At 58.4% G+C, this 49,435-nt stretch carries 52 protein-coding genes, 1 pseudogene and 1 riboswitch; of the genes and pseudogenes, 36 read left to right on the forward strand and 17 right to left on the reverse strand.

The features are described 5' to 3' along the window. Window positions 1-422: IS630 family transposase (locus BFR47_RS08455; RefSeq protein WP_139215096.1), on the forward strand; the 422-nt coding region annotated here is incomplete at its 5' end. 88 nt (window positions 423-510) lie between these two features. Here the strand turns inward: BFR47_RS08455 and BFR47_RS08460 are convergent. From BFR47_RS08460 to rfaD, 3 genes are all read right to left on the reverse strand, one after another. Further along, complete coding sequence (locus BFR47_RS08460) at window positions 511-1,560, reverse strand: polysaccharide pyruvyl transferase family protein (protein WP_071472653.1); 1,050 nt, start codon at window positions 1,558-1,560, stop codon at window positions 511-513. Window positions 1,561-1,629: 69 nt separating this feature from the next. After that, window positions 1,630-3,399 carry a bifunctional glycosyltransferase family 4 protein/polysaccharide deacetylase gene (locus BFR47_RS08465; RefSeq protein WP_071472654.1) on the reverse strand — a complete coding sequence of 590 codons (1,770 nt, stop codon included), beginning with the start codon at window positions 3,397-3,399 and terminating at the stop codon, window positions 1,630-1,632. A 25-nt stretch (window positions 3,400-3,424) separates the two neighbouring features. Continuing rightward, the gene (gene rfaD / locus BFR47_RS08470) at window positions 3,425-4,378 is read right to left on the reverse strand and encodes an ADP-glyceromanno-heptose 6-epimerase (protein ID WP_071472655.1); all 954 of its coding nucleotides are present in this window, start codon (window positions 4,376-4,378) and stop codon (window positions 3,425-3,427) included. 143 nt (window positions 4,379-4,521) lie between these two features. Here rfaD and BFR47_RS08475 point away from each other — a divergent pair, with 143 nt between their 5' ends. The 10 genes and pseudogenes from BFR47_RS08475 (at window position 4,522) to glpG (ending at window position 14,193) form a co-directional block, all read left to right on the forward strand. Continuing rightward, window positions 4,522-5,184, forward strand: a complete 663-nt coding sequence (locus tag BFR47_RS08475) for a TetR/AcrR family transcriptional regulator (protein WP_071472656.1) — start codon at window positions 4,522-4,524, stop codon at window positions 5,182-5,184. Between the two features lie 95 nt (window positions 5,185-5,279). Then, window positions 5,280-6,470, forward strand: coding sequence for a glycine C-acetyltransferase (locus BFR47_RS08480; protein WP_071472657.1), 1,191 nt, complete (start codon window positions 5,280-5,282; stop codon window positions 6,468-6,470). A 13-nt stretch (window positions 6,471-6,483) separates the two neighbouring features. After that, window positions 6,484-7,509, forward strand: coding sequence for an L-threonine 3-dehydrogenase (gene tdh, locus BFR47_RS08485; protein ID WP_071472658.1), 1,026 nt, complete (start codon window positions 6,484-6,486; stop codon window positions 7,507-7,509). Window positions 7,510-8,009: 500 nt separating this feature from the next. Beyond that, the gene (locus BFR47_RS08490; RefSeq protein ID WP_071472659.1) at window positions 8,010-9,125 is read left to right on the forward strand and encodes a branched-chain amino acid ABC transporter substrate-binding protein; all 1,116 of its coding nucleotides are present in this window, start codon (window positions 8,010-8,012) and stop codon (window positions 9,123-9,125) included. Between the two features lie 222 nt (window positions 9,126-9,347). Further along, a pseudogene (gene livH / locus BFR47_RS08495) lies at window positions 9,348-10,270 on the forward strand (high-affinity branched-chain amino acid ABC transporter permease LivH). Continuing rightward, window positions 10,267-11,508 carry a high-affinity branched-chain amino acid ABC transporter permease LivM gene (locus BFR47_RS08500; RefSeq protein ID WP_071472660.1) on the forward strand — a complete coding sequence of 414 codons (1,242 nt, stop codon included), beginning with the start codon at window positions 10,267-10,269 and terminating at the stop codon, window positions 11,506-11,508. The pseudogene livH and the gene BFR47_RS08500 overlap by 4 nt, the downstream one beginning before the upstream one ends. Next, a complete protein-coding gene (gene livG / locus BFR47_RS08505) occupies window positions 11,505-12,269 on the forward strand; it encodes a high-affinity branched-chain amino acid ABC transporter ATP-binding protein LivG (RefSeq protein WP_071472661.1) in 765 nt (254 codons plus the stop codon). Before BFR47_RS08500 ends, livG begins: the two co-directional genes overlap by 4 nt. 2 nt (window positions 12,270-12,271) lie before the next feature. Continuing rightward, window positions 12,272-12,976 carry an ABC transporter ATP-binding protein gene (locus tag BFR47_RS08510; RefSeq protein ID WP_071472662.1) on the forward strand — a complete coding sequence of 235 codons (705 nt, stop codon included), beginning with the start codon at window positions 12,272-12,274 and terminating at the stop codon, window positions 12,974-12,976. Window positions 12,977-13,042: 66 nt separating this feature from the next. Beyond that, a complete protein-coding gene (glpE, locus tag BFR47_RS08515) occupies window positions 13,043-13,360 on the forward strand; it encodes a thiosulfate sulfurtransferase GlpE (protein WP_071472663.1) in 318 nt (105 codons plus the stop codon). Next, complete coding sequence (gene glpG / locus BFR47_RS08520; RefSeq protein ID WP_071472664.1) at window positions 13,360-14,193, forward strand: rhomboid family intramembrane serine protease GlpG; 834 nt, start codon at window positions 13,360-13,362, stop codon at window positions 14,191-14,193. The genes glpE and glpG overlap by 1 nt, the downstream gene beginning before the upstream one ends. 6 nt (window positions 14,194-14,199) lie before the next feature. Here the strand turns inward: glpG and BFR47_RS08525 are convergent, their stop codons facing one another. Next, entirely contained in the window at window positions 14,200-14,592 is a 393-nt protein-coding gene (locus tag BFR47_RS08525; RefSeq protein ID WP_071472665.1) for a flagellar basal body-associated FliL family protein, read from the reverse strand. 126 nt (window positions 14,593-14,718) lie between these two features. Between BFR47_RS08525 and BFR47_RS08530 the strand changes: the two genes are divergently transcribed. The 7 genes from BFR47_RS08530 to BFR47_RS08560 all read left to right on the forward strand — a co-directional run bounded on the left by BFR47_RS08530 (window position 14,719) and on the right by BFR47_RS08560 (window position 21,459). Then, window positions 14,719-15,276 (forward strand): chorismate--pyruvate lyase family protein, encoded by a 558-nt coding sequence (locus BFR47_RS08530; RefSeq protein ID WP_245748860.1) that lies wholly within the window; start codon window positions 14,719-14,721, stop codon window positions 15,274-15,276. 8 nt (window positions 15,277-15,284) lie between these two features. Then, entirely contained in the window at window positions 15,285-16,151 is an 867-nt protein-coding gene (ubiA, locus tag BFR47_RS08535) for a 4-hydroxybenzoate octaprenyltransferase (protein ID WP_071472666.1), read from the forward strand. A 100-nt stretch (window positions 16,152-16,251) separates the two neighbouring features. After that, complete coding sequence (gene lexA / locus BFR47_RS08540; RefSeq protein WP_071472667.1) at window positions 16,252-16,863, forward strand: transcriptional repressor LexA; 612 nt, start codon at window positions 16,252-16,254, stop codon at window positions 16,861-16,863. 439 nt (window positions 16,864-17,302) lie between these two features. Then, window positions 17,303-18,424 (forward strand): cytochrome c oxidase subunit II, encoded by a 1,122-nt coding sequence (gene coxB, locus BFR47_RS08545; protein WP_342713627.1) that lies wholly within the window; start codon window positions 17,303-17,305, stop codon window positions 18,422-18,424. A gap of 9 nt (window positions 18,425-18,433) precedes the next feature. Next, window positions 18,434-20,056: a cytochrome c oxidase subunit I gene (gene ctaD, locus BFR47_RS08550; protein ID WP_071472668.1), complete on the forward strand. Its 1,623-nt coding sequence runs from the start codon at window positions 18,434-18,436 to the stop codon at window positions 20,054-20,056. Continuing rightward, a complete protein-coding gene (locus BFR47_RS08555) occupies window positions 20,043-20,573 on the forward strand; it encodes a cytochrome c oxidase assembly protein (protein ID WP_071472669.1) in 531 nt (176 codons plus the stop codon). Before ctaD ends, BFR47_RS08555 begins: the two co-directional genes overlap by 14 nt. Before the next feature lie 16 nt (window positions 20,574-20,589). Then, a complete protein-coding gene (locus BFR47_RS08560) occupies window positions 20,590-21,459 on the forward strand; it encodes a cytochrome c oxidase subunit 3 (protein ID WP_071472670.1) in 870 nt (289 codons plus the stop codon). Window positions 21,460-21,476: 17 nt separating this feature from the next. On the opposite strand, the gene BFR47_RS08565 is transcribed toward BFR47_RS08560, so the two are convergent. Further along, window positions 21,477-21,683 carry a DUF2909 family protein gene (locus BFR47_RS08565; RefSeq protein ID WP_071472671.1) on the reverse strand — a complete coding sequence of 69 codons (207 nt, stop codon included), beginning with the start codon at window positions 21,681-21,683 and terminating at the stop codon, window positions 21,477-21,479. Between the two features lie 23 nt (window positions 21,684-21,706). Between BFR47_RS08565 and BFR47_RS08570 the strand changes: the two genes are divergently transcribed. The 10 genes from BFR47_RS08570 to BFR47_RS08615 all read left to right on the forward strand — a co-directional run bounded on the left by BFR47_RS08570 (window position 21,707) and on the right by BFR47_RS08615 (window position 29,426). Continuing rightward, window positions 21,707-22,381 (forward strand): SURF1 family protein, encoded by a 675-nt coding sequence (locus BFR47_RS08570; protein ID WP_245748861.1) that lies wholly within the window; start codon window positions 21,707-21,709, stop codon window positions 22,379-22,381. Next, window positions 22,371-22,811 (forward strand): hypothetical protein, encoded by a 441-nt coding sequence (locus tag BFR47_RS08575; protein WP_071472672.1) that lies wholly within the window; start codon window positions 22,371-22,373, stop codon window positions 22,809-22,811. Before BFR47_RS08570 ends, BFR47_RS08575 begins: the two co-directional genes overlap by 11 nt. 9 nt (window positions 22,812-22,820) lie before the next feature. Further along, the gene (locus BFR47_RS08580; protein ID WP_071472673.1) at window positions 22,821-23,828 is read left to right on the forward strand and encodes a COX15/CtaA family protein; all 1,008 of its coding nucleotides are present in this window, start codon (window positions 22,821-22,823) and stop codon (window positions 23,826-23,828) included. A 24-nt stretch (window positions 23,829-23,852) separates the two neighbouring features. Next, window positions 23,853-24,749, forward strand: a complete 897-nt coding sequence (gene cyoE, locus BFR47_RS08585; protein ID WP_071472674.1) for a heme o synthase — start codon at window positions 23,853-23,855, stop codon at window positions 24,747-24,749. A gap of 9 nt (window positions 24,750-24,758) precedes the next feature. Next, a complete protein-coding gene (locus tag BFR47_RS08590; RefSeq protein WP_071472675.1) occupies window positions 24,759-25,388 on the forward strand; it encodes an SCO family protein in 630 nt (209 codons plus the stop codon). Window positions 25,389-25,433: 45 nt separating this feature from the next. Further along, entirely contained in the window at window positions 25,434-26,807 is a 1,374-nt protein-coding gene (dinF, locus tag BFR47_RS08595) for an MATE family efflux transporter DinF (RefSeq protein ID WP_071472676.1), read from the forward strand. Beyond that, window positions 26,800-27,264, forward strand: coding sequence for a tRNA (cytidine(34)-2'-O)-methyltransferase (locus BFR47_RS08600; RefSeq protein WP_071472677.1), 465 nt, complete (start codon window positions 26,800-26,802; stop codon window positions 27,262-27,264). The genes dinF and BFR47_RS08600 overlap by 8 nt, the downstream gene beginning before the upstream one ends. An 88-nt stretch (window positions 27,265-27,352) precedes the next feature. Next, entirely contained in the window at window positions 27,353-28,288 is a 936-nt protein-coding gene (gene fieF / locus BFR47_RS08605) for a cation efflux pump FieF (protein WP_071472678.1), read from the forward strand. 3 nt (window positions 28,289-28,291) lie between these two features. Continuing rightward, entirely contained in the window at window positions 28,292-29,074 is a 783-nt protein-coding gene (gene cysE, locus BFR47_RS08610) for a serine O-acetyltransferase (RefSeq protein ID WP_071472679.1), read from the forward strand. Window positions 29,075-29,216: 142 nt separating this feature from the next. Then, window positions 29,217-29,426: a cell division protein ZapB gene (locus BFR47_RS08615; protein WP_071472680.1), complete on the forward strand. Its 210-nt coding sequence runs from the start codon at window positions 29,217-29,219 to the stop codon at window positions 29,424-29,426. A gap of 106 nt (window positions 29,427-29,532) precedes the next feature. Here the strand turns inward: BFR47_RS08615 and rraA are convergent, their stop codons facing one another. The 5 genes from rraA to argS all read right to left on the reverse strand — a co-directional run bounded on the left by rraA (window position 29,533) and on the right by argS (window position 34,439). After that, complete coding sequence (gene rraA, locus BFR47_RS08620; RefSeq protein ID WP_071472681.1) at window positions 29,533-30,018, reverse strand: ribonuclease E activity regulator RraA; 486 nt, start codon at window positions 30,016-30,018, stop codon at window positions 29,533-29,535. A 97-nt stretch (window positions 30,019-30,115) separates the two neighbouring features. Continuing rightward, on the reverse strand, window positions 30,116-31,444 hold the full coding sequence (hslU, locus tag BFR47_RS08625) for an ATP-dependent protease ATPase subunit HslU (protein WP_071472682.1): 1,329 nt from the start codon (window positions 31,442-31,444) through the stop codon (window positions 30,116-30,118). Between the two features lie 49 nt (window positions 31,445-31,493). Continuing rightward, the gene (hslV, locus tag BFR47_RS08630; RefSeq protein ID WP_071472683.1) at window positions 31,494-32,024 is read right to left on the reverse strand and encodes an ATP-dependent protease subunit HslV; all 531 of its coding nucleotides are present in this window, start codon (window positions 32,022-32,024) and stop codon (window positions 31,494-31,496) included. A gap of 81 nt (window positions 32,025-32,105) precedes the next feature. Beyond that, entirely contained in the window at window positions 32,106-32,681 is a 576-nt protein-coding gene (locus tag BFR47_RS08635) for an SPOR domain-containing protein (protein WP_071472684.1), read from the reverse strand. Between the two features lie 3 nt (window positions 32,682-32,684). Continuing rightward, the gene (argS, locus tag BFR47_RS08640; protein ID WP_071472685.1) at window positions 32,685-34,439 is read right to left on the reverse strand and encodes an arginine--tRNA ligase; all 1,755 of its coding nucleotides are present in this window, start codon (window positions 34,437-34,439) and stop codon (window positions 32,685-32,687) included. Between the two features lie 167 nt (window positions 34,440-34,606). Between argS and BFR47_RS08645 the strand changes: the two genes are divergently transcribed. Beyond that, window positions 34,607-35,197 carry an LON peptidase substrate-binding domain-containing protein gene (locus BFR47_RS08645; RefSeq protein ID WP_071472686.1) on the forward strand — a complete coding sequence of 197 codons (591 nt, stop codon included), beginning with the start codon at window positions 34,607-34,609 and terminating at the stop codon, window positions 35,195-35,197. A gap of 2 nt (window positions 35,198-35,199) precedes the next feature. Here BFR47_RS08645 and priA read toward each other — a convergent pair whose 3' ends face one another. Beyond that, the gene (gene priA, locus BFR47_RS08650) at window positions 35,200-37,395 is read right to left on the reverse strand and encodes a primosomal protein N' (protein WP_071472687.1); all 2,196 of its coding nucleotides are present in this window, start codon (window positions 37,393-37,395) and stop codon (window positions 35,200-35,202) included. Between the two features lie 138 nt (window positions 37,396-37,533). On the opposite strand from priA, the gene rpmE reads away from it, so the two are divergent. The 4 genes from rpmE to BFR47_RS08670 all read left to right on the forward strand — a co-directional run bounded on the left by rpmE (window position 37,534) and on the right by BFR47_RS08670 (window position 39,965). Continuing rightward, window positions 37,534-37,749, forward strand: coding sequence for a 50S ribosomal protein L31 (gene rpmE, locus BFR47_RS08655; RefSeq protein WP_071472688.1), 216 nt, complete (start codon window positions 37,534-37,536; stop codon window positions 37,747-37,749). A gap of 115 nt (window positions 37,750-37,864) precedes the next feature. Continuing rightward, entirely contained in the window at window positions 37,865-38,341 is a 477-nt protein-coding gene (locus BFR47_RS17775) for a thermonuclease family protein (RefSeq protein ID WP_139215137.1), read from the forward strand. Further along, window positions 38,278-38,604 carry a hypothetical protein gene (locus BFR47_RS08665; RefSeq protein WP_071472690.1) on the forward strand — a complete coding sequence of 109 codons (327 nt, stop codon included), beginning with the start codon at window positions 38,278-38,280 and terminating at the stop codon, window positions 38,602-38,604. The genes BFR47_RS17775 and BFR47_RS08665 overlap by 64 nt, the downstream gene beginning before the upstream one ends. A 116-nt stretch (window positions 38,605-38,720) precedes the next feature. Then, on the forward strand, window positions 38,721-39,965 hold the full coding sequence (locus tag BFR47_RS08670; RefSeq protein ID WP_071472691.1) for a malic enzyme-like NAD(P)-binding protein: 1,245 nt from the start codon (window positions 38,721-38,723) through the stop codon (window positions 39,963-39,965). A 190-nt stretch (window positions 39,966-40,155) separates the two neighbouring features. Here the strand turns inward: BFR47_RS08670 and trmA are convergent, their stop codons facing one another. Next, window positions 40,156-41,253 carry a tRNA (uridine(54)-C5)-methyltransferase TrmA gene (gene trmA / locus BFR47_RS08675; RefSeq protein WP_071472692.1) on the reverse strand — a complete coding sequence of 366 codons (1,098 nt, stop codon included), beginning with the start codon at window positions 41,251-41,253 and terminating at the stop codon, window positions 40,156-40,158. A gap of 142 nt (window positions 41,254-41,395) precedes the next feature. Between trmA and BFR47_RS08680 the strand changes: the two genes are divergently transcribed. Then, entirely contained in the window at window positions 41,396-41,923 is a 528-nt protein-coding gene (locus BFR47_RS08680) for an ATP--cob(I)alamin adenosyltransferase (protein WP_071472693.1), read from the forward strand. 92 nt (window positions 41,924-42,015) lie between these two features. Here the strand turns inward: BFR47_RS08680 and BFR47_RS08685 are convergent, their stop codons facing one another. The 4 genes from BFR47_RS08685 to BFR47_RS08700 form a co-directional block, all read right to left on the reverse strand. After that, complete coding sequence (locus BFR47_RS08685) at window positions 42,016-42,585, reverse strand: hypothetical protein (RefSeq protein ID WP_175514083.1); 570 nt, start codon at window positions 42,583-42,585, stop codon at window positions 42,016-42,018. Beyond that, window positions 42,570-42,950, reverse strand: a complete 381-nt coding sequence (locus tag BFR47_RS08690) for a hypothetical protein (RefSeq protein ID WP_071472695.1) — start codon at window positions 42,948-42,950, stop codon at window positions 42,570-42,572. The genes BFR47_RS08685 and BFR47_RS08690 overlap by 16 nt, the downstream gene beginning before the upstream one ends. A gap of 454 nt (window positions 42,951-43,404) precedes the next feature. Then, window positions 43,405-43,770 carry a hypothetical protein gene (locus BFR47_RS08695; RefSeq protein ID WP_071472696.1) on the reverse strand — a complete coding sequence of 122 codons (366 nt, stop codon included), beginning with the start codon at window positions 43,768-43,770 and terminating at the stop codon, window positions 43,405-43,407. 9 nt (window positions 43,771-43,779) lie between these two features. Next, window positions 43,780-45,120, reverse strand: a complete 1,341-nt coding sequence (locus tag BFR47_RS08700) for a sulfite oxidase (RefSeq protein WP_071472697.1) — start codon at window positions 45,118-45,120, stop codon at window positions 43,780-43,782. 180 nt (window positions 45,121-45,300) lie between these two features. Continuing rightward, window positions 45,301-45,499: riboswitch (cobalamin riboswitch) on the forward strand. A 39-nt stretch (window positions 45,500-45,538) separates the two neighbouring features. On the opposite strand from BFR47_RS08700, the gene BFR47_RS08705 reads away from it, so the two are divergent. Then, entirely contained in the window at window positions 45,539-47,347 is a 1,809-nt protein-coding gene (locus BFR47_RS08705) for a TonB-dependent receptor domain-containing protein (protein WP_071472698.1), read from the forward strand. A 281-nt stretch (window positions 47,348-47,628) separates the two neighbouring features. Further along, the gene (murI, locus tag BFR47_RS08710) at window positions 47,629-48,435 is read left to right on the forward strand and encodes a glutamate racemase (protein WP_071472699.1); all 807 of its coding nucleotides are present in this window, start codon (window positions 47,629-47,631) and stop codon (window positions 48,433-48,435) included. A gap of 9 nt (window positions 48,436-48,444) precedes the next feature. On the opposite strand, the gene BFR47_RS08715 is transcribed toward murI, so the two are convergent. Continuing rightward, window positions 48,445-48,918 carry an RNA recognition motif domain-containing protein gene (locus BFR47_RS08715; protein ID WP_071472703.1) on the reverse strand — a complete coding sequence of 158 codons (474 nt, stop codon included), beginning with the start codon at window positions 48,916-48,918 and terminating at the stop codon, window positions 48,445-48,447. Between the last annotated feature and the right edge of the window lie 517 nt (window positions 48,919-49,435).

Below are 49,435 nucleotides of genomic sequence, written 5' to 3' on the forward strand. Positions count from 1 at the left end.
TCGTCACACCGGGTATCAACGAAAAGCACTATCTGGCCGGAGCCCTGCATGCGACGACGGGCAAGGTAACCTATGTTGCTGGTCACAAAAAGAACTCAGCCCTGTTTATCTCGTTGCTGGAAGCCTTGCGTCGACGCTACCGACGAGCTCGGAACATCACGCTAATCTTGGATAATTACGTGATCCACAAGAGCCGTCTGGTGCAAAGTTGGCTGGCAGATAATCCCAAGTTCATCCTGATCTTCCAGCCGGTCTACTCACCCTGGATTAACAAGATAGAGCTGCTTTGGCACAAGCTGCATGAGACGGTAACCCGCAATCACCAGTGCTACAGCATGGTATCGCTGCTGAAGCGAGTCAGACATTTTATGGATACCGTTTCGCCATTTCCTGGGAGTCGTTACGGAACAGCCAAAATGTAGCACTATTAGGATCAGTTATTTAATGTGCAATAGATAGGTATACAATTAGTTTGGCAGGTGTGCCGAATGAAGACACACCTGTTATTAGTTATTTTATTTTTTCATTAAATAGTGATAAATATTTTTTCATCGTTGATTTTTTATGATCTTGGAGTTTTGTACTTTTACCTTCAATTTCTTTGATGGTATTTTTTATCAGAGTTTTCAGTTCCTGATAATCAGTGCCGACACTGACCAGTTCGGCACCAAACCCTTTCACCGTGACAGCTCTTTCATCATGGGCAAACATGATGCCAGGAATACCCATCGACGCTGAAATACCTATTCCGTGAACGCGATAGCCAATTACAAGGTCATACTGTTTATAAATTTCCAAGTAGTCTTTCGCATCATAAGAATAGCGCAATTTATGATTTTCGAAGTCTTTTTTGAAAGATGATAATTCATCTATATAATGAGAGACAAATTCAAATTCATATTCCTCACCAAAATCTTTAAGAATATTCCTATACATCTCCATCATGTAAATGTAAGTTTCATTGGATACGTTGTTACAGGCGACGGCACTGTTTGTACCATACATGAGCCCGATTTTCTTGACTGACTTTACTGTTCTTGATTCTTTACTTGAAAATAAGGCAGGGCAAGGGAGCTGATATGCTGTAACAGGTTTTAGGCCTTCTAATGTATTAGCATCTCTGGTGGTTATTAGTAATGCGCTTTTGAACACTTCCTGTTCAGTCTTGGTGAAATGTTCGTCGGTAAATGAAAATTTACCACTGGTACCCAATCCCAGAAATATGGTCGGAATATTGAACTCGATTACTGAGTCATAAAGTTTTTTCATCCTTCGGCCGCGCCATTCAGGAGAGCCGGCAAAGACAACCATGTCGGCATAATCCATCGGGAATCTGTCTTTGACGGAATTATCTAGGAATTTTTCGATGAAATCCTTTCCCAGAAAATTATCGATAGCTTTTACTATATCTACCTTTCTTGCCCTTCGTGTCTGCGGATTTCTGTTATATATGATGGGATTAAAATCATTTATATGATGGGATAGTAGGTTCATACAACCCATGAAAATAAACTCATCACCGGGGTTCCATTGTCTGGTGGTAGAAAAAACAATATTCATAAATATTCCTAATATGTCATATCAGAGGTGACAGCTGTCTGCATTTGAATGGAGCTTAGGTGCATATAATCAGGCCTTAGTCTTCCTGAATACATAACTCCCCCTGATCTTCCGCCACAGGCCGAACACATCGGTACGGGGGAAGATGGCGATGCGGCGGATCTGGTAGGGATCTTCGTGCATGGCCAGGGGGCCGCTGTTGGTGGCGACGGCAAAAGGGTAGCCCAGTTCTTGGGCTAACTCTTTGCTGTCCTGATTATGGCTGCCAAACGGGTAGGCGAAGGAGGACAGTTTCTGGTCCAGCAGTTGTTCCAGCTGTGCCTTGTTTTCGGCCATTTCGTGGTGCTGGGCGTCTTTATCCAGGGTGTTCAGGTGGGGGTGGGTCAGGGTGTGACCACCAAATTCCACCAGACCGGAGTCGGCCATTTCCCTGATCTGGGCCGGGCTCATCAGCTCTACCCGTTTTTCCGGGTTGTCCGGGCTTTCCACGTCCCAGCGGTTGAACTGCTCGCCGGTCACCATGTAAATCACCGACTTGAAGCCGTATTTTTTCAGCAGCGGAAACAGCAGCTCGTAGTTGTCTTTATAACCATCGTCGACGGTGATGATGATGTACTTCTTGCCGGACTCCAGCCGGCTGGCCATGCCTCGCTCGGCCAGATCGGCGAAGGTGAGGGTCTCAAAGCCCAGCCGCTTGAGCAGTTTGAAGTGCTTTTCCAGCATGTTTACGTGCATATAGGTGCCATGTACGCCTTTTTCGCTGTCGTCCCTGATGAAGCGGTGATACATGATGATGGGCACTTCCCGGCGCAGTCGGTGCACGTAAACGCTCTGGTAATGTTGCTCCAGCTGGTCGGCTACGGCTGTCAGGTCGTAGCTCGCCCTTACCCGTGCGGCCAGAGCGGTGGCATCGTAGTCAATATTCAGGGCGGCAGCAATCCGGGCGGGCAGGGCGGCGAAGTCGATATCCAGATCCTTTGGCCCGATATCGCCGAAGTTGCTCGCCATGGTCGCATCCAGGTTGTCGGCGGTAACCAGGCCGGGTGCCTGCGCTTCGCCCACGGCAAACACCGGGCGTTCCATCAGGATGGATTCCATGGCTACCCGGCCGGCGCCGATCACCAGATCCGAGGTCGCCATCAGGGCCGGCACATCCTGCACATAGCCCAGAAAGTTAGCCTGATCTTTGAAACGCTCGAACCGTTCCGGGATTTGCGAACCCGAGGCGATCTGCACCCGGTATTTTTCCAGATCCAGGCACTCGTCCAGCAGCCGGTAGCACAAGTCGCCCTTGGGGCCGGTGAGCCGACCTATGATGCTGATCACCGGCTGGTCGTTGTTCGGTACCGGTACGGGCCGATACTGCTCGGTATCGATGCCGTTACGGCCGATGGCAATCAGCTCGGGCGCGACCCCCAAGCTGCTGATCAGCTGATCCCGTACCGCCTCGCATACCGCCAGCGCCCGGTCGCCCAGGGCATGGAATTTCTTGCGCGAGGCATGCACCGGCTGGCGGCCGTGAACCGAGGTGATCATCGGGGTGCCGGTGAGCTTGCAGGCCACATGGCAGCTCCAGCTGGAGGCTCGGCTGTGGGCATGCACCAGCTGAATGCGGTGCTTCTTTATCAGATAGATCAGGTAGCCCACATGCCAGAACCGGCGGGGGATACTGCGCTTGTTGAAGCGCAGCTTGAAATACTCGCCCTGATGCGGTTTGGTCAGGGTGTCGGAAACGTAAAACACCTGGTGTCCGCGCCGATTGAGTTCGTCACCCACCGTGGTGGCATAGACTTCGGCCCCAGTCACTTCCAGCTGGGACAGCGCCATCAATATGTTCATGCGGTCTTCCGTTTCGGGCCGGTGGTTACTTGTTCAGCCACGCCATGTATTCGCTTACGCCTTCGGCCACGGTTTTGAAGTCGTGGGGATAGCCGGCGGCGCGCAGTTTGGTGAGATCCGCCTGGGTAAAGCTCTGGTAGCGACCCTTCAGTTGCTCGGGGAAGGGGATATATTCTATCTGTCCCTTGCCGTGATGCTTGATCACCGCCTCGGCGACGTTCTGGAAGGGCTCGGCCCGGCCGGTGCCACAGTTGTAGATGCCGGAGACCTCCGGATTCTGCCAGAACCACAGGTTGACCTTGCACACGTCTTCCACATAGATGAAATCGCGCATCTGGCCACCGTCGGGAAAACCGTCACACCCTTCGAACAGCTTGGGATTTTCGCCCTTGTGCAACTGGGTATTGAGGTGGAAGGCCACGCTGGACATGCCGCCCTTGTGCTGCTCACGCGGGCCGTAGACGTTGAAATACTTGAGGCCCACTACCTGGGAGTTGATCTCGGGCATCAGCCGGCGTACATACTGGTCGAACAGCTGCTTGGAGTAGCCGTAGACGTTGAGCGGTTGTTCGTATTGCGGCTCTTCGATGAAGTTGTCGTTGCGCCCGCCGTAGGTGGCGGCAGAAGAGGCATAGATAAAGGGAATGTCCCGTTCCAGGCAGTAGTGCAACAGATCTTTGGAGTATTCGTAGTTGTTCTCCATCATGAACTTGCCGTCCCACTCGGTGGTGGCCGAGCAGGCACCTTCATGGAAGATCACCTCGATGCCGCCCCACTCCTCGAACTCGTCGCCGGAAACGACACGGTGCAGAAATTCGTCCTTGTCCAGATAGTCGGCGATGGTCAGGTCGACCAGGTTGACGAACTTGGTGCCATCGGTCAGGTCGTCGATGACCACTACATCGGTGCGCCCCTGATCGTTCAGGGTTTTTACCAGATTACTGCCGATAAAGCCGGCGCCGCCAGTTACAATGATCATCGCTGTCTGCCTCTTGCTGGCCGGAAGCTGTCCGGCTGAAGGAAGTGAATTAAGCCGAAAGTTTATCATGCTTGTGCGGCAGAAAACTAACCCGCCGGCCTGTGTTACTATTCAGTGATGGCATTGAGTATTTGGTTCACAGGATGAAAACCAAGGATCGTATTGTCGCCGCCGCCCTGCAGTTGTTTAACGAGCGGGGGGAGGCGAACGTGACTACCAATCATATCGCCGCTCATCTGGGCATCAGTCCGGGTAATCTTTATTACCACTTTCGCAACAAAAACGACATTATTCACTGTATATTCCTGCAATATACCGACCATCTTCGCAAAAGCTTCACACCGGTCAGCGGGCAAGAAAGTGCCAGCCCGGCGGTATGGTTTCACTATCTGGACGCCATCTACTACGTGATGTGGGAGTTCCGTTTCTTCTACGCCAATCTCAACGATATCCTGCAGCGGGATCCCGCACTGCATCAGCAGTATCTGGCGGTGCAACAGGAGCTGGCGGTGAACCTGCAGGCGCTGCTGCGGGAGCTGAACAACCAGCAGGTGCTGGCCATTCCCGATGAAGAGATCGAACCTCTGACCGAGGTACTGCGCATGCTGGTGTCGTTCTGGGTCAGCTACCAGTTGGCCCAGTCGCTGACCCCGCGCATCAGCCAGTCGGTACTGTACCAGGGCGTGGCCCGGGTGCTGCTGTTGCTCAAGCCCTATTTTCATCTGGAGAAGGGACGCGAGCTGGCGACACTCATGGCACATTATCAGGCGATGGGTTCAACGAGCAGTGATCCCTTCCATAAATAGGATGAAGTTTAGAATATGTTATGAGGTTTGGGTTTTTAAGTAGTAAAATGGTCTGAATTAAACCCAGATAGTCAGATTGATAGCGGGAGTTCACTATGTCATCGACATTTTATGCTTATTTATCCGAGCAGTTAGCGCAAACCAAAGCCGAGGGGCTCTACAAGCAGGAGCGGGTGATCACCTCGGCCCAGAATGCCGCCATCGAGGTGGGACAGCGGGAAGTCATCAATTTCTGCGCCAACAACTATCTGGGACTGGCCAATCATCCCGAGCTGGTCACCGCGGCCAAGCAGGGTCTGGACAGTCACGGCTTCGGCATGGCCTCGGTGCGTTTCATCTGTGGTACCCAGGATCTGCACAAGCAGCTGGAAGCCGACCTGTCCGCCTTCCTGGGCATGGAAGACACCATTCTCTATACCTCCTGTTTCGATGCCAACGCCGGTCTGTTCGAAACCCTGCTGGGCCCGGACGATGCCATCATCTCCGATGCGCTCAACCATGCCTCCATCATCGACGGCGTGCGCCTGTGCAAGGCCAAGCGCTACCGCTACGCCAATAACGACATGGCCGAGCTGGAAGCCCGGTTGCAGCAGGCGGATGCCGACGGTGCCCGCTTCAAGCTGATTGCCACCGACGGCGTCTTCTCGATGGATGGCGTTATCGCCAATCTCGGAGCCATCTGCGATCTGGCGGACAAATACGATGCCATGGTGATGGTGGACGACTCCCATGCGGTCGGCTTCGTCGGCGAACAGGGCCGCGGCACCCATGAATACTGCGACGTCATGGGCCGGGTCGACATCATCACCGGCACCCTGGGCAAGGCGCTGGGTGGTGCCTCCGGCGGTTACACCTCGGGCAAGAAGGAAGTGATCGACTGGCTGCGTCAGCGTTCACGGCCTTATCTGTTCTCCAACTCGGTGGCGCCGGCCATAGTGGCGGCTTCCATCAAGGTACTCGAGATGCTGAAAAACGGCGACAGCCTGCGCAACAAGGTGCGGGAAAACAGCGCCTATTTCCGTGAGCAGATGAGCGCCGCCGGCTTTACCCTGGCCGGGCAGGATCACGCCATTATTCCGGTGATGCTGGGCGACGCCGCCCTGGCGGCCCAGATGTCCGACAAGCTGCTGGAGCGGGGCATTTACGTCATCGGCTTCTCCTTCCCGGTGGTGCCCAAGGGCCAGGCCCGCATTCGCACCCAGATGTCGGCGGCCCACAGCCGCGAACAGTTGGATCAGGCCATCGCCGCCTTTATCGAGGTCGGCCGCGAGTTGGGTATCATTTAAGGAGATCAGTTTCATGAAAGCACTGGCAAAACTGAAGGCGGAACCCGGTATCTGGATGACCGAGGTGCCCGAGCCCGAACTGGGCCATAACGACCTGCTGATCAAGATCCGCAAGACTGCCATCTGCGGCACCGATATTCATATCTACAACTGGGACGAGTGGTCCCAGAACACCATACCGGTGTCCATGGTGGTCGGCCACGAATACGTGGGCGAAGTGGTGGCCGTGGGTCAGGAAGTACGCGGCTTTGCGGTAGGCGACCGGGTTTCCGGCGAAGGTCATATCACCTGTGGCCACTGCCGCAACTGCCGGGCCGGACGCACCCATCTGTGCCGCAACACCGTGGGCGTGGGCGTGAATCGTGAAGGTGCCTTCGCCGAGTATCTGGTGATCCCGGCCTTCAACGCCTTCAAGCTGCCCGACGAAGTATCCGACGATCTGGCCTCCATCTTCGACCCCTTCGGCAACGCGGTACACACTGCGCTGTCGTTCGATCTGGTAGGTGAAGACGTGCTGATCACCGGTGCCGGCCCCATCGGTATCATGGCCGCGGCCGTGGCCCGTCATGTGGGTGCCCGCCATGTGGTGATCACCGACGTCAACGAGTACCGGCTGGAGCTGGCGCGCAAGATGGGCGTGACCCGGGCGGTGAACGTGGCTACCGAAAAGCTGGACACCGTCATGGCCGAGCTGGGCATGACCGAAGGTTTCGATGTGGGTCTGGAAATGTCCGGGGTGCCGGTGGCGTTCCGCGACATGCTGGACAAGATGAACCACGGCGGCAAAATCGCCATGCTGGGGATTCCGCCGTCCGACATGGCCATCGACTGGACCAAGGTAATCTTCAAGGGGCTGGTGCTCAAGGGCATCTACGGCCGGGAGATGTTCGAAACTTGGTACAAGATGGCCAGCCTGATCCAGTCCGGCCTGGATCTGAGCCCCATCATCACCCATCACTTCAAGGTCGACGATTTCCAGCAGGGCTTCGATATCATGCGTTCCGGCCAGTCCGGTAAAGTCATCCTCGACTGGACCTAAGCATCACACTACGAGGATGGGCGCCATGCAGGCGCCCATCCTCGATACTCCTCTCCCGATATTCTCCCCCTCAATCCATCATGCCAGCCTGTACCCAGGTCTTCGATAATTCGGCCTGGGGTTGGTTGCACGTTCATACCTATCGGCTTAAAAAATTGATCTTTTTGACTGTGATCTCAACCCCGGACAAAGGGCTCGCTCCGCCGACTCGCTCGAGCACATCCATGTGACGCTCAGCACATGACATCCCTGTCATGTGCTGGTCGGTGGAGCAGATCTCTTTGTCCTCCTCTACGCACTGGCGTTGCTGGTTTGATCGCCAACCGTTCACTCGGGCGTAATGCGAGACGATCCGAGCCAGGCTTCACAATCCTGGGATTTAGGTTATAACTGGTGTCATGCGAAGCACATTTCGCTTGTGGAAATCGCAGGCTCAGGTTAGAAAAAGAGCAGGCCGGAGCATCTCCGGCGCAAAGCCTAACTGGACAGAGGGATTCTAGATGATCACATGGAACAAGAAAGCGGTTGCGGCGGCGGTGTCTGTCGCTCTGGGTTGTGGTGCCGTCTTCGCCGCCTCGGCGGAAACGGTCAAGGTGGCCATTGCCGGTCCGGTAACCGGGGCCGTGGCCCAGTACGGTGACATGCAGTTCGTCGGGGGCCGCATGGCGATCGAGATGCTCAACCAATCCGGCACTCTGGGTGATTACACCCTGGAAGCGGTGGAGTACGACGATGCCTGTGATCCCAAGCAGGCGGTGGCGGTAGCCAACAAGGTCGTGAACGATGGCGTGCAGTTTGTGGTCGGCCACCTGTGTTCCGACAGCACCCTGCCGGCTTCGGACGTCTATGACGACGAAGGCATCTTGATGGTAACGCCGGCCTCGACCAACCCGGTCATTACCGAGCGGGAGCTGGAGTTCGTGATGCGTACCATCGGCCTCGACAGCGATCAGGGACCCACTGCCGCCCGCTATATCCTCGAGCAGGTCAAGCCCGAGCGTATCGCGGTGATCCACGACAAGAAACAGTACGGCGAAGGCTTGGCCTCCAGCGTGCGCGATGCGCTGAAAGAAGCGGGTGTTGAGGTGGTGGCCTACGAAGGGGTGACCTCGGGCGACAAGGATTTCTCTACCCTGATTGCCAAGCTGCAGCGCGACAAGGTCGATTTCGTCTATTACGGCGGCTATCACCCCGAACTGGGGCTGATCCTGCGCCAGTCGGCCGAGAAAGGCTTCAAGGCCCGCTTCATGGGACCCGAGGGTGTCGGCCACAAGGACATCACCTCCATCGCCGGTGACGCCTCGGAAGGCCTGCTGGTGACTCTGCCCAAGAAGTACGATCTGGATCCGGCCAACGCCAATGTGGTGCAAGCCATTCAGGCCAAGGGTGAAGACCCGACCGGGCCTTTCGTCTGGACCACCTATGCGGCGGTGGAAGCCATTGCCGAGGGCATCAAACGCGCCGGTACCGACCCGGAAGCGGTGGCCAGTGCTCTGCGTGCCGAGCCGGTGAACACCGTGATGGGACCCTTGTCCTGGGATGAAAAAGGCGATCTGCTGGGCTTCGAGTTCGGCGTATTCGAGTGGCACAAGGACGGCTCTTCCACTCAGATGTAAGTTGCTGACGTCTATAGAAGTAACCGAAGCCGGGGGCTGATACGGTTCCGTCACGAGGAAGAAGGTCGTTCCAGAGCCAATGTTCACGGCAGGGATCCCCTTGCCGTATGTTGGCGCTGGGGGACCTTGTTCCGATGACATCCCGGCTGACAGCTCCCCGGCTTGGATCTGCTTTAATATTATTGCTGTCACCCCTCCCGCTCTACGACAAGGAAAGGTTGTATGTCTGAGCCCATTCTTTATTTTATCCAGCAGTTGCTCAATGGCCTGACCATCGGCAGCACCTACGCGTTGATCGCCATCGGTTACACCATGGTCTATGGCATCATCGGCATGATCAACTTCGCTCACGGCGAGGTCTACATGATCGGCGCCTATGCCGCCTTCATGGTGATGACCGGCCTGATGATGGCAGGCATCGACAGCACCGTGGTGCTGCTGACCGCCGCCTTTCTGGTGAGCATCACCCTGACCAGCGTCTACGGCTACTCCATCGAGCGGGTGCCTACCGGCCGCTGCGGGGCAGCAAGCGGCTGATCGCGCTGATCTCCGCCATCGGCATGTCCATATTTCTGCAGAACATGATGCGGCTGTCTCAGGGCTCGCGCGATATCGCCATGCCCAGCCTGATCCCCGGCGGCTGGACCTTTGGTGACAGCGGCTTTCAGGCCTCGCTGTCCTATATGCAGCTGATTATCTTCGTGGTGACCTTCGTGGCCATGACATTGCTGTCGTTGTTCATTTCCCGTTCTCGCATGGGGCGCGCCTGCCGGGCCTGTGCCGAAGACCTGAAAATGGCCAACCTGCTCGGTATCAACAGCAACACGGTGATTGCGCTGACCTTCGTCATCGGCGCCGCCCTGGCGGCGGTGGCCGGCGTGCTGCTGGGCTCCTATTACGGGGTCATCAATCCCTATATCGGTTTCATGGCCGGGCTGAAGGCCTTTACCGCGGCAGTTCTGGGCGGTATCGGCAGTATTCCCGGCGCCGTGCTCGGGGGCCTCTTGCTGGGGGTGACCGAAGCCATGACCGGTGCTTACTTCAGTACCGAATACAAGGATGTGGTCTCCTTCGGGCTGCTGATCGCGGTGTTGTTGTTCATGCCGACCGGCATTCTGGGTAAACCGGAGGTAGAGAAGGTATGAGCAAGTTAAAACCTGCACTGATTGCCGCCGTCCTGTTTCTGCTGCTGGCCGGCTGGTTACTTGGTTTTCGGCTGGAAACCGCCGGCACCAAACTGGTGGTGAGCAACCGCATGGATGCGGCATGGGAATGGCTGTTGCTGGGCGCAGGCCTGGTGTTTGCCGCCCAGTTGTTTCAGCACCAGTTGCGCAAGCCCTTTCAATATCTGTCGGATCGCAAAAGCGGCTTCGCCCTGCCGGTACCGGAAGAGCGGCCCTGGCTGTATCGCATCGTCACCGTGCTGGTGTTGGCCACCTTGCTGATCTGGCCCTTTATGGGGTCACGCGGCGCCGTGGATCTGGCCACCCTGACCCTGATTTACGTGATGCTGGGGCTGGGGCTGAACGTGGTGGTGGGCCTGGCCGGGTTGCTGGATCTGGGCTACGTCGCTTTCTATGCGGTAGGTGCCTACAGCTATGCCCTGCTCAACGCCTATCTGGGGCTCGATTTCTGGACCTGCCTGCTGATCTCCGGCGGCATGGCGGCGCTGTTCGGCTTTTTGCTCGGTTTTCCGGTGCTGCGTCTGCGTGGCGATTATCTGGCCATCGTGACCCTGGGCTTCGGTGAGATCATCCGGATTCTGCTCAACAACATGACCGAGCTTACCGGTGGCCCCAACGGCATCGCCGGCATTCCCAAACCCACCCTGTTCGGGCTGGAGTTCGAGCGGCGGGGCGGCAACACCTTCCACCAGTTTTTCGATATCGCGTACAACTCGGGCCACAAGGTGATTTTCCTCTACCTGTTGGCGCTGTTGCTGGTGATATTCACCATCTTCATCATCAATCGACTGCTACGCATGCCGCTGGGCCGGGCCTGGGAGGCGCTGCGCGAAGATGAAATCGCCTGCCGCTCGCTGGGCCTGAATCCGACCCTGGTCAAGCTCAGCGCCTTCACCATCGGCGCCGCCTTCGCCGGCTTTGCCGGCAGCTTCTTCGCCGCTCGTCAGGGATTCATCAGCCCCGAGTCCTTCGTGTTTATCGAATCGGCCATCATCCTGGCCATAGTAGTGCTGGGCGGCATGGGCTCGCAGATTGGCGTGGTGCTGGCGGCCATCGTCATGACCATATTGCCGGAGCTGACCCGGGAATTTAACGAATACCGCATGCTGCTGTTCGGCCTGCTGATGGTATTGATGATGATCTGGCGGCCTCAGGGGCTGCTGCCGATGCACAGACCCCACATGGAGCTGAAATCATGACGGCCCTGTTAAATGTATCCGATCTGACCATGCGCTTCGGCGGCCTGGTCGCCGTCGACAAGGTCGCACTCAGTATGGATGAGCGGCAAATCGTCTCGGTGATCGGCCCCAACGGCGCCGGCAAAACCACGGTGTTCAACTGCCTGTCCGGTTTCTATCGGCCCAGCGGCGGCACCGTCAACTTCAAGGGCCAGGCCATACAGGGGTTGCCCGGCCACAAGATTGCCCGCCTGGGTATGGTGCGCACCTTTCAGCATGTGCGGCTGTTCAAGGAAATGACGGTGCTGGAAAACCTGCTGGTGGCGCAGCACTTTCATCTGAACACCGGCTTTCTGTCCGGCCTGCTCAAGACCCCGGCCTTTCGTCGCTCCGAACGGGAGGGGCTGGCGCGGGCCCATTACTGGCTGGAAAAGGTGAACCTGACCGAGTTTGCCAACCGCACCGCCGACAACCTGGCCTATGGCCAGCAGCGGCGGCTGGAAATTGCCCGCTGCATGGCGGCGCGGCCGCAGCTGCTGATGCTGGACGAGCCGGCGGCGGGTCTCAATCCGAACGAGACGCGCGAGCTGGATCGGTTGATCTGTGATTTGCGTGATAACGAAGGGGTCAGCATCCTGCTGATTGAACACGACATGAAGCTGGTGATGGGCATTTCCGACTATATCTATGTGGTCAATCAGGGACGGCCGCTGGCCGAAGGCACCCCGGAGCAGGTGCGCAACAACCCCGATGTGATCAAAGCCTACCTGGGAGAAGCCTGAGCATGCTGCATGTGGATAATGTTTGTGCCAGCTATGGCAAGATCCAGGCGCTGGAAGATGTCACCGTCGAAATAAAGCAGGGGGAGATTGTCACCCTGATCGGTGCCAATGGCGCCGGCAAGACCACCCTGATGATGACCATCTGCGGCGAACCCCGGCCCACTCAGGGGCGAGTGCTGTTTGAAGGTCAGGATCTGGGCAGCCTGGATACCGCCGCCATCATGCGCAAGGACATCGCCATCGTCCCCGAGGGGAGGCGCATCTTTGCCCGGCTGACGGTGGAAGAAAACCTGCACATGGGCGCCTTTTTCGTCGACAAGCGCGAACATCCGGCGCTGCTGGCGGAGGTCTACCAGATGTTCCCCCGGCTGAAGGAGCGGATGAACCAGCGGGCCGGCACCATGTCTGGCGGCGAGCAACAGATGCTGGCCATCGGCCGGGCGCTGATGAGCAAGCCGCGGCTGTTGCTGCTGGATGAACCTTCGCTCGGGCTGGCGCCCATCATCATTGCCCAGATCTTCGAAACCATCGCCCGGCTGCGGGACGAGAAGGGGATGACGGTCTTTCTGGTGGAGCAGAACGCCAATCAGGCGCTGAAGCTGGCAGATCGGGGCTATGTGCTGGAAAACGGCCGGGTGGTGCTGGCCGATACCGGTGCCGCCCTGCTGGTCAACGAACAGGTACGGCAGGCTTATCTCGGCGGTTAGGGTAACCCCTGATGCCAAGGCCGCCGAGATTGGGTAAACTGCCTCAATTTACGCAAGGAGTAACCCATGGAGCAGTTTGCCCATATTTCGGTGGCCGAGGCCGACACCCTGCTGAGTGAGGGCCGCGCCCGACTGGTGGATATTCGCGATCCCCAGTCTTTCGCCCAGGCTCATGCCGAAGGGGCCTTTCACCTGACCAACGATACCTTGGTGTCCTTTACCAATGAGGTCGACTACGACACCCCGGTGGTAGTGATGTGCTATCACGGCATCAGCAGTCAGGGGGCGGCCCAGTACCTGATCAATCAGGGCTTCGAAGAAGTCTACAGTCTGGACGGCGGCTTCGAAGCCTGGCGCCGGACCCAGTCCGTGGTCACCCCCTGATGAAATTGCTGCTGGTGCTTGATGATCCGCGCCGGGCCCAGTCCTTCGTGGATTACCTGGCCGATATCGGCCTCAAATGCGAACTCACGCTGGATGATGACAATAACGTCAGCATCTGGCTGGTGAACGAATCCCGCTATCAGCAGGCCCAGCAGGAGGTGAAGCGCTTCATTGCCGAGCCGCTGCATCCCCGTTATCAGGACGCGTCCTGGCGCCAGGGCGACACCCATGTGCATTTTGCCGAAGACAGTCGGCAGCCGGGATGGCTGAGTGATGTGCTGAGCCGGACCGGACCGGTCAATATGCTGGTGCTGCTCGCCTGCGTGGCCATCTATGGCCTGAGCTGGCTCGGTTTGCCGATGTTCGGGTTGCTGGCGTTTCCTTCCAGTTGGGAGTCACTGCTGGGTTCCGAGTTCTGGCGTGCCTTTACCCCCGCACTGCTGCACTTTTCCCTGATGCACCTGGTATTCAACCTGTTCTGGTGGTGGTATCTGGGTGGCATGGTGGAGCGGCGGCTGGGCCATGGCAAGTTGCTGGTGCTGTTGCTGGTGGCGGCGGTGTTGCCCAACCTGATGCAGTTCTGGGCCAGCGGGCCGCGCTTCGGTGGGCTGTCGGGAGTGGTCTATGCCCTGCTGGCCTACGTCTGGCTGTCCGGCCGGCTCAACCCGGCCCGCGGGATAGGTCTGCCGGACGGCATGGCGGTGTTCATGGTGGTCTGGCTGGTGCTGGGCTTTGCCGGGGTGCTGGGGCCGGTGGCCAATCTGGCGCACCTGGGCGGCGGACTCATCGGCCTGTTACAGGCCTGGTTCGACCGCGGACGCCGAACCCGGTAATGATGTTTACTGATACAGGAAGTTGGTAAACAGCAGGCGATGGATGGGGGCCTGACCGGTTTCTTTCAGCAATAAATCGTTGAGCCGCTGCTGTCCTTCGCTGGCCAGTTCGTTGCGTACCGGCAGCGAACGGATTTCCTGCTGGTTTTGCTCGGCCAGCAGGTTGTTGATGGCATCCCGCAGCAACGGCATATGCTGCTCCACCAGCGCCATTTGGTCGGCACTTTTCAGCATCAAATCGATGGATACCCGGATATAACCCAGAGCCTGGCCCGAATTCTGGTAGTTGGTAATAATGTCCGGTGTCATGGTGTAGTATAAGGGCCCCTCGGGAGCCGTCTCCTGAGCCCGAAGCTGACCGGCGGTCAACAGGATACAGAGTGCGATAAAGCGGAGCATCGTAAGCCTTTCTGTCTGAATGAACAGAGTATTGTTTAAACAAAGCGGTGGCCGGTCAAGTGAATACGTGTTTTTCAGCAACAAGCAGCGATTCGAGTATGTGTTTTGCCATTTCAGGAAGTAGCAGTGACTAACACCGTCGATCATGCCTGGCACTGGGGGCCGGAATTACCGCCGTCCCGGATGCCGTTGTGCAGCTGGCTGCAGGATACCGGCTCTCTGACCGAACGACTGCGCCGTCATTGCCGACAGTTCCGGGTCCAGTTACAGAGCACCACCGCCACCATGGCGCTGACCCCGGCCCAGGCCGCCTGGATTGGTGCCGAACGGGCTTTTTGCCGCGAGGTGTTGCTGCTCTGCGACGAGCAGCCCTGGGTTTATGCCAGCTCATTATATTCTCCCTCGACCCTGGATGCGGTCCCGGCCCTGGCCGGACTGGGCCAGCGCGCGCTGGGTGAACTGCTGTTTGAAGATCCCCGGCTGGTGCGCAGCGAGTTCGAATTTGCCCGGCTGACGGAACCGCAGTGGCGGCAACTGGCCCAACAGCAGGACCTTTCTCAGCAGATAGCGCAGGAGGCTGGCGCCTCCTTGCCCTGGGCCCGGCGTTCACTGCTGGCCACCGGCCAGGCCGGGGTGCTGGTGACCGAATTGTTTTTGCCTGCGGCTCAGGCTTACCGAAAGTAGAGAGAATCATGACGACAACTGCATCCCGTCCCCGCTGGCGCGCTTATATGGCGTTGGCCCGACTCGACAAGCCCATCGGTACCTTGTTGCTGCTGTGGCCCACCCTGTGGGCACTCTGGATCGCCGGCGATGGTCACCCTTCATTCTGGCTGTTACTGGTGTTTGTGGCCGGGGTCTTCTCGATGCGCTCCGCCGGTTGTGTTATCAACGATTATGCGGACCGCCATATCGACGGCCACGTCAAGCGTACTCAAGGCCGGCCGTTGCCAAGTGGCGAGCTGACCGAGCGGCAGGCGCTGGGCTTTTTTGCGCTGCTGGTGGGGGTTTCCTTCCTGCTGGTGCTGACCACCAACGCCCTGACCATCAAGCTGGCGGTGGCAGGTCTGGGCTGGGCCGCGCTCTATCCCTTCATGAAGCGTTACACCAACCTGCCGCAGCTGTTTCTCGGCATCGCCTTTTCCTGGGCCATTCCCATGGCCTTTGCCGCCCAGAGTAACAGCCTGCCACCGGGGCTTTGGCTGCTGTTTGCCGCCAACCTGACCTGGACCATCGCCTACGACACCATGTATGCCATGGTGGACAGAGATGACGATCTGCGTATCGGGGTCAAGTCGACCGCCATCCTGTTTGGTCGCCGCGACAAGCTGATAGTCGGTCTGCTGCAGTTGCTGACCTTGATCTTGCTGGTGGCCGCCGGTCAGCAGTTTGCCCTGGGGCCGCTGTTCTACTGGGGATTGCTGGGCGCCGCCGGCCTGTTTGTCTATCAGCAGCGCCTGATCCGCGACCGGGAGCGGATGGCCTGCTTCGGCGCCTTCCTCAACAACAACTATGTGGGCATGCTGGTGTTTGCCGGTTTGGTGCTGAGCTTGCTTTAACGGTGGCAAGGGCGAGGACAGGGCGTTACCGACTTTATGCTTGCCCTGCCGGATTTACTGGATATACTGACAGTTAACTGTATAAAAAAACAGGTCCATTATGAAAGCCCTTACGCCTCGCCAGTCTCAGGTACTGGATATCATCAAAGAGCATATTCAGCAGACCGGCATGCCGCCGACCCGTGCCGAAATTGCCCAGACGCTGGGTTTTAAATCGGCCAACGCAGCCGAAGAACATCTCAAGGCGCTGGCCAAGAAAGGCGTGATCACCATGATGCCCGGCACCTCTCGCGGTATTCGTCTGGCCGAGGAAGAAGAAGAGGAACTGGGGTTACCGCTGATCGGACGTGTCGCCGCCGGTGAGCCCATTCTGGCCCAGCAGCATATCGAGAGCCATTACAAGCTGGATCCGTCCCTGTTCCATCCTTCGGCCGATTTTCTGCTGCGCGTAAAGGGCATGAGTATGAAGAATATCGGCATCATGGACGGCGACCTGCTGGCAGTGCACAAGACCCAGGAAGTCCGCAACGGTCAGGTGGTGGTGGCCCGGCTGGACGATGAAGTGACGGTCAAACGCTTTCAGCGCCAGGGCAGCAAGGTCAGTCTGTTACCCGAAAACGAGGAACTTTCTCCCATTGAGGTAGACCTGCGCAGTCAGGAGCTGACCATCGAAGGACTTGCCGTCGGTGTAATCCGCAACGCCGACTTCTGATTTTCCCTTGTTCTGAACAACGCACTCCGGGGTGGTTCATCTGCCCCGCCTCTCTTATGCCAATTACATTAATCATCTGATTAAAATTCTGATTTGCCCCCCAGAGGCAACACAGTCCCCCTGTACTCCGAGTAGCCCGAAAAAGTGCCAACAGGCGACTCAGCAGCATCAAGGAGAACAAGGAAGCTGCTGTGCCGACCTCCCGTTTCAGGGATGAAACGGAGAGTGTACATGGATATATCCACAGCGTGTCGGCAGAGCAGGCCCTTTGTTCTATCCCTCCGGTGAGTTCTAACTTCCTTTTTTACTTCAATTTTTTACTTTTTCATTATCAGTGCTTTACTTAGTGAGTGCCGGGCAGAAGGACGCGGTCGCCCGACAAGCACTGACTCGTTATGCGAGTGCACCAAAAATACAGGAAGAACTTTTGGGGGTGCGTGTGAAGCCGATTATTTTGCTGTTGTCCCTGCTGGCAACGCTGCCTGCAAGGGCGCAAGCTCGTCTGAATATGACCGAAGGGGTCACCGACATCAGCCAGAAGGTGTATGGCCTGCATATGACCATACTGATTATCTGTGCGGTGATTGGCCTGCTGCTGTTCGGAGTCATGTTCTGGGCCATTATTCATCATCGAAAATCCAAAGGCGCCCGGGCGGCGCAATTTCATGAAAGCACCAAGGTCGAAATCCTCTGGACCCTTATCCCTTTCGTGATCCTGATTGCCATGGCGGTGCCGGCCACTCGCACCCTGGTGGCGATGGAGGACAGCTCTCAGTCCGATCTCACGGTGCAGGTCACCGGCTCTCAGTGGAAATGGCACTATCGTTATTTCGATGAAGGCGTCGAGTTCTACAGCCTGCTGGCTACCTTGCCCCAGCAAATCGAAGGCCGCGTGACCAAGGGAAAAAATTACCTGCTCGAAGTCGATCATCCGCTGGTGCTGCCGACCGATCGCAAAATCCGTTTCCTGATCACCTCCGATGACGTTATCCATTCCTGGTGGATGCCGGCCTTTGCGGTGAAGAAAGACGCCATTCCCGGCTTTATCAACGAGGCCTGGACCCGTATCAACCAGCCCGGACTCTATCGTGGTCAGTGTGCCGAGCTGTGCGGCAAGGATCACGGTTTCATGCCGATAGTGGTGGACGCCCGAACGCCAGAGGAGTTCGACGGCTGGCTGGCCAATATCCGGGCCGAGCAGGCCGCAGCCCGGGCCGCCGAGCAGGAACTGGTGGCAATGGAGATGACCCGGGATGAATTGATGCAGCTGGGTGAGCAGGTTTATCAGCGCAGTTGCGCCGCCTGTCACCAGGCCAATGGTGAAGGTATTCCCGGCGCCTTTCCGGCACTCAAGGGCAGTGAGCTGGTCCTCAACGACAGGGCCGCCCATATCGATATCGTGCTGTACGGCAAGGCCGGCACCGCCATGCAGAGTTTCGACAAGCAGCTGGCGCTGAAAGAGCTGGCCGCGGTGATCACCTATGAGCGTAATGCCTGGGGGAATGACACCGGCGATCTGGTGCAACCCGGCGATATCCATCAGGCCAGGCAGGGACAATAGGGGGCAGGGATGACACAGTTAAACAGAACGGCGGACATTGCCGACGAACATCTGGGCCACCAGGAGGCTCATCACGGCCCGGCCAGAGGCTTCAGCCGCTGGCTGTTCACCACCAACCATAAAGACATCGGCACCATGTATCTGCTGTTCAGCCTGACCATGTTCTTTGTGGGTGGCGGCATGGCCATGGTGATCCGGGCCGAGTTGTTCCAGCCCGGCCTGCAGCTGGTGGAGCCGAACTTCTTCAACCAGATGACCACCATGCACGGCCTGGTGATGATTTTCGGCGCCGTGATGCCGTCCTTTGTCGGCCTCGCCAACTGGATGATCCCGATGATGATAGGCGCGCCGGACATGGCACTGCCGCGGATGAACAACTGGAGCTTCTGGATACTGCCCTTCGCCTTCGTGCTGATGCTGAGCTCGCTGTTCATGCCCGGCGGCGGGCCCAACTTCGGCTGGACCTTCTACGCGCCGCTGTCCACCACCTATTCACCCGACAGCACCGCGCTGTTTGTGTTCGCCGTTCATATCATGGGTATCAGCTCCATCATGGGGGCGATTAACGTGATCGTTACCATATGGAACCTTAGGGCGCCGGGCATGACCTGGATGAAACTGCCGCTGTTCTGCTGGACCTGGCTGATCACCGCCTTTCTGCTGATCGCGGTGATGCCGGTGCTGGCGGGTGCGGTGACCATGGTGCTGACCGACAAGTACTTCGGCACCAGCTTCTTCGAGGCCGCCGGTGGCGGCGACCCGGTGATGTTCCAGCATATTTTCTGGTTCTTTGGTCATCCCGAAGTTTACATCATGATATTGCCGAGTTTCGGCATCATTTCCGCCATCATTCCCACCTTCAGTCGCAAGCCGCTGTTCGGCTATGCCTCCATGGTGTACGCCACCGCCTCCATCGCGGGCCTGAGCTTTCTGGTGTGGGCGCACCACATGTTTACCGTGGGCATGCCGGTGGCGGCCGAGCTGTTCTTCATGTACTGCACCATGCTGATTTCGGTGCCGACCGGGGTCAAGGTGTTCAACTGGGTGGCTACCATGTGGCGGGGTTCGCTCAGCTTCGAAGTGCCCATGTTGTTCGCCCTGGCCTTTATCGTGCTGTTCACCATCGGCGGCTTCAGCGGCCTGATGCTGGCCATTACCCCGGCCGACTTCCAGTACCACGATACCTATTTCGTGGTGGCTCACTTTCATTACGTGCTGGTCACCGGTGCCATCTTCTCGGTACTGGCGGCGGTGTACTACTGGCTGCCCAAATGGACTGGTCACATGTTCAACGAGCGGCTGGCCAAGTGGCACTTCTGGTGCTCGGTGGTGTCGGTCAACGTGCTGTTCTTCCCCATGCATTTTCTTGGCCTCGGCGGCATGCCCCGCCGTATTCCCGACTATTCGCTGCAGTTTGCCGACATCAACGCCCTGGTCAGTATCGGCGGCTTCGCCTTCGGGCTGTCCCAGCTGATCTTCGTGGTGGTGCTGATCAGGTGCATGCGTGGCGGGGAGCCGGCTTCGGCCAGCCCCTGGGAAGGAGCCGATGGTCTGGAATGGACGGTGCCGTCACCGGCGCCTTACCACACCTTCAGCACGCCACCGGAGATAGAAGGCAATGGCTCACGGTAACAAGATAGCGGTCCGGCTGGGCCTACTGGCGGTGGCCATGTTCGGGTTCGGTTTTGCGCTAGTGCCGCTGTATGACGTCTTCTGCGACATTACCGGGCTCAACGGCAAAACCGCCACCAGTGCCGCGGTAGAATCCCGGCTGGTGGACCAACAGCGGCTGGTGACGGTGGAGTTCGTCACCTATCAGAGCAGCGGATTGCAGGGAGACTTCACCCCTTCAGTACGCCGGTTGCAGGTGCGCCCGGGCGAGATGCACCAGGTGGACTTCACCGTCAGCAATCCCGGGTCTGATGCCCGGGTACTGAGAGCCATTCCCTCGGTGTCGCCGGGGCTGGCGGCGGGCTACCTGCGCAAGACCGAATGTTTCTGTTTTCAGGAACAGCCCATCGCGGCCCGGGCCGAGGCGGTGATGCCGATGCGTTTCTATGTGGATCAGGCGCTGCCGGCGGACATCGAGGTCTTCACCCTGTCCTACACCCTTTACGACATCAGCGAGCAGGCTGCCGCGGGCAGCTGAGCTTAAGGAGACGATCATGGCGGTCAAGACTCAGCAATACTATGTACCGGCCCAGAGTCCCTGGCCGATAGTGGGCGCCCTGGGGTTGTTCCTGCTGGCCACCGGCGCCGGGCTCTGGGCGGCGGGTATCGCGGGCATTGCCGGTCCTGTGGTGTTTGCCGCCGGCACCCTGGTGATGACGGTAATGCTGTTCGGCTGGTTCGGTAACGTGATTGACGAGTCCCATTCCGGGCTCTATAGCGACCAGATGGACCGTTCTTTCCGCCAGGGCATGAGCTGGTTTATCTTCTCCGAGGTGATGTTCTTCGGTGCCTTCTTCGGCGCCCTGTTCTATGCCCGGATACTGGCCGTGCCCTGGCTGGGCGGGGCCGGCAACAACGCCATGACCAACGCCGTGCTGTGGCCGGATTTCAGCGCCAGCTGGCCTCTGCTGCAGACCCCGGGTGGCATCGAAACCACCGCCATGGGCTGGCTTGGCCTGCCGCTGATCAACACCATTATTCTGCTAACGTCCTCGGTGACCGCCCATCTGGCCCACCTGGCCCTGTTGCAGGAGCGACGCCCGCGGCTCAAGCAATGGCTGGGACTGACCGTGCTGCTGGGCCTGACCTTCCTGGCATTGCAGGTATGGGAATATGTGCATGCCTATGCGGAGCTGGGACTGCGGCTGGACTCCGGTATCTACGGCAATACCTTCTTTCTGCTCACCGGCTTTCACGGTGCTCACGTGACCCTGGGTACCCTGATGCTGTTCGTCATGTGGCTGCGGGTACGCAAGGGGCATTTTACCCCGGCCCAGCACTTCGGTTTTCAGGCCAGTAGCTGGTACTGGCATTTTGTGGACGTGGTCTGGCTCTGTCTGTTTGTGTTTGTCTATATTCTGTAAAGGTTCTTATGGAACCCTTATCCCGGGGTGGCGTTGGGCACCAGCAGGCCGGTGGCCAGGGCCAGGATCAACAGCAGCAGAATGATCACGGCGAACCACAGGCGGCGGCCGATGTAGCGACTCATCAGTTGCGGATCCCGCCGGGACAGCATGGCCCCGAGCCCCAGCATCAGGTTGCCAATCATACAAAACAGCAGCAATACAATCAGTAGCTTGAACAGCATGGATGCGTTCCTGGAGAGACTGGATGTTGAGTATAGGAAAAAGCGGGGGCTTGTTGGCGCTGACGGCACTGATGACCCTGCTGATGATGACCATGGGCGTGTGGCAGTTGTCCCGGGCCGACGAGAAGCGGCTGTTGTTGCAGGAATGGCAGCAACGGCGGGATATCGGGCTGGCGCTGAATGAGGCGCTGGCAATGTCGTCCCCCTTCGGCTACCGGCTGGAAGCGAGCGGTGTCTATCTGGCCGGGGGAGATCTGTTTCTCGATAACCAGATGAATGCGGGCCGGGTGGGGTATCGGCTGATACTGCCACTGCAAACCCGCTACGGTCTGCTGGCGGTGGACGCCGGCTGGTGGCCGGCGGACCCGGATCGGCGCAAGCTGCCCCGGGTGCCCGTGCATGAAGACCCGGTGCAGCTGTCCGGCAACATCATTCGCCTCTATGTCCCCCCCTTGTCTCTGGGCGAGGTCCCCTTTGACCCCCATCATCCCAGCGTGGTGAGCCTGGAGCAATCTCATCTGGAGCGGATCTGGGGCCAGCCGGTACTGCCCTTCGTGTTGAAACTCGGCGCCGACGACTGGCAGCCGGTGGTGATGGGGCCGGAACGGCACATCGGCTATGCGGCGCAGTGGTTTGCCATGACGCTGGCGGTCTGGATCGCCGCCGGGTGGTTTTATCGGAGGCGAGATGAAGCATAAAACCCGTAAAACGATAGCGGCCCTGCTGGGTGTCTTTCTGCTGCCGGTGGCGCTGGCCTGGCTCATTCTGACCCAGGGCTGGTTCACCCCCGGGGTCAAGGCGCACGGGGAGTGGGTCCAGGGGCAGATCGGCCAAAATAGTCAGTGGCGGCTGGTCTTGCCGGTCACCGGCGACTGCTCGTTCTGCCAACAGGCAGCGCCTCTGCTGGAAAATATCGACACCGCCCTGGGCCGGGACAGCACCCGGGTGTCGGTGGTGACACTGCCGGCCGGCAGCACTCTGGAAGCGGGTTTTGTGTACATCGCCGATCCGCCGGGCATGCTGATCCTGCGGTATCCCCTGAGCGGCGATGAGGTTACCGATCGGATGACCGGCAAGGCGTTGCTCAGTGATCTGCGTCGCCTGCTCAAATTTTCCCGGGCCGGATAGGAGGAAGCCATGCGTCGACTCTGTCTTTTCGCCTTCGGGCTGACGTTGGTGGTGGTGGTGCTGGGAGCCTATACCCGGCTGACCGATGCGGGGCTGGGCTGCCCCGACTGGCCGGGCTGCTATGGCTTCCATTATGTGCCCAGCTCGGCGCAGGAGCATGATGCGGCGGCGCTGCGCTTCCCCGACAGCCCTCTGGAAGTCACCAAGGCCCGCAACGAGATGGTGCATCGCTATGCGGCCGGTACCCTGGGAGTCACCATTCTGCTGATGGCGCTCTGGTCGCTGCGTGCTGCCCAGCGGGCCTACCGGGGCTTTGCCTGGGGGCTGCTGGCGCTGGTGTGTGGTCAGGCAACCCTCGGCATGCTGACGGTGACCCTCAACCTGCTGCCCTTCGTGGTGATGGGGCATCTGCTGGGGGGCTTCACCATACTGGCGTTGCTGTTTCTGTTGCTCTGTAAAACCCGTTCTCCTCGGTTGCCCTATCGTGGTTCGGGACTGGGCGGCTGCTTTCTGCTGGCATTGGGTGCCTTGTTGCTACAAATCTCACTGGGCGGCTGGACCGCCGCCAACTACGCGGCCATGGCCTGCCTCGAATTGCCGGTGTGCCAGGGCGACTGGCCGAGTCAGTGGCAGTGGAGTGCCTTTCATCCCCACGGGGTGCCGGCACAAAACTACCAGTACGGGGTGCTCAGTCAGGATGAGCGGGTCACCATTCATGTGGCACACCGACTCTGGGCCATGGTCACCGCCCTGGCCTTGCTGAGGCTGGCCTGGCGACTGTGGCGCCAGCCGGCGCTACGTCATTGGGGAGTATGGCTGGCGCTGGGACTCTCGCTGCAGCTGGCGCTGGGTGTGGCCAATGTGGTGCTGCATTTGCCGCTGGCGGTGGCGGTGGCCCACAACGCCGGGGCCGCCCTGCTGCTGCTGATACTGACGGGAACCGGTATACGGCTGTGGCAGGCCAGGGCTCATCCGGTTCTTATGCAGGATCTCGTTGCCGCAACCAATGGACATTGACGGGGAAGACCCGATGGAGGCTGTATGGCTAGAAGCGCGCTGTTGTCCGGACGCCAGACATTAAGCTGGCGGGATTATTTTGCCCTCACCAAACCCAAGGTAGTGGCCCTGATCCTGCTGACCGCAGTGGTAGGCATGTTTCTGACCGATACCCTGCCGGGACCGTGGCGGGTACTGGCTGCGACCCTGGGTATCGGTCTGATGGCGGGGGGAGCGGCGGCCATCAACCATGTGCTGGACCGGCGCATCGATATCAAGATGGCGCGGACCTATCACAGACCCGTGGCCCAGGGCCGGGTGCAAAGCGGGGCGGCACTGGCCTTCGCCTTTGCCCTGTCGGCGGCGGGGCTGGCGATACTGCTGCTGTGGGTCAATGCGCTCACCGCCTGGCTGACGCTGGCCTCTTTGCTGGGCTATGCGGTGGTATATACGGTATGGCTGAAGCGAGCGACACCGCAGAATATCGTGATTGGCGGTCTGGCCGGGGCCATGCCGCCGCTGCTGGGCTGGACGGCAGTGACCGGCGAGTTTCACGGTCATGCGCTGCTGCTGGTGATGATCATCTTCGCCTGGACTCCGCCGCACTTCTGGGCGCTGGCCATTCATCGACGCGATGACTACGCCAAGGCGGAAATTCCCATGTTGCCGGTGACCCACGGCATCGAGTTCAGCAAGACCTGTGTGTTGCTCTATACCCTGCTGCTGACGCTGGTGTGTCTGCTGCCCTGGATAGTCGGCATGTCCGGCATGCTCTATCTGGTGGGAGCGACGCTGCTCAATCTGCGTTTTATCCAGTGGGCCTGGCGGTTGAAGTTTAGACCTGAGCCACAAACCGCACTACAATGTTTCCGCTTTTCAATCAGCCATTTAATGTGGCTTTTTGTCCTTATACTGGCGGACCACTGGATAGATTATGGCTAAGACAAGCAGATGGGCAGGGATACTGGCGGTTGCCTGGTGGTGGCGGGCAGCCTGGGTGGCGGGATCTGGTATGCGGACCGGAACAACAGCCTGACCGAGGCGGTGGTGCTTTATCCCGCTCCACGGCCACTCGAGGCCTTTGAACTGACCGACGCCAACGGCCAGCCATTCACCGGGCAGGACCTGCTCGGACACTGGAGCCTGGTGTTCGTCGGCTATACCCACTGCCCTGATATCTGTCCCACCACCCTGTCGGATCTCGCGCGAGTCTACCCCGAGCTGACGCGGCTGAGCGACAAGGTACAGGTGGTGTTCATCTCGGCGGATCCCGCCCGCGATACCCCCGAGCGGCTGAAGGCCTATACCGGCTACTTTAACTCCGATTTTGTGGCGGCCACCGCCGAGCATGAACGGCTGACACCGGCGGTGCAGCAGCTGGGGCTGATTTACGGTATCTTCGAACGGGACCAAGCCAACTATCTGGTCGATCACTCCGCCTCCATCGCTTTAGTCAATCCCGCAGGACAGTTGCATGCCTCCTTCCGGCCCGGCTTCGACGAGCAAAATCCGGTGCCGCTGGTCGATGGCGCCGTGCTGGTGAAGGATTTTTCCCGCATCGTAGCCCGCTGGGGCGAATGAACGAATAACCCCTTTCACACCTCACCATCAAATGTAAGAGTTTTTATGTGGTCATCTTTTCTTGACCGGGCCCGTCACCGTCAGGTATTTGCGCTGGCCCTGCCCATGGTGCTGTCCAATATTACCGTGCCGTTGCTCGGCCTGGTGGACACCATCGTCATCGGTCATCTGGAGCATGCTTATTATCTGGGCGGGGTGGCGGTGGGCGCCACCATCATCAGCCTGACCTTCTGGTTGCTCGGTTTTCTGCGCATGTCGACCACCGGCCTGGCCGCCCAGGCGGTGGGCGCCGGTGATGGCGAGCGCTTGCTGCAGGTGCTGGCACGCGGCCTGTTGCTGGCCTGGGGACTGGCGCTGATGATACTGCTGGCGCAGCAACCGCTGATGGATCTGGCGTTCTGGCTGGTCGGGGGCAGTAGCGAAGTGCAGCACCATGGCCGTGACTATGTGATGATCCGGATCTGGAGCGCACCGGCGGCGCTGACCAATCTGGTATTGCTGGGCTGGTTGCTGGGCAATCAGAATGCGCGGGCCCCCATGCTGCTGCTGATCCTAGGCAACGGCGCCAATATCCTGCTCGATATCTGGTTTGTGCTGGGGCTGGGCTGGCAGGTCAAGGGGGCGGCGGCGGCCTCGGTGCTGGCGGATTATCTGGCCATGGCACTGGGTGCCTGGCTGGTATGGAAAACCCTGCAGGCGCGGGACAGCAGGCCGGTGCCCGGTTTCTGGCAGCGAACGCTGCACCTGGCCGCCTTCAAGCAGTTGCTGGGGTTGAACCGGGATATTTTCATTCGTGCGCTCTGTCTGCAGCTCACCTTCGCCTTCATGACCTTTCAGGGGGCTCGTCTGGGTGACGAGGTGCTGGCCGCCAATGCGGTGCTGATGAACTTTCTGATGTTCATCTCCTTCGGGCTGGACGGTTTCGCCTATGCGGTCGAGGCCATGGTGGGCAAGGCGGTGGGGGAGCGAAACCGGGCCGGCTTCAGACTGGCCTGCGGGCTGAATCTGTTCTGGGGCGGGGTGGTGGCGGTGTTGTTCACTCTGGTCTTCGCCCTGGCGGGTGAGCCCCTGATTGGCCTGATCACCGATATTGCTGCCGTGCGTAGCCAGGCCAGCCAGTATCTGCCCTGGCTGGTGCTGATGCCGCTGGCCGCCTGCTGGTGCTTTATTCTCGATGGTATCTTTATCGGTACCACCCGGGGGCGGGAAATGCGTGACATGATGCTGTTGTCTACCGCCGGGGTGTTTTTTCCGGTGTGGTGGCTGGCGCAGGGGTGGGGCAACCATGGCCTCTGGCTGGCCATGCTGTGTTTTATGCTGGCTCGGGGGCTGACTCTGGGCTGGGCCTGGTGGCGACTGGAAGCCCGGCAGGGCTTCGTCGGCCACGACGACGTTACAAGAGAAACCAACGATGTTTGATATTGCACTTTACGAGCCGGAGATAGCACCCAACACCGGCAACATCATGCGCCTGGTACGCAACAACGGCTGCCGTCTGCACCTGATTGAACCGCTCGGCTTCAGCCTGGAAGAAAAAAAGCTGCGCCGGGCCGGTCTGGATTATGCCGATTTTGGCCGCATCAGCGTGCATCATGATTACCCGGCGTTTTTGCAGGCGGTGGCGGGGCAGCGACTGTTTGCCTGTACCACCAAGGGCAGCCGGCCCCATCACCAACCCGCTTATCAGCCGGGCGATGTGTTGCTGTTCGGGCCCGAAACCCGGGGCCTGCCGGACGAGGTGCTGGCGGCAGTGGCGCCGGAGCAGCGGATTCGCATTCCCATGCAACCGGACAGCCGCAGCCTGAACCTGTCCAATGCGGTGGCCATCATCAGTTACGAGGCCTGGCGTCAGCAGGACTTTGCCGGCGCGCAGTGAAGCCATTACCGGTGATGATCGTGTATCGGCGTCACCATTGTCGGCGGACGCAGGTATACTGGGACAAATTCCATTGGGCGGCGGATACATGACAGAATCGACTTCTTATTCTCGTCTGGTCACCACGGCGGCGGTGGCCGCCACCGTGGTGGCCGGGCTGATGATACTGGCCAAGTTGCTGGCCTGGTTTTACACCGGCTCGGCCAGCATGCTGGCCTCGCTCACCGATTCGCTGCTCGATATCAGCGCGTCGCTTATCAACCTGATGGCCATCCGTTATGCGCTGGTACCGGCGGACAAGGATCATCGTTTCGGCCATGGCAAGGCGGAATCCCTGGCCGGGCTGGCGCAGTCTGCCTTCATCAGTGGTTCGGCCATCTTCCTGATCATCAACGGTATTTCCCGGTTGGCTAATGCCCAGGAAGTGACCCATGCCGCCTTGGGGGTCTGGGTGATGCTGTTCTCGCTGGTACTGACCATCGGGCTGGTGATGTTTCAGAGTTATGTGATCAAGCGCACCGCATCGGTGGCGATTCGCGCCGACCAGCTGCACTATCGTTCGGATATTCTGCTCAATGTCGGGGTATTACTGGCCATCGTGCTGGCCTGGGCCGGCTGGCACTGGGCCGATGCGGTGTTTGCGCTGCTGATCGGGGCTTACATCCTCAGGGGCGCGTTGAAAATCGGGTATGATGCGGTACAGATGCTGCTCGACCGGCGGTTGCCGGAAGAAGAGCAAAAGCGCATTATTGATACCTGTCTGGCGGTGGACGGGGTATACGGACTGCATGAATTACGCACCAGGCAGTCGGGCCAGACCCGGTTTATACAGCTTCATCTGGAGCTTGACGATCAGTTGCCACTGGTACGCGCCCACCGTATCGCCGACAAAGCAGAGCGGGAACTGCACAAGCTGTTTCCCGACACCGACGTTATTATTCATATGGACCCGATCTCGGTTGTGCCCCGAGAGGCCCATTCCCAGGATATGAGCGAACATCAATTTATAGAGAACAAGGTTTAACCCATGGAAGACGGCATTCAATCCAGCACCTGGTTGCGCATCCGCGAAGAAGCCCAGCGGATGATTGCGGAAGAGCCGATGCTCGGCAGTTTTTATTACTCGACCATCCTGAATCATGACACCCTGAAATGTGCCCTGAGCTTTATTCTGGCCAACAAGCTGGAAAGTTCGGTGATGCCGGCGATCAGCCTGCGGGAAGTGATAGAAGTGGCGCTGAATGAAGAACCGGCGCTGCTGGATATGGTTGCCATGGACATTTGCGCGGTGCAGGAACGGGATCCGGCGGTGGAGCTGTTTTCCACCCCGCTGCTCTATCTGAAAGGCTTTCATGCCCTGCAGGGGTATCGCATCTCCAACTGGCTGTGGCGCCATGGCCGTCGTTCGCTGGCCACCTACCTGCAAAATCAGATTTCGGTGGTATTCGGGGTGGATGTTCATCCGGCCGCCCGTATCGGCAAGGGCATCATGTTCGACCATGCCACCGGCATAGTGGTGGGCGAAACCGCGGTGATCGAAGACGATGTTTCCATCCTGCAAAACGTCACCCTGGGGGGCACCGGCAAGGAAGGTGGCGACCGCCATCCCAAGATCCGGGAAGGGGTCATGATCGGTGCCGGCGCCAAGATCCTGGGCAATATCGAGGTGGGGTGCGGGGCCAAGATTGGTGCCGGCAGCGTGGTGCTGGAGCCGGTCCCGGCGCACACCACGGTGGCGGGCGTACCCGCCAGAATTGTCGGCCGGCCGGGTTCCGACAAACCGTCGCTGGATATGAGCCAGAATATCTGAGACTTTTGTTGACGCAGACGATATAAATTAACCGTAAACGGCGTCGGGAGACACGGGGCCGCTTGTCGTCTTGAAGTGGCCGCGGTATCCTCGATTGCCGAGGGGCCTGCGGGCCGGATAACCGTTGTTTAGGGGTGAGTGCATGTCTTTTGATGTATTGGAAAAACTGGAAGCCAAAATCCAGACGGCAGTGGACACCATTTCCCTGCTGCAAATGGAAGTGGATGAGCTGAAAGAGCAGAACAGTCAGCTGGGCGATGAAAATCAGCAGCTGAAACAACAGCATGAAACCTGGCAGGAGCGCTTGCGGGTCCTGCTGGGCAAAATCGATCAGGTTGAAGAAAGCGCCTGAGTCATGATGCCGGCGAGGCCGGCGTTATCTGCTCTTTCCGTCGGTGATGGAGACAGCAGCATAAAAAAGGCCAGCCCCAGGGCTGGCCTTTTTGTATCCAGTATGGTCAGTCGATATCCAGAGGCTCGGGAGACAGGATAATGCCGGTGGTGTCGGCATAGAGATGATCTGCCGGCAGGAAGGTTACGCCACCGAAATTGACCGGGATCTCCAGCTCGCCAATCTCGTTATCATCGGCGCCGACCGGAATGGAGGCCAGTGCCTGAATGCCGATATCGAGATCTTCCAGCGCATCCACTTCGCGGACACAGCCATAGCAGACAATACCTTCCCAGCCGTTTTCTGCCGCGGTTTCGGCGATGTCGGCATCGATCAGCGCCCGACGCAGCGAACCGCCGCCGTCGATCAGCAACACCCGGCCTGCGCCGTTTTCTTTCACCGCCGCCATGATGAGGCCGTTGGACTCAAAACACTTGATGGTGGAAACGGTGCCGCCAAAGGAGCTACGGCCGCCAAAACTGGAGAACATGGGTTCGACCACGTCCACCATATCAATATAGGTATCGCATAATTCAGAAGTATTGTATTCCATGGAATCAGCCACATCTGGAAACAAGGTAACTTCAGTATAAAGAGGCGGGAGCGGTTTTCAATCACAATCGTGTGACCGCTCCCGTCAGCATGGCAGGTTAAAGGATAAAGCGGCTCAGATCTTCGTCTTCGACCAGGTTCTTGAGGTAACGATCCACATACTCTTCGTCCACCAGAATGGAGTCACCGGACTTGTCGGAAGCTTCGAAGGACAGCTCGTCCAGCAGTCGCTCCATGATGGTATGCAGCCGGCGGGCACCGATGTTTTCGGTGGTTTCGTTCACGCGCCAGGCGGCTTCGGCCAGGCGGCGGATGCCGGCCTTGGTGAAGTCGACGGTCACGTTCTCGGTCGCCAGCAGCGCCTTGTACTGCTCGGTGAGCGAGGCGTTGGGCTCGGTGAGAATACGCTCGAAGTCATCGGTATTCAGCGAGTCCAGCTCGACCCGGATCGGCAGACGACCCTGCAGCTCGGGGATCAGATCCGAGGGTCTGGCCACCTGGAAGGCGCCGGAGGCGATGAACAGCATGTGGTCGGTGCGCACCATGCCGTGCTTGGTGTTGACGGTGCTGCCTTCAATCAGCGGCAACAGGTCCCGCTGTACCCCTTCGCGGGACACGTCGGGGCCCGAGCTTTCGCCGCGCTTGCAGATTTTGTCGAACTCGTCGATGAAGACGATGCCCTGGTTTTCCACCGCGTGGATGGCCTGCTCTTTCAGTTCTTCCGGGTTCAGCAGCTTGGCGGCTTCTTCCTCGACCAGCAGCTTGATGGCGTCCTTGATTTTCATCTTGCGCTGTTTGCTGGTGTTGCCGGATAGATTCTGGAACATGCCCTGCAGCTGGTTGGTCATTTCTTCCATGCCGGGAGGTGCCATGATCTCCACCCCCATCTGCGGGGCCGAGACATTGATTTCAATTTCTTTATCGTCGAGCTGACCTTCGCGCAGTTTCTTGCGGAAAATCTGGCGGCTGTTGCTGTTGTCGGCCTTTTCTTCCTCACCCCAGGTGTTGCGCGGGTTGGGCAGCAGGGCGTCCAGCACCCGTTCTTCCGCCGCTTCTTCGGCGCGGTGACGGAACTTTTCCATTTGCTGTTCGCGGGTCATCTTCATGGCGATATCGGTCAGATCGCGGATGATGGTATCCACTTCCTTCCCTACGTAGCCGACTTCGGTGAACTTGGTCGCTTCCACCTTGATGAAGGGAGCGTTGGCCAGCTTGGCCAGGCGACGGGCGATTTCGGTCTTGCCGACCCCGGTCGGACCGATCATCAGAATATTCTTGGGGGTGACTTCCTGGCGCAGATCGGGGGTGAGCTGCATCCGGCGCCAGCGGTTGCGCAGGGCGATGGCCACGGCACGTTTGGCGGCTGACTGGCCGACGATGTGGCGGTCCAGCTCGTGGACAATTTCTCTTGGGGTCATGTCAGACATAATCAAATCCTGTGGTGCGGGCAGAGTCGTGGCTTTGCCCAAAAGCAAATCAGTGACTGTAATCCAGCTCTTCGATGGTCTGGTTGCCATTGGTGTAGACGCAGATATCGCCTGCAATGGTCAGGGCCTTCTCGACGATGTCGTGGGCTTCGAGCTCGGTGTTTTCCAGCAGGGCGCGGGCGGCGGACTGGGCGAAGGAGCCGCCGGAGCCGATGGCGATCAAATCCTGCTCGGGCTGTACCACGTCACCGTTGCCGGTGATGATGAAGGATTTCTTGTCGTCGGCTACCGCCAGCAGGGCTTCGAGCCGGCGCAGGGAGCGGTCGGTCCGCCAGTCTTTGGCCAGTGCCACGGCGGCACGTTCCAGATTACCCTGGTGGGCCTGCAGTTTGGCTTCAAAACGTTCCAGCAGGGTAAAGGCGTCGGCGGTACCACCGGCAAAACCGGCCAGTACCTTGCCGTTAAACAGGCGGTGTACCTTGCGGGCATTGCCTTTCATGACGGTGTTGCCCAGGGAAACCTGGCCATCGCCGCCGATAACTACTTTGCCGTTACGGCGAACTGAAACGATCGTTGTCACTGTGAACCTCACTTGACTGTGTAGCCAGCCTGGCTGGCAGAAATGTCATGATCACAGAAATGGGGACGGCAGGGGGAGAGATCAACCCTCCCAGAGCCAGATTGCACAATGGTTGACGTTGGAACGCAGCAGCTTGTGTTTATGGGTTTCGGCCAGCCGCTTGCTGTCGTAGGGGCCCAGAATAACCCGATACCAGACACCGTTGCTGCCGGTGCTGCGGCGCACCTGAGCTTCCAGCCCCTGAAAGGCGATGCGGGCCTTGAGCTGCTCGGCCTGGGCGGCGGAGCGGAAAGAGCCGCATTGCATCAGGTAGGGTTGGGTCGATTCTTCGGCTTCGGGCACATGGACCACTACTTCCTTGTTTTCCAGCTGCTCGATATAGCGCCACTTCTCCACCGGCTTCTGATCGATGGGATTGACCGGAGCCGGCGGTGCCTGGGTGTGGGTGACCGTCGGGGGAGCTTCCGGACGATGCTGCCCGGCGGAACCCTTGACGAGAGAAATCAGGTAGCCCAGGGCACCGGCCAGCAGCAGTACCAGTATGATGGCCAGCCAGGGAATGCGTCGCTGTGGCGCGCGGTTGCGACTGCCACCCCGGGCGGGGCGGCTGTTGCTCTTGCTTTTGGGCTTGCTGCGCCGGACGTAATCCCTGGCCATGGTTTACATGCGCTCCATGGTGTCGATGCCGAGCAGCGACAGGCCTTGCTCCAGTACCTTGGCGGTGGCGGCACAGAGCAGCAGGCGGCTGGCCCGTTCGTCGGCGCTGACGCCATCCTTGTTGATGGGGCAGGCCTCGTAGAAGCTCATGAAGGCGCCGGACAGCTCGTACAGGTACAGGCACAGCAGGTGCGGCAGGCCCTTGTCGGCCACCGACTTCACGGTGTCGTTGAACTGCACCAGCTTCTGGGCCAGGGCTTCTTCGGCCGGAGCCTGAATGCTGACCCGGCCCTGCAGGGACTCGGCGGTCACACCGGCCTTGCGGAAGATGGACTGCACCCGGGTAAAGGCATACTGCAGGTAGGGCGCGGTATTGCCTTCGAACGACAGCATGTTGTCCCAGTCGAAGATGTAATCGGTGGTGCGGCTCTTGGACAAATCGGCGTATTTCACCGCGCCCATGGCCACCCGGCTGACTATCTGACGCTTTTCTTCTTCGCCGAGGCCGGTGTCTTTCTTCGCCAGCAGGGCGGCGGCGCGTTCCTCCGCTTCCTCGAGCAGATCCACCAGCTTGATGGTGCCGCCGGAGCGGGTCTTGAACGGACGGCCGTCCTTGCCCAGCATCATGCCGAAGGCGTGATGTTCCAGGCTGACCGAATCGGGGATATAGCCGGCCTTGCGTACTATGCTCCAGGCCTGCATCAGGTGTTGATGCTGGCGGGAGTCGATGAAGTACAGTACCCGATCGGCGCCCAGTTGCTCGTAGCGATACTTGGCACAGGCGATGTCGGTGGTGGTGTAAAGATAGCCGCCGTCCTTCTTGCGGATGATGACCCCCATGGGATCACCGTCCTTGTTCTTGTATTCGTCCAGGTAGACCACGATGGCGCCTTCGTCTTCCACCGCCAGCCCCTGCCGTTGCAGGTCGGCGACGATGTCCGCCAGCATGGGGTTGTACATGCTCTCGCCCATGACGTTGGCCGGGGTCAGGGAGACGTTGAGCCGGTCGTAAACCTGCTGGTTATGCTGCAGGGTGATGTCCACCAGCTTCTGCCACATGGCCAGACAGTAGGCATCGCCACCCTGCAGTTTCACCACATAGCCCCGGGCCCGCTCGGCAAAGTCCGGATCGGCGTCGTATTGTTGTTTGGACTCGCGATAGAACTGCTCCAGATCCGACAGGCCGGAGGACAGCACATCCGGCTGCTCCTGCTCGAGCTTTTCCAGATAGGCGATCAGCATGCCGAACTGGGTGCCCCAGTCGCCGATATGGTTGGCGCGGATCACCTTGTGGCCGAGAAACTCCAGGGTGCGGACCACCGCGTCACCGATAATGGTGGAACGCAGGTGCCCCACGTGCATCTCCTTGGCCACGTTGGGGGCGGAGTAGTCCACCACCACGGTCTGAGGGTGTTCCGCCACCGGCACATTGGCGCGTTCATCGGCGACCATGGCGTCTATCTGGCGTGCCAGCCAGTTGCTGTCGAGAAAGAAGTTGATGAAACCGGGGCCGGCCAGCTCGGTCTTGGCCACCAGCTCGGAGGCGGGCAGGTTGTCGACCAGCATCTGGGCCAGGGCGCGGGGGTTCTGGCCGGCAGGTTTGGCCAGCAGCAGCGCCAGGTTGGTGGCCAGATCTCCGTGAGCCTTGTCTTTGGTTCGGTCTACCTGGATGCGGGGAGCCAGTTCGGCGGGCAGTTTGCCTTGCTGTTTCAGGGTAGAGACCGTCTGCTCAAGCAGCGCTTGAATATGTTCTTTCATTATCAGTTCACCAAATTTAAGACAAGGTTGGAGATAACCCGGGGGAAGAAATTCTACTCATAACGGGTACAGAAAACTACCGTCAAGGCAAGGCGAGGCTGCGGATTGAAAGTGGAAGGGGTAAAAAAGGGTCTCTATGGCTACTTCTTCAAGGGAGGAATCTGCCCATGAAACTGGCGTTGTTACCCCTTACCCTCCATCTGATGCCCGGCGGCAAGGTGCCGTTGCGGATCTTCGAGCCCCGCTATATCAGGATGGTGACCGAGGCGAGCCGTAGCGGCACCGGCTTTGGTATCGGCATGCTGGACGAGCTGGACGAGGCCGGCCACAGCGATCTGTTCATGCTCGGGATCCGGGTCAACATCATCGACTTCTATACCCTGGAGGGCGGTTTGCTGGGCATTACCGTGGAAGCCATGGACCGGTTTCGTATCCGCCAGCTGGAACGGGAAGCGGATGGCTTGCTGCGGGCCGAGGTGGACCTGCTCGACAACTGGCGGTCCTGCATGCTGTCGCCGACCGAGCAGGTGTTGTCTGATAAACTGCAGGAAGTCTTTGCCGAGTATCCTGAGATGTCCGAGCTGCATCCGGCGCCTCAATGGCGGGATGCGGCCTGGGTGGCACAGCGCTGGCTGGAAGTATTGCCGCTGAAAAGCCAGCTGACTCAGCAACTGATGGCGGAGGACAGCTGCCATCGGGCGCTCGGCTTCCTGATGTCGATGCTGACCTCGCCGTCCCAGCCGGATTATCGTCATTGAGGCTACCAGAGCTCCACCGGATCGACATCCAGCGACCAGCGCACCTTGCGGGCGCTTGCCAGCTGGTCGATGATGGCCAGCGCCAGGCGGCAGGCCGCCGCCAGCTCTCGTCGGTTGCCGGCCTGCAGCAACAGCTGGTAGCGATACTGACCGGCCTTGCGTTCCATCTGGGCGCTGAGCGGACCCAGGCACAGCACGCCTGTCGGTAGCCCGGGAGCCAGTTGCTGTACCAGTTGCTGCAGAAATTCCTGTACCTGCCGGGACTGGGGCGCCTGGGCCCGCAACAGCGCCTGAAAGCTGAACGGCGGCAGCCCCGCCGCCTGTCGCTCCTGCAGGGCGCTGTGAGCAAAATGGCGATAGCCCTGATTGGCCAGATCCTGTAGCAGGGCGTGTTCCGGCTGATGGGTCTGCAGCACCACCCGGCCCGGTTTGCTGGCTCGCCCGGCTCGCCCCGCCACCTGTATATAGAGTTGAGCGAAGCGTTCGGTGGCTCTGAAATCGCTGGCGAAGAGGGCGCCGTCCGCATCCAGTATCGCCACCAGAGTGACATCGGGAAAGTGATGGCCCTTGGCCAGCATCTGGGTGCCGATCAGGATCTGATACTTGCCGTTGCGAATGCCTTCCAGATGTTGCTGAAAGCTGCCCTTGCGCCGGGTGTTGTCCCGGTCGATGCGAATAATGCCGTATTGGGGAAATATTCCGCTCAGGGCCTGTTCCACCTGCTCGGTCCCCAGCCCTGTCCCCATCAGTTGCCGGCTGCCACAATTCGGACACGCAGGAGGCAGGGGGCGCTGATGATCGCAATGATGGCAGTGCAGCCGGGTGGGGCGCTGGTGCCAGGTATAATGAGCGTCACAGCGTTCGCAATCGGCCAGCCAGCCGCAGTCGTGACACAGCAACGCCGGAGCATAGCCGCGCCGGTTCAGAAACAGCATGACCTGATTGCCCTTCGCCAGCTCCTGTTCGAGCAGCTGGATCAACTGGGGCGAGAGTCCGGCGTGCAGCTGTACATGTTTGCTGTCCAGTAGCAGATGCTCGGCCACGGTGGCGGTGCCGGGGCGCTGGCTCAGGGTCAACAGCTGATACTTGCCGCTGGCCGCATTGTGCAGGCTTTCGAAGCTGGGGGTGGCCGACCCCAGTACGATGGGGATGTCGAGCTGGCGGGCACGCAGCAGCGCCAGATCCCGGGCGTGATAGCGAAAGCCGTCCTGCTGCTTGAACGAGGTATCGTGCTCTTCGTCGATGATGATCAGTCCCAGGCGGGCGAAGGGCGTGAGCAGGGCGGAGCGGGTGCCGATGATGATGGCGGTGCTGCTGTCCCGGCACGACAGCCAGGCATCCAGTCGCTCCCGCTCATTCATGCCCGAATGCAGGGTACTGATCGGTACCTTGAAGCGCTGCTGAAAACGGGAGATGGTCTGGGGGGTCAGGCCGATTTCCGGTACCAGCACCAGCACCTGCCTGCCCGCCTGCAGTATCGGCTCCATGATCTGCAGATAGACCTCGGTCTTGCCGGAGCCGGTGATGCCCTCCAGCAGAAAGGGGCTGAAGCCCCGGGCGCTCTGGATCAGGCTGACCGCCAGCGCCTGTTCCGTGGTCAGGCGGGGTTTGTCATCGTCGCTTACGGCGGTATTGCCCCGCCAGTCGCCGGGCTGCGGCAGTTGTTCCCTTTTTTCTATCAACTGCTTTTTCGCCAGTGCCTGCAGGATGGCGCCGCTGATGCCTCTGACCTCCAGCTCACCGGCGGTCAGCGGCCCCTGGCGCAACAGATTCAGGGCTTGCTGTTGCTTGATGGCCTGGGCGGAAACACCGGCCTCGGCATCGAGCAGATGCCAGTAGGCGGTGCTGCGGTAGTCGGCGGCTTCGCCCTTGCGTAACAAGGCAGGCAGTGCCTGAAAATATACCTCACCGGGGGCGTACAGGTAATATTGCGTGGCCCAGGCCAGCAGCCGCAGTTCGTCATCGGCGAGGATCGGCATCGGGTCGAGCACGGCACCGATGGACTTGAGCTTGGTGGCATCGATGTCCGACCCGGAGGGGTGAGACAACACCAGTGCCGTCATGGTTCTATTGCCAAAGGGTACCGAAACCCGACAGCCGGGTGCCGGCAGCGGCAGCGGGCAGAGATAATCGAATTCCCGCCGTAGCGGTACGGGTAACACAACCCGCAGCAAACCTGGCTTTGGCGTTATCGACATTGGTGATTTTTCCCCCGTTTGACCTTGCCTGCAAATAGGCGATCCTATATTATTCGCACCCTTCACAATACGTGTATCACTCGTGTGGTGTCTGGCTCTGGATCAGATAGCGACACGGCCTACAGATAGAGGTTGTCCATGAAACAAGGTATTCACCCGGAATACAAAGAAATTACTGCCAAATGTTCTTGCGGTAACGAGATCAAGACCCGTTCTACCCTGGGTAAAGATCTGAACCTGGACGTTTGCTCCGCTTGCCACCCTTTCTACACTGGTAAGCAGAAAATGGTTGATAGCGGCGGCCGTGTTGATCGTTTCAACAAGCGCTTCGGCGCGCTGTCCAGCAAAAAATAAGCGATACTCGTCGCAAAAAGAAGGCGCCTCCGGGCGCCTTTTTTTATGGCCGTTCGCTTGTGTGTACCGCGAATCTTTCCCATGGTTATGGCTGGGTCCTGGCCGGGGTGGCGACATGACACTATGGAAATGGCTGCTGGTGCTCGGGTGGTGGCCGCCGGTGGGGGCCGCGGAATGCCCCCGGCTACCGGCAGACGAAACCGTAACGGTACGGCAGGTAATAGATGGTGACACTGTCATTTTACAGGATGGCAGAGTAATCCGCTTTATTGGCGTCGATACTCCAGAACTCAATACTCACGGTAAATTGCCGGCAGAACCAGGAGCCGAAGCTGCCCGGCGTTGGCTGCTGAATAAAATCCCTGTTGGGAGTCGATTGAAACTGGTTTTTGGTGTGGAAAGGCGTGATGATTACGGCCGCTGGCTGGCACATCCGCTCACGATGAGCGGAGATTTGCTGGTCACCCGCATGCTCGCGCTGGGGTTGGGTCCCTTGCTGCTGATCCCGCCCAATGATGATTACTGGCAATGCTGGCTTGCCGTAGAGCAGAGGCTCGCCAGCAACGCCTGGGAGTATGGCAGGCGCCGCTGACCAGCCTTGTCACCGGCGACTGGCAACTGTTGCAGGCCAGGGTTCTCCGCTCTTATGCAGGTTCTGGGCGACTCAAGCTCGAGCTGGAAGGCAAGCTGACCCTGATCGCGGGTCGAGAACTGCCGGCGACGGCGCGCGACAGGCTGAAGCGGCTGCTGCCGGGAGAGCTGCTGTTTATTCGGGGCCGGGTTCGCTCCAGCCGCCACGGTCGGCAAGTATTGTGGATAAACCATCCCTGGCAGTTTCATCTGGTAAAGCAATGAACCTGGCTGGGCAACAGTGAATAAGTTGACTACTATCACATTGTACAAACACTGTGATAAACTTGTTCACACTTAGATTATTATAATGTCAACAATCGCATCAGGGTACTCGTAGAATGACCGACTTCCGTCAAAAAGCGCTCGATTATCATGCCTTGCCCAAACCGGGCAAGATTTCCGTTGAAATCAGTAAGCCGGCCGAAACCGCCAGGGATCTCGCCTTAGCCTACAGCCCGGGTGTGGCCGAACCGGTGCGCGAAATCGCCGCCGATCCTGAAAATGCCTACAAATATACCGGCAAGGGTAATCTGGTTGCCGTTATCACCAACGGTACCGCCATTCTGGGCCTGGGTAACCTGGGCCCTCTGGCTTCCAAGCCGGTAATGGAAGGCAAGGCGTTGCTGTTCAAACGCTTCGCCAACCTCGACTCCATCGATATCGAAGTCAAGCACCGTACTACCGAAGAATTCATTCAGACCGTGGCAGCCATTGCCGACACCTTTGGCGGCATCAACCTGGAAGACATCAAGGCACCCGAGTGCTTTGAAATCGAAAAGGCGTTGATCGAACGCTGTAACGTACCGGTGTTCCATGACGACCAGCACGGCACCGCCATCGTCACGGCCGCCGGCCTGATCAACGCCCTGGAAGTACAGGGCAAGCGCATCGCCGAAGCCCGCGTGGTGTGCATGGGCGCCGGTGCCGCCGCCGTGGCCTGTATGGAGCTGCTGATCAAGTGCGGCGCCCAGCGTGAGAACATCTACATGTTGGACCGCAAGGGTGTTATTCACACTCGCCGTGACGATCTGAACGAGTACAAGGCGCTGTTTGCCAACAACACCGACAAGCGCACTCTGGAAGACGTGATCACCGATGCCGACATCTTCGTGGGCGTGTCCGGCCCGGATGTACTGCCGGCCGAAGCGGTGGCACTGATGGCCCCGAATCCGGTTATCTTTGCCTGCTCCAACCCGGATCCGGAAATCAAGCCCGAGCTGGCTCATTCCGTACGTCAGGATCTGGTCATGGGTACCGGTCGCTCCGACTACCCGAACCAGGTGAACAACGTGCTGTGCTTCCCCTTCATCTTCCGTGGTGCCCTGGATGTTCGCGCGTCCTGCATCAACGACGAGATGAAAGTAGCCGCCGTCGATGCTATCCGTGGTCTGGCCAAAGAGCCGGTACCGCAGGAAGTGCTGGTTGCCGCCGGCGTGGATTCGCTGGAGTTTGGCAAGGACTATGTGATTCCCAAGCCGATGGATCCGCGCCTGCTGCCGCGCGTTGCCCGGGCCGTGGCCGTGGCCGCCGTGGAGTCCGGCGTAGCCGGCATCGTGCTGCCGGAAAACTACATGCTGGATTGATGATAGGCATGACATGAAAAAGGGGAGCTTCGGCTCCCCTTTTTGCGTTTGTGCAACCTTGTATGGCCGGTCATTCCTGCGCAGGCAGGAATCCATGTCACAGAGTGATTCCGGTGCAATGGACCCCTGCCTTCGCAGGGGGTGACGCTGATTGTTGAATTCAGATTCGGCAGAGAGCGAAACTGCTCGCTCACTTGCGAGTCAGATAAACCCCGGCTTCCATATGATGGGTATAGGGGAACTGATCGAACAAGGCGAAGCGACTGATGTCGTGGGTCTGTGACAGGGTCTCCAGATTCTGGCGCAAGGTCTCCGGGTTGCAGGAGATATAGACGATATTGTCGTAGTCCTGCACCAGCTTGACGGTTTCCTCGTCCAGCCCGGCCCGGGGCGGGTCCACCAGTATGGTGTTGCACTCGTAGCTGGTCAGATCGACGCCCTGCAAGCGGCGAAACTCGCGTACCCCGCGCATGGCCTGGGTGAACTCTTCCGCCGACATCCGCAGAATGGTCACGTTGTCGATGCCATTGGCAGCAATGTTGTACTGGGCCGACTTGACCGACGAGCTGGCGATTTCGGTGGCCAGCACCCGGCGGAAGTTGGCGGCCAGGGCCAGCGAGAAGTTGCCGTTGCCGCAATACAGCTCCAGCAGGTCGCCGCTGGCTCCCTGGGTGGCATCCAGCGCCCAGCCCAGCATCTGTTCGTTCATGCGGCCGTTGGGCTGGGTAAAGCTGTTTTCTACCTGCTGGTAGATGAGCTCCCGGCCCGCCACCTGCAGCCGCTCCACCACGTAATCCTGGCCGACCACCCATTTCTGTTTCTTGGCCCGGCCGATGATGCTGGCGGAGATCCCCTGTTGTTGCAGTTGTGCCAGCACCCCCTGCACGGCGCTGTGCCAGGCCTCATCCAGCTGACGATGATAGAGCAGGCTGATCACCAGCTCGCCGCTCAGTGACGACAGAAAGTCGACCTGAAACAGCTTGCGGCGCAGCACTGGGTCGGGCTTGAGCGCATCCAGCAGCAGCGGCATGGCCTGGTTGATCAGGCTGGAGGCGGCAGGGAATTGGTCGACCCGGTATTTCTCTCTGGTGGCCTGATCAAACATGATGTAGTAGAGGTCATCGCCCTGATGCCAGACCCGAAACTCGGCGCGCATCCGGTAATGTTCGGGCTCGGAGGCAAACACGTCCAGCGCCGGTGGGGTAAAGGGCGCGAAGGTTTCCCTGAGCCGGTCGGCCTTTTCATCCAACTGTGCCTGGTAGGTTTGCGGGTTGACCACTGTGCTCATGAGTTGCCTCTCTGTAAAACGGAGCGCAAATTCTACGGCCTGCGGCGAATTTGTCCAGTTATCGCACGGCGGGCTGGTGGTCGGAAGCGGCTTTTGCCAGACTGCAGCCTCTGCTGACGGACTGAAATAAAAGGAAATAGCTATGCGGCGTAAAAAACCGGAGGATCTGCGGGAATGGTGTTATCCCTTTATCTTCGAGACCCGGCTGACCTGTGATTATGAAATTCTCACCGACGAACTGTGCTGTCATATCGGCGTGGTGCTGTCGCAGCTTGGCGAGGGTTTCGATGACATCAGGACCGATCTGGAGCAGTTGCAACCGCTGATCTACAACCTCAATGGCTCGGTACGGGGCAAGAACGGTATTTTCGAGCAGGATATCGACTGGCTGAAGGAGCGATACACTCATTACCAGCAGGCAACCGCCGGGCGGGTCACCGGCTTTGTGCTGCCGAGGGGGCCGGCACCGGTGCCGCAATTGCACCTGTGTCGTTGTACCGGCAAGAAGATAGTGCGCATGCTGGTGCGGCTGGAACAAGAGGGCAGAAAATTCGACGAAATCCTGCCTCGTTTTGCCAATGTGCTGGCCAACTTCTTCTTCGTGCTGACTGTGGTCATCAAGGATCGGCTGAACGTGGAAGAAGTACCTTACATCAGCATCAATTACTGAATCGGTACGGTTTTCCTGCCGCGGATCCAGGACACTGTGACCCGAAAGCCGCGTGATAGCCGGCAGCGGTCAGGGCCCGCTGCCGACTGCCTTTATCCGGCCAGAGCCTGGACAAGCTGACGATCGAACGAGAGGCGGCGCTCATCATCGAGCTGTGTGCGGATGCGTTGTTCCAGACGGCGGGCATGATGCTCAAAGCCCCAGCGACTCAGGGTATTCAGGTCTTCAATTGCCTTCGGCAGCTCCAGCTTGTCGCCGTCAATCTGTTCGTATTTGCCCATCAGCTGTCTGGCCTGCAGCAGACGTGCAGACAATTGACGCGTCAGCGGAAATTCATGACGGACTTGCTCGCCGTCGGTGTTGGCTGCACTCAGTGTCAGCATGGCCGGTGCGGTATTGCTGTCAATCAGAGACAGTAAGTCCACCGACAACCGGCCGTTTTCATCCGTTTCCAGCGGGGCAACCCTGGTACCCACGGTGGCCGTCAATGTGAACTGGCGCAGTGGTAACTCGCTTTTTTCGAGTTTTTGATCGATTTTCTCCCGTTCCGGGATGCCCAGCGCCTTTTTTTCTCTTCGGGCGTGACTTTCCATGTTCATGAGCGGATTGATGCCCGCCACCCCGTTGGCCAGCAGATCCTTGGTCATTACATCCGGCAGCATGCCAAAGAAAGGCACCACTCGACGACAGAGAGCACGACACCACCCGCGGTCATGACGATACCAACAGGGAATTCATACAGTTCACGAAGAGGCTGGTAGGGCGTGTAAACAGCGAGTGTTTTATTGACCGAGTAGATGGTGACACGGAATGACTCATGATCCGTCACACTGAAACGGGGTGAAGGTTGATCAATAAATCCCAGCCCGCCCCCCTGAGTCTGAAAAACATAATCCCGACGCACCGACTCCCGATCAATATCTATGGAGTTAACGGTTTCGGCGGGCAAGTGGTTGGCACAACCCGTTAGTGCCGCAGCCAGCATTCCGCCGGCTATCGCCGTTACGAGAGTATTCAATGACACCATGGTTTTCCTTTTCATTTCTATATCAAGCGGCTCGTGCAGGAGCCGGGGCGGTGGCAGATCAAGAGCACGCAGCACAAGCCTGCGTCAGGCTCGCTGGCCGGGAGCATATCGAGTGCACGAAAACTGAATGATCGCCGGTAATGGCGGAGGTTCATAAACGGGCATGCCAGTTCCATGCCCCAAGGTGAGACTGTTAATACAAGTTTCAATTATACCTTGTCAAGGCGGGGGGCTCCGTAACGCCGGTTTTTGGTCGCAGGCCGGTCTGGTCAAACCGATTCAATCGGCAGGAGTACTATGTAAAGCATCCAACGCAAAGCACCCGACATTTGCGGTGGATGCGATAAACAGAGGATGGGGCGTGCAGAAGAGTCGATGGGCCGGATCTGTCGTTCAGCCACGCAGGCGTGGCTGAACGTTGTTACCTTTTCATCGATGAGCCATCACGGAGTCTTTATTGGGGCTCGGACGGCTGGCGATAGGGATTTTCCGGCAACTGATCGGCCCGCAAGGGCGGGCGACGAGCGCCTTCCTTGGGGCCATAGGCGCTGCTCAGGTAATCCAGAATGGTCGCCTCGGTATTGGCGTCGAACGGCCACAACCCCTGCTTGTCCTGCATCCAGCGGATCAGCGACAGCCAGTGCTCACGACTGCCGCTGTTCTGGGTGACCAGTTTGGAGGAATGACAGGCGGTGCAGTTGTTGCGTACCGTTTCCCAGCCGGGGGCGATGATAAAGCCGGTTTGCGGATCCAGCTCGGCGGCCAGCGCCGGCGTGGCCGACAGGCCCAGCAACAGGCCCAGTGCAGCAGCACGTATCATGCTCACCTCCTAGACGATTTGTATCGCGATACGGTGACAGGCATTGTTCAAATAACCCTTGGGATTCCAGCCCGGGACCACCATTGGCTGGGCCTTACCTTCGCTGTCGACCGCCTTGGCCCATACTTCGTAATAACCCTTTTCGGGGAAGCTCAGCTCGCTCTGCCAGTGCTGCCAGGCCAGGCGATTGGCCGGGGCGCGCAATTCGGTTTTTTGCCAGGTAATACCGAAGTCGATGGAAACATGGAGCTCCTTCACCTCCAGATCACCGGCCCAGGCGTGGCCACGTACCAGCAAGGGCTCGCCGAGTTTGTGACTGATGCCGGTTTTGGGGAAGGTGATCAAGGATTTCACCGGCATGGACTCGATGATTTCCATATCCTCATCCGGCACCTGGGTGCCCGGAGCCACCGGATATTTGGGCACGCTGTAGGACGGAGCCGCCATCTTGTTGCCGTCGTGCACCTTGTTGCGGATGACGATTTTCTTCAGCCACTTGCCCGAGGTGGAGGCAGGCCAGCCGCCGCAAACCAGCCGTAACGGATGACCGTTCAATACCGGAATGTCTTCGTCGTTCATGGCCCAGGCGATCAGGGTTTCGTCTTCCAGCGCCTTGGACATCGGTACGCCTCGGGAAATGGCCTCCTTGCTCGGATCGCCGCTGGGATGCAAATCACCACCGTAGTAACCGATATAGACCGCGTCTTTCTTGATGCCGCAGGCTTCCAGCACATCCCGCAGCCGTACCCCGGTAAATTTGGGGCTGGCCACCGCGCCGGTGGTCCATTGGTTGCCGCTGGCGGCGGGCACGTATTCGCTCCGGCCGTTGCCGCCGCATTCCACCGTCAGCTGGTAACTATGGTGCTTGAAGCGTGATTTCAGCTCGGCAATGGTAAAGGTGGTAGGGGTTTCACAGGACTCGCCGGCAATCTCCAGGGTCCAGGTGGCCGGATCCAGCGCCTTGACGTCGGGCACCAGACCATTGTTGCGCACGAACATGTGCTTGGCCGGGGTGATCTCGTCGTCCAGCAGGTGCGGCGGGGTTTCGGCGTTGATGGGTCTGTCGTTGAGGATGGTCAGACCCTCTTTGCCCGGCAGAGCAAAGGGTTCGTCGCTCTGGGCAAAGGCGGCAGGGATCAGCCCGGCCGGCATATTTTTAGAGAAGGGAATACTGGCACCGATGGCCGTGGCCATGGCAAGCAGGCCACCACGCTTGAGAAAGCCCCGGCGGCTGCCGGCATCGGTCTCACGGTTCCATACCAGTTCATCGGCTTTGATCGGGTCTTCTGCGTACAGCTCGTGCAAACCCCGGCTGGGCTTTTTGTTCTTGTTGTTTGAGTCGTGTGCCATTTTTTTCTCCTTGTGTGCTCGTGGCGACAGGCCTGATCCACCGTCAATACAGCCTAGCAAACGACCACATGTTATCTACATGTAAATATTACTTAATTGAGACCCTTATCATATTAATTTTTATGATGAATTATGCGTGTTTGGCGGGGATGTATGCATATACAGTCAGGTCGCCTTTACCTATAATGCCCCCGCTTTGGTGCCGACAGGCATAAACGGGAATCCGGTGCAAATCCGGAGCTGGCGCGCAGCGGTAAAGAGGAACGACACGACAGGGGGCAACCCGGGCACTACCAGAGAGGGTGGGAAGCCGTCGTTTAGGTGGGCCATCAGGCCCGAGCCTCCAAGCCCGAATACCTGCCAAAGAGCCAACAGGAAGGGCCTGCTGGCAGTCACTACGCGTACTAGGAACTCATCAATGTCTAAAAACTGGCTGGCGGCTACCTTGCTGCCATGGGCAGCCTTTGCCCAGAATTCTACCGAATCCACCGATATCACCATCTACAACCGCGTCGAGCAGCCGGCTACCAGCGCCCTGGCGCCGGTCGAGGTGATCACCAAGGCCGAGATCGAACGCCGCCAGCCGCGTTCACTGGTGGATCTGCTTGAAACCTTGCCGGGCATGCAGTTCGGCAGCCAGAGTGGCGGTATCGGCCAGTTAAGTAGCCTGTTCGTGCGCGGCACCGAGTCTGCCCATGTGCTGGTACTGATGAACGGCCGTCCCATGGCGCAGATGGTGTCCAGCAATGTGGATTTCAGCCAGTTGCCGGTAAGCAACGTCGAACGTATCGAATACATTCGTGGTCCCCGTGCCGCCATCTATGGCTCCAGAGCCATCGGCGGCGTGGTCAACATCATTACCACCTCACAGGTGAATAGCGCCCAAGTGGGGGTAACCACCGGCAGCAATGACTACTATGCCGCCGATGTGTCCATCAACCAATGGGTGACCGACGCTACCCGGTTGCAGTTGGCTACCGGCTACCGGGAAACCCGCGGCTATGATGTTATTCCTGATAATAGCCAGTCAGACCGGGATGGCTTTGACAGCAAGAACCTGACTCTGGGTATCGAGCACAAGCTGAATCAGGCCTGGAGCTGGGATACCAATTTTAATGGTTGGGAAAACAACACAGAATATGATTATTATGAGCCATATTTTGGTTCTCCCGGATCTGACAGCAATCACACGGAGGCTTATCAGGTCGATACCGGCATTCGTTATCAGGACGAGCAATTAACCGGTCAGCTGAACGCCAGCTATGGCGAATACGAATCCGAAGACTGGAATACTGAATCCGGCCGAGATACTGCCTCCAATATCAGTACCGCCACTCACCGCCTGGATGGCCTGGTTCAGTATCACTACTCTGAGCAAGGTTATATCTTGTCAGGCATGGACTGGCAGCGGGATCGTCTGCTGGCTGAGACGACAAGTTACAGTGCTCCAGATCGTGACAACACAGGTGTATATGCTTCAGTCTTTCATACCTGGTCACCGGTATCGGTCGAGCTGACCGGTCGTGTCGATGACAACGAGCAGTTTGGCACCCATGGAACCTGGCAGAGCGCCTTGTCGGTTGACTTGCCAAATCAACATAAGACAACGTTAAGCTACGGTACCGCTTTTAGAGCACCAAACTTTATTGAGTTGAATTTTTTATCTGGTGAACCAGAACCTGAAAAGTCCGAAAATATAGAGCTTTCACTGGAAGGTGATTATTCATTATTTAGTTGGCAGATGAATTTATATCGCAATGATATTAAAGGATTATTGTTCAATCAGACGCCAACTGTAAAGGATAACACGGATGCTGTTATTGAAGGTGTTGAGTTTGTAATAAAAACCACAACCGGACCGGTTCATCATACCGCCAGCTTCGACTATACCGATGCGGAAGATAAACGGGCTCCCAATCAGGGAAAGCAGCTTCTTAATCGTGCTAAGCGCAAGTTCAGCTGGACCGGTGATGTTGATGTGGCCAGGACAAATCTGTTTGTCCAGGTATTGTATGTGGGAGAGCGGGAAACACCTGACGCGGTTACTTTTGAAAGGACTTTTACTCCTTCCTATACCATTTGGAATATCGGCGCCCGTTACCCGCTGACTCGGCAACTGATCCTGAACGGCAAGATCAACAACCTGTTTGACAAGGACTATCAGGTAGTCGATGGCTACGACGCCCCCGACATGGAATTCTACGTCGGCGCTGATTACCGCTTCTGAGTTAGTGGTGACCTCTTGAGCGTAACATCTAGAAGATCATGAAGAAGGATAAGGTGTTCCCGAAGCCAGCCGTTGATGGCATGGATGCCATCGCCGAGCATACAGGGATGTACTTGCTGTGTGTTGGTGTGGGATACCTTATCCTGGTACACACCTGACGGATGTAAGCCGGCCACTGCGCCGGCTTTTTCATGGCCGTCTTTGGCGCTATGATACTGCCCTTGCGCAGCGAGGGCAGGCCTTTCACATTAAGGGCCGGCTCTGCATAGAAAGGGCAGACAGTGGCAAACATTCTTATCTTCGACTCCGGCATGGGCGGTTTGTCCGTCTATCGCGAGGTCAGCAAGACCCTGTCGGGTCATCAATACCTGTATCTGTTCGATAATGCCTGCTTCCCCTATGGCGAGCTGGGCGAGTCACGGCTGGTAGAACGGGTCGTCGAGCTGTTCGAGGCCTTCGTCGCACGCCATTCTGTCGATATCGCCATTATCGCCTGCAATACCGCCAGCACCCATGTGCTGCCCGCACTGCGTCAGCGGTTGTCCATTCCGGTGGTGGGGGTGGTGCCGGCCATCAAGCCGGCCGCCGAATACAGTCGGCAATACGGCAAAGGCCACATCGGACTGCTGGCCACGCCGGGTACCGTGTCCCGTCGTTATACTGCCGAGCTGATCCAGAGCTTTGCCGCCGATTTGCAGGTGTCTTTGCTCGGTACGACCGAACTGGTGAAAATGGCGGAAGACAAACTTTCCGGTGCACCGATCGACATGCATCGCCTGGCTCAGATACTGGCACCCTGGCGGGGGCCGCAAGGGCCGGACACCATAGTGCTGGGCTGCACCCATTTTCCCTTGCTGGCCGACGAGCTGAGTTGCTGTCTGCCCCAGGCCAGATTGATCGACTCCGGTGCGGCCATCGCCCGCCGAGTCGCGAGTCTGCTGTTGCACTCGACGCCAGCGCAGCATGATCACCAGGCTAATATCGAGCCGGGCCAGCTGTTTTGCACCGAGATGACACAAAAAGCCCGGCGACAGGCCGGGACTTTTAATGAAGAAGGGTTTGACGCTCTCAGGTGTTTCGTACCTTAAGCGCCGTGATCAGGGTTGCCCCTGATCATCACTGCCTTCCTCATCATCTTTACGCTCATTGGCCTCTCTGACCTTCAGCGTCCTCTGCTGGAACTCTGATTCGTTCAACGCCTGCTGGGCTGCCCGAGCGGCATCACTCGGCATCTCCACAAAACCAAAGCCACGGCGTTTACCGGTGTGCTTGTCTTTCATCAGCCGAACCGATAACACCTGACCAAAGCCTTCAAACAGCGTCCGCACCGAGGCCTCATTGGCCCGGTACGGCAGGTTGCCTACATATAGCGTGGTCGTCGGAATAGCTTCCGGTACCGGGGGGCGGGTGAACAAGGGGGTCAGCAACCCTCCCAGCAGCAAGCCAAGTGCAAACAGAATGGCAGGAGACAGAGAAGGCGCAGTCAAGCCAATAACAACATAACCGACCAGGGCAAGGCCTAGAGCCAACAGGGCAGACTGAATATAAACAGGGTACTGGGATAACTTCATCGGCAGTCCAATCTCAAAGTGGATGAATGTGTATGGCATGTCTGCATCGAAACAATAGAGCTCATGCCATCGATAACAGCATAGCCTCAATTGAGCTATGCAGAGTAATGACTGCAAGCGGTAACCATCATAAATGTGATCTTGGATAATCAAATCAGACAGAGTTGTTCAAAATATGACCGCGAAGATGTTTGATACCCCGCGATCTGTGGGTAACTCTGTGACTAAGCTGTGCTTTTGCTTGGAGTATAAGCAATCAGTCACCAAAGCCCTGTTTTTTACAAAAAAGCCCTTGCGCAAAATCGGGCGGTCCCTATAATGCGCATCCACTGACACGGGGCAACACGCCAACGGTCACAAGGGTTCGAAACGAACGAAACAAAGTTTGCTTCAACGCTTGACGAACAAAACGGAATGCGTAGAATACGCATCCCTGACCTGAAACAAGGTCAACGCTCTTTAACAATATATCAAGCAAACTGTGTGGGCACTCGCAGGTAGTTGAGAAACAAAAAAA

It is taken from the genome of Oceanisphaera psychrotolerans (assembly GCF_001870485.1).
GTDB classification, from domain to species: domain Bacteria; phylum Pseudomonadota; class Gammaproteobacteria; order Enterobacterales; family Aeromonadaceae; genus Oceanimonas; species Oceanimonas psychrotolerans.

Excerpts from the sequence above, each read along its gene's own strand:
- BFR47_RS08460 (WP_071472653.1), bottom strand. The coding sequence starts at position 1,560 with ATGAATATTGTTTTTTCTACCACCAGACAATGGAACCCCGGTGATGAG.
- BFR47_RS08465 (WP_071472654.1), bottom strand. The coding sequence starts at position 3,399 with ATGAACATATTGATGGCGCTGTCCCAGCTGGAAGTGACTGGGGCCGAA.
- rfaD (WP_071472655.1), bottom strand. The coding sequence starts at position 4,378 with ATGATCATTGTAACTGGCGGCGCCGGCTTTATCGGCAGTAATCTGGTA.
- BFR47_RS08475 (WP_071472656.1), top strand. The coding sequence starts at position 4,522 with ATGAAAACCAAGGATCGTATTGTCGCCGCCGCCCTGCAGTTGTTTAAC.
- BFR47_RS08480 (WP_071472657.1), top strand. The coding sequence starts at position 5,280 with ATGTCATCGACATTTTATGCTTATTTATCCGAGCAGTTAGCGCAAACC.
- tdh (WP_071472658.1), top strand. The coding sequence starts at position 6,484 with ATGAAAGCACTGGCAAAACTGAAGGCGGAACCCGGTATCTGGATGACC.
- BFR47_RS08490 (WP_071472659.1), top strand. The coding sequence starts at position 8,010 with ATGATCACATGGAACAAGAAAGCGGTTGCGGCGGCGGTGTCTGTCGCT.
- BFR47_RS08500 (WP_071472660.1), top strand. The coding sequence starts at position 10,267 with ATGAGCAAGTTAAAACCTGCACTGATTGCCGCCGTCCTGTTTCTGCTG.
- livG (WP_071472661.1), top strand. The coding sequence starts at position 11,505 with ATGACGGCCCTGTTAAATGTATCCGATCTGACCATGCGCTTCGGCGGC.
- BFR47_RS08510 (WP_071472662.1), top strand. The coding sequence starts at position 12,272 with ATGCTGCATGTGGATAATGTTTGTGCCAGCTATGGCAAGATCCAGGCG.
- glpE (WP_071472663.1), top strand. The coding sequence starts at position 13,043 with ATGGAGCAGTTTGCCCATATTTCGGTGGCCGAGGCCGACACCCTGCTG.
- glpG (WP_071472664.1), top strand. The coding sequence starts at position 13,360 with ATGAAATTGCTGCTGGTGCTTGATGATCCGCGCCGGGCCCAGTCCTTC.
- BFR47_RS08525 (WP_071472665.1), bottom strand. The coding sequence starts at position 14,592 with ATGCTCCGCTTTATCGCACTCTGTATCCTGTTGACCGCCGGTCAGCTT.
- ubiA (WP_071472666.1), top strand. The coding sequence starts at position 15,285 with ATGACGACAACTGCATCCCGTCCCCGCTGGCGCGCTTATATGGCGTTG.
- lexA (WP_071472667.1), top strand. The coding sequence starts at position 16,252 with ATGAAAGCCCTTACGCCTCGCCAGTCTCAGGTACTGGATATCATCAAA.
- ctaD (WP_071472668.1), top strand. The coding sequence starts at position 18,434 with ATGACACAGTTAAACAGAACGGCGGACATTGCCGACGAACATCTGGGC.
- BFR47_RS08555 (WP_071472669.1), top strand. The coding sequence starts at position 20,043 with ATGGCTCACGGTAACAAGATAGCGGTCCGGCTGGGCCTACTGGCGGTG.
- BFR47_RS08560 (WP_071472670.1), top strand. The coding sequence starts at position 20,590 with ATGGCGGTCAAGACTCAGCAATACTATGTACCGGCCCAGAGTCCCTGG.
- BFR47_RS08565 (WP_071472671.1), bottom strand. The coding sequence starts at position 21,683 with ATGCTGTTCAAGCTACTGATTGTATTGCTGCTGTTTTGTATGATTGGC.
- BFR47_RS08570 (WP_245748861.1), top strand. The coding sequence starts at position 21,707 with ATGTTGAGTATAGGAAAAAGCGGGGGCTTGTTGGCGCTGACGGCACTG.
- BFR47_RS08575 (WP_071472672.1), top strand. The coding sequence starts at position 22,371 with ATGAAGCATAAAACCCGTAAAACGATAGCGGCCCTGCTGGGTGTCTTT.
- BFR47_RS08580 (WP_071472673.1), top strand. The coding sequence starts at position 22,821 with ATGCGTCGACTCTGTCTTTTCGCCTTCGGGCTGACGTTGGTGGTGGTG.
- cyoE (WP_071472674.1), top strand. The coding sequence starts at position 23,853 with ATGGCTAGAAGCGCGCTGTTGTCCGGACGCCAGACATTAAGCTGGCGG.
- BFR47_RS08590 (WP_071472675.1), top strand. The coding sequence starts at position 24,759 with ATGGGCAGGGATACTGGCGGTTGCCTGGTGGTGGCGGGCAGCCTGGGT.
- dinF (WP_071472676.1), top strand. The coding sequence starts at position 25,434 with ATGTGGTCATCTTTTCTTGACCGGGCCCGTCACCGTCAGGTATTTGCG.
- BFR47_RS08600 (WP_071472677.1), top strand. The coding sequence starts at position 26,800 with ATGTTTGATATTGCACTTTACGAGCCGGAGATAGCACCCAACACCGGC.
- fieF (WP_071472678.1), top strand. The coding sequence starts at position 27,353 with ATGACAGAATCGACTTCTTATTCTCGTCTGGTCACCACGGCGGCGGTG.
- cysE (WP_071472679.1), top strand. The coding sequence starts at position 28,292 with ATGGAAGACGGCATTCAATCCAGCACCTGGTTGCGCATCCGCGAAGAA.
- BFR47_RS08615 (WP_071472680.1), top strand. The coding sequence starts at position 29,217 with ATGTCTTTTGATGTATTGGAAAAACTGGAAGCCAAAATCCAGACGGCA.
- rraA (WP_071472681.1), bottom strand. The coding sequence starts at position 30,018 with ATGGAATACAATACTTCTGAATTATGCGATACCTATATTGATATGGTG.
- hslU (WP_071472682.1), bottom strand. The coding sequence starts at position 31,444 with ATGTCTGACATGACCCCAAGAGAAATTGTCCACGAGCTGGACCGCCAC.
- BFR47_RS08635 (WP_071472684.1), bottom strand. The coding sequence starts at position 32,681 with ATGGCCAGGGATTACGTCCGGCGCAGCAAGCCCAAAAGCAAGAGCAAC.
- argS (WP_071472685.1), bottom strand. The coding sequence starts at position 34,439 with ATGAAAGAACATATTCAAGCGCTGCTTGAGCAGACGGTCTCTACCCTG.
- BFR47_RS08645 (WP_071472686.1), top strand. The coding sequence starts at position 34,607 with ATGAAACTGGCGTTGTTACCCCTTACCCTCCATCTGATGCCCGGCGGC.
- priA (WP_071472687.1), bottom strand. The coding sequence starts at position 37,395 with ATGTCGATAACGCCAAAGCCAGGTTTGCTGCGGGTTGTGTTACCCGTA.
- rpmE (WP_071472688.1), top strand. The coding sequence starts at position 37,534 with ATGAAACAAGGTATTCACCCGGAATACAAAGAAATTACTGCCAAATGT.
- BFR47_RS17775 (WP_139215137.1), top strand. The coding sequence starts at position 37,865 with ATGACACTATGGAAATGGCTGCTGGTGCTCGGGTGGTGGCCGCCGGTG.
- BFR47_RS08665 (WP_071472690.1), top strand. The coding sequence starts at position 38,278 with ATGCTGGCTTGCCGTAGAGCAGAGGCTCGCCAGCAACGCCTGGGAGTA.
- BFR47_RS08670 (WP_071472691.1), top strand. The coding sequence starts at position 38,721 with ATGACCGACTTCCGTCAAAAAGCGCTCGATTATCATGCCTTGCCCAAA.
- trmA (WP_071472692.1), bottom strand. The coding sequence starts at position 41,253 with ATGAGCACAGTGGTCAACCCGCAAACCTACCAGGCACAGTTGGATGAA.
- BFR47_RS08680 (WP_071472693.1), top strand. The coding sequence starts at position 41,396 with ATGCGGCGTAAAAAACCGGAGGATCTGCGGGAATGGTGTTATCCCTTT.
- BFR47_RS08685 (WP_175514083.1), bottom strand. The coding sequence starts at position 42,585 with ATGCTGCCGGATGTAATGACCAAGGATCTGCTGGCCAACGGGGTGGCG.
- BFR47_RS08690 (WP_071472695.1), bottom strand. The coding sequence starts at position 42,950 with ATGGTGTCATTGAATACTCTCGTAACGGCGATAGCCGGCGGAATGCTG.
- BFR47_RS08695 (WP_071472696.1), bottom strand. The coding sequence starts at position 43,770 with ATGATACGTGCTGCTGCACTGGGCCTGTTGCTGGGCCTGTCGGCCACG.
- BFR47_RS08700 (WP_071472697.1), bottom strand. The coding sequence starts at position 45,120 with ATGGCACACGACTCAAACAACAAGAACAAAAAGCCCAGCCGGGGTTTG.
- BFR47_RS08705 (WP_071472698.1), top strand. The coding sequence starts at position 45,539 with ATGTCTAAAAACTGGCTGGCGGCTACCTTGCTGCCATGGGCAGCCTTT.
- BFR47_RS08715 (WP_071472703.1), bottom strand. The coding sequence starts at position 48,918 with ATGAAGTTATCCCAGTACCCTGTTTATATTCAGTCTGCCCTGTTGGCT.